Raw genomic sequence first — 56,830 nt, 5'->3', positions numbered from 1 at the left:
ATACCAGTCATGTGGGTAAATACACGACGACGAGAGTCAAGACGATCATAGACTTCTGGGTCTACTTTCTCAATATCAGAAATGAGCTTAATAATATTCATGGTGCGAAAAGTCAGGAGTAAGACGAAATAGGGTTGAAAGGGCTGATTACTTGATGTTCGAAACGTTCAGCTTCGAGCCCTCTTTGAGGAAAGTATTCGCCGTGGCTACTACTACAGAAGGCTCCTTAGACTTTTCTAGAGCATTCGTAGTATCAATTACATCAGAACCTACAAATGAGCCGTTTGCAATCAGGTCGCGGATAAGAGCCGCGTGGCGGGCTTCAACCGATACAATTTTACCAGCCAAGGTGAGGTAGTCGGAGCTGGTAATATACTTGCCTGCGCCGTTGTAAGCAGCCACGCCCAAATCTTCAAATGCTCTGGCTGCATCCAGAACACCCAGCTTAGCAGAGCCAGCGGCCGCAGTACGCACGTTGAAGTCAATAGCAGAGAAGTCAGGATCTAGAGCCTTAATGGCACTCGTGCTAAGTGCCGTTTTAAACAACTCGCGGTGAATCACCTCGTGGTAATACAAATCATCAAGAGCTGATTTTTCAGCGCTGCTTGCCGCTAGACCAGTATAGTAGGTGCCGGTACGCAGGGTAGTGTAAAAGGCAGCTTCAAGTTGCTCTAAGGCATATGCATAGTTGAGTACGCCAGTGTCGCCGGAACCAACATCAACCATACCAGGCATTCCGTTGTCATCATCGTCGTCATCGCAGCCCGAGAGCAGCAGAGCGGTAGCGCCAGCCGTAGCACCGGCGTACATAAAGAAGGAACGACGCTTGATAGGTGTGTAAAGCGGCTTAGCGAACTCCGCGTCATCGCTGCCGTTTTGCGTGATCTTAGACATACAAAGGAAGGTTTGGGTGAAAAATAAAGGGCAATACAGAGCCACCCGACTATTATCGGCTATTCAAAAACCCAATAAAGAGCAATGAGTATTCTACCGTGGGTGGTTGTGCAGTGAGATACGGCCTAGCTTCTGCTATGGATTTCTTAATGCCAAAATCTTGTTAGAGCCATACTGAAAGCTGGACATTAAATACCCTGGCTTTGGTTTTAGTACCCACACGTAAACCTGCTTTCAGGCGTTTATGCGTAGATTTGGCTAGTTCGCGTTTCAAAACAGGCGTATGCGTTTATTTTTCTGCTTGCTCTGCCTATTGGGCGTAGGCCTTAGCTTGAGAGCAGTGGCGCAAACTCCTGCGGCTGAAATTGTGCTGGGGAAGGCCGCGTTTCCGCTCAATGAGTACTACACCATCAGCTTTCGGCTGCGCGGGGCTCCTTTAGAGCGTTACACGGCGTTTCCGGAGCTCGAGGGATTCAAGAAAAGTGGTAAGTCGAGCACGACGACAACGCGCATTGTCAACGGCCAGTCGTCTACAGAGCTCACCATAACCCAGCGCTACGCCGCCTTTGCGGAAGGCGCCTTTACCGTGAAGCCCTTTACCATGACCATTAATGGCAATGCCATTATGTCGGAGGGCGCTACCTTGAAAGTAGGCCCGCAGCAAGCGGCTCCGCCCGCCACTGCCACCCCGGGAAGCGGACCGTTGCAGGGAATTGGCCTCCTCGACCAGCTCTTTGGCAAGCCCAAGCCGCAGGAATACGTAGAGCCCCAAGATCAAGCGTTTCTGGCAGTAGTTCCGGATAAGGCGCGGGTGTATGTGGGCGAAGGCGTGCACGTGGCACTGTACTTCTACCTCACCCCGCAAGACCAAGCTGTACTGAACTTTCACAATTTCGCCACCCAGCTCCCCGAGATTATTCGGCAGTTGCACCAGCGCACGGTGTGGGAAGAAGGCTTCGATGAGCAGGAAGTAGTACCCGAGAACGTAATGGTCGGCGGCAGGCCTTTTTTACGCTACCGCCTCTGGGAGGCTGAACTGTATCCGCTGAATACGCAGGCCCTCGTTTTTCCTTCGGTGGGCTTGCAGATGGTGAAATATCGCGTGGCCAAAAAGCCGGTGCAGGGCCTTGATAATCGGATGGAGGGATTCAAGGTGTATTACTCGGCGCCCCGCACGGTGCCGGTGGTGGCGCTGCCGCCGCACCCCCTGCGCGACCAAGTGCCTGTTGGTAATTATGAGCTCAAGGAAGCAGTAGACCGCACTACCTTCCGGACAGGCCAGGCCTTTGCTTATACCTTCACGGTGGAAGGCGAGGGAAATTTGGCCGCCGTGAATCTTGCTACCCCCCCGGTGCGCCCTAACCTGGAAGTATATGGGCCAGAAGTGCAGCAGGAGCTTACGCGTCAGGGCAGCCGGGTGGGTGGGCGCAAGAGTTTTCGGTTTCGGATGGTGGCCCGGCGGCCCGGCCCCGTTCCGCTCGACAGCCTGTTCAGACTCATCATCTTCAATCCGGCCTTGGGGCGCTACGATACCTTGCAGGCTGATGTGCAACCTGTGGTGCGCGGTGCAGTGCAACAAGCTGCCACCTTCCGGGCCCGGCCCGATGACCCGTTTTATAGTACGGCCCTGCGCGTTGCGGATACCACGCCGCAGCCCCGAGATGCCTATAATAATGTGCAGCGCTACGTGAATATGCTGCTAGGGGCACTGCTGAGCGTAGCCGCCGTAGGCTGGTGGCGTAGTCGGCGCTAACACCCGCCTCGGCAATGCCCGCCCGCGCTGTACCTTTGCCTGGCATAGCTCACCAACGGACCGCTTTTCTTATGAATTCTTTCGGCACACTATTTCGCATTACCACCTTCGGCGAATCGCATGGGCCCGGCATTGGGGTAGTGCTGGATGGATGTCCGGCCGGGTTGGCCGTGACGGAAGAACTAATTCAGGCGGCCCTAGACCGGCGCCGCCCCGGGCAAAGCGACCTGACTACCCCCCGCAAAGAAGCCGACCGGGTAGAAATTCAATCGGGAATATTTCAGGGAGTAACCACCGGCACGCCTATCAGCCTCTTCATCCGGAACCAAGATCAGCACAGCCACGACTACTCGCACATTGAGCACGCGTACCGGCCGTCGCACGCCGACTACACCTATGATCAGAAGTACGGCCGCCGCGACTTCCGGGGTGGTGGGCGCAGCTCAGCCCGCGAAACGGCCGCTCGCGTAGCCGCCGGTGCTGTGGCGCAACAACTGCTCAACCAGCATGGCATTCGCGTAAGCAGCTACGTGTCGCAGGTGGGGGCAGTGGCGGTACCGCTGGGCTATGAAGCGCTTGATCTGAGTTTAATTGAGAGTAACCCCGTTCGCTGCCCACACCCCGAAACGGCCGAGCGCATGGCTGAGCTCATCCGGCAAACCCGCGACCGGCATGACACGGTAGGAGGCCTAGTAACCGGGGTAGTGCAAGGTGTGCCCGCCGGCCTCGGAGAGCCGGTATTCGATAAGCTGCACAGCGAGCTAGGACGGGCTATGCTCAGTATTAATGCCGTGAAGGGCTTTGAGTACGGCTCGGGCTTTGCCGGCACGCTGCTGTTTGGCTCAGAGCACAACGACCAGTTTTATACCGATGATGCCGGACAGGTACGTACCCGCACTAACTACAGCGGCGGCATTCAGGGCGGCATCAGCAATGGGCAGGATATTTACTTCCGGGTAGCGTTTAAGCCCGTGGCTACTATTCTGCAACCGCAGGCTACCATCAACGACCAGGGCGAGGAAATAACCTTAGCTGGCCGGGGCCGCCACGACCCGTGCGTGTTGCCCCGCGCCGTTCCCATCGTCGATGCCATGACCAGCCTCGTGCTGGCTGATATGCTGCTGCGGGCCAGGGCCAACAAAGCGTAAATAACCCTATAAAAAAAGCCTGATGACATGAGTACATCAGGCTTTTTTTATAGGGTTGGGCCGCTTTACAGGGCTAGTAATAGCAAACTTACTAAGGCTAGGATTGGCAGCAGGTAAGGCACTGCGTAACGCCCGATGTACCCAAAAAAGCTGGGCATCGGGATGCCCTCTTTCTCCGCAATGGAGCGAACCAGAAAGTTGGGTCCATTGCCAATGTAGGTAAGCGCCCCAAATAGCACGGCTCCACTGGAAATAGCTCGTAGCAGAGGCAGGGTGGCAGCGTCTTCGGCGAACTGCCGGACGGCAGCCGGCTGCGCAAAGTTCAGGTCGTGGCCAGCGAGGCTCAGGCCCAGAAAAGAAGCGTAAGTAGGTGCATTATCAAGAAAGGCCGAAAGCGTACCCGTGAGCCAGTATAGCGAGGTAGGAGTAAGCCGGCTAGCTACCTCCGGGTTGGCGGCAACGTGCGCCGCGGTTTGCAGCGCGGGCATCATGGTCAGGAAGATGCCGAAAAACAGGAACGCTACCTCCAGAATGGGCGCAAACTGGAAATGGTTACCCGTAATGGCTTTGTGGTGGGCAGTACGATAGCAGCCCCAGGCGGCCAGCAGCTGAATGGCCTCGCGCACAAATGAAATCTGAAGGCCTGCTACGGGCAGTGTAGGCAGCCAGGGCATGCGAGCCGGATCCAGAAACACAGCACCAAGTACCAGCACCAGCCACAGTAAGTTACAGCGCCCGTTAAAATCATAAAGCGGCAAACCTTTTTTGGAGCGGGCGCGCCGCCTCTCACTATTAGATAGCAACGAGGGTTGCGGGTTACGCCGGTCTTTCAGCCAAAATATCAGCAGGAGCAAGCCGTTGGTCAGGAGCCAGGGGGCTAGTAAGTGCGCTGAGGTCCAGAAAAACGGCACGCCGCGCAAGTACCCAATAAACAGCGGCGGGTCGCCGAGGGGTGTGAGCAGCCCGCCGGCATTGCTGACAATGAAGATAAAGAAAACGATGTGATACGGCCGGATGCGTTGGTCGTTCAGTCGAATAAACGTCCGGATCAGCATTAGGGAGGCGCCGGTTGTGCCCACAATAGAGGCTAGTACCGCGCCGGTTGCCAGCAACAGCACGTTGCGGCCCGGGGTACCCGGCACGTTTATGTTCAGGTACAGCGTGCCACCTACCACATACAGCGCCGCCAGCAGCACCACAAAGGAAACATACTCGGCCAGCGTCTCAAGGGCCGTGTGCCAGTCGTGCCTGACAAAGCCATAGTAGCCTAGCATCAGCAGGCCCAGGCTCACAGCAATGTGCGCATACCAATGTTCCCAGAGTTTAGGGAAAAGCAAGGGGCCGCTGGCAATCAGGCCAAGCAAACCAAAGAACGGAAGGAGCAGGGGCCAGGCAGGTGGTACGCCAGTAGCAAGCAAGAGCGGATGCAGCATAAGCAGGGGTAAAGGTAAAGCTGCCTGCCAGAGTGCCGCGTTTTCTGGCTGTCACCAAAAGCAGTTTGCAAAGTAAAAGTGCCTAGTGTGCACTTCAGGGCTGCCACTGTTGTTCTAGCATTCAATTACCTTTGCAACTATTACCGCCTATTGCGGTTTACTTGGTCGGGCCAATAAAACGTGCCCGACTTTCTCCCGCTTGTCTCCAAGTCTTTCAAACATGGCTGAACAACTCACTGCCCCCTCTGCGCCGGTTTCTATTTACGCCGAAGCCAGCCCCAACCCCGAATCCATGAAGTTCGTGCTCAACACCCAACTCCTGTCGGATGGGGTGAGCGTGGACTATCCAACCCTGGAAGCCGCTGCCAACTCGCCGCTGGCTCAGGAGCTATTTAATTTCGATTATGTGGGCCGCGTGTTCATGGCTCAGAACTTCGTGACCATCACCAAAACCACCGAGCACCAGTGGGCCCAGCTCATTCCCGAGCTGCGCAGCTTTCTGAAATCGTATGTGGAGGCTGGTGGCCCAATTTTCACCGTGGATCCTGCCGCTGAGCAGCGCGCCGCCCAGCAGGCAGCTGTCACCGGCGACTCCTCGGAGGCCGATCAGCAGACCAGCCAAAAGATTATTGACCTGCTTGATAACTACGTGCGCCCCGCCGTGGAGCAAGATGGTGGCAACATCACCTTCAAGAGCTACCAAGATGGTATCGTGACGGTGAACCTGCAGGGTTCCTGCTCGGGCTGCCCTTCGGCCACGGTAACGCTGAAGTCCGGCATCGAGAACCTGCTCAAGCGCATGGTTCCGGAAGTGAAAGAGGTAGTAGCAGAAGGCGTAACGGCCAGCTTCTAGGCGACTAGTTAAGAACCTGCTACTTACTGTAGAGTAACACCAAAGCCCGGCCAAGTTGGCCGGGCTTTGGTGCGTTTAGAGGGGTAGTGTTTTAGCGTAGTTCAGCTTACGGTTGCTGTTTTTGACTAATCTATAGCCCGGTAATGTTCCCCCGAATTTCGCCGCCCGGATACGCCGGTGTATGCAGGTTTACGTAGGTTTCGCCAGCTAGCAGCTTGGTAGCGTTGTCCTCGGTAAGCGTGGCAGTACCCGTGATAGGTGAGGTAGCAACGCTGCTGAACGGAACGAGAACACCGCCATTAATGCCTGGTGCGCCCTGGTGGATATGGCCCGCCGAGGGGGCTAGCCCCTGGTACGAAACGGTGTACGTAAGCACCCGCGTTACTTTATCAAAGGAGCCCGAGAAAGTACCCGTAGCTGCTGAAGGAGTAGCTGGAACTTCCTGCTGACCAGTGAGCGAGGCCTGAAGCTGCACCGTAGTGGAAGGGGTTGTATCGTTGTCATCGTCATCATCGTCATTGCAGGCAGGCATGGCCGCCGAAACAAACAGCAGGAGCAGGAAAGCAGGAAATGTAGTTTTCATGAGGGTAGGAGGTAGAGGGTGAAACGGTTGGTGCAATAAGTAGGCCTAGCGGTTGAAGCCTTCCGAAGAGCGGAGCGTGAAGTTGCGGGCCACATTGAAGCCGAAATAAATGTCGCCCTTGAAAAACCGCCCGCTCGAGCGCGGCACAAACTGCGACTCGATCATGCCATTGGAGTTCGTGACGTGGAGCTGAAATACGTGGCCGCCGGTTTCAATATCAAAGCCGGCGCCTAGGGCATCGTGCCAGCCCGAGGTGCGGGAGTTGGGCAGCCGGCAGAAGTACTCCAGCGTAAGGGCCACTCGTTTCGTGAGCTTTTGGCGGCCCGCAAGCCCTAGCGCGTAGATGTTGTTCGGGTCGGCATTCTCCTCTACCAAGTTGCGGTGCACCACCGTAGGACTGAGCTGGACTGAGAGAGAAGGACTGAACTTGCGCGCTATCAGCGCTTGCCAGCTGTAGGCGAGCCGCCGCACAAACGTGTGGTTGAACCCGTCCGAAGCGGTGGAATAGCGCAGGGTATTGATGGCCGTGCTGCCTAGTACCGTGACGCTCACGGGTGAGCCACCGGGGCCGCTGCGCTGGCGCAGAGCCCGGTATTTCAGAAATCCATCAACCGTCTTTTCTACGGAGCTTCGGCCAATTCCTACCGCCAGCCTATCGGTTAGGCCGTATTCCATGCCTAGCCGGATGGTAGCCTGGTCGAGGCCAAAGAAATTGTAGGCCCCGCTGTTGAGTGTACCAAACCGGTGTGAAATCAGGAAAATCAGCGTGCCCGCTCCCGGCGTTTCGCTGCTGTGCCCATTGATGATGCGCGTGCCTTTGAAGGTGGCCTGCACCAGTTCGGGCCGTAGCGTGTCGGCAGCCTGTTGCTCCAGCTCCTGAAGCAGCGGATCCTGGGCTTGGGCAGCGCGGGTGCCTAGCAGTAGCAGCAGTGCCCAAAGCGCCGTGTGGCGAAAAACAGATGTAGAAAACATAGAGGTCCGGATTCAGGGATGAGAAGCGGCCGTGGTCCGGACCGGGGCGCAGGTAAGGCGTACCGTCACAAGCACGCTTTTGGCAATATGGTCGCGCACCAACGCCGGGATTTTAATCTGATAATCAGCTGGCGCAACCGAGAAGCTGGAATTCACCACCAGTTGGCCATTCTGCATAGCCAGAGTGCCTGGCGCCCGCACTCGGCGCGTTACGCCGTGTATTGTCAGGTCGCCTTCGGCAACTACAGCGTGTGGGGCAGTACTGCCTTGTAGCGCATCCGCATTCCAGTCAACCAAATGACCCGTGAATGTGGCCTTCGGGTAGCGCTCCGACTCCATGTAGTTCTCGTTGAAGTGCTCCTGCATGAGGCTGCGCTTAAACTCGAAGGAGCGGATGGGCAAACTGAAGGCCAGCTGTCCGGTTTGCATATCTACCAGGGCGGCCGCTTGCTGGCTGCGGGCTTCTATGTCTTCGAGGGGGCTGGCAGAGAAAAAAGAGATGGTGCCCGCACGAGTCTGATAACGCGCATCTTGGGCATAACTCTTCGGCAGCTCCCAGGCCAGCAGGCCCAGTAGCAGCGCAGCATAATGCTTTTTCATGGTGGTTTAGTTGTTAGGCATCCCCGCCCGCACCCACTGGCGCAGGGTGGCCAGGTCGCAGGTGGGCAGGCGAGCCTCGTTCTGGGGCATGGGTGCGAAGCCCGGCGCATGCGTTACAGCGCCCAGCAGCCGGCCACTAGCGGCTACCTGCTGCACCTGAGCGTAGGTTTCGAGGCTCACGTTGCCATTGCGTAGCGCATTGTTGTGGCAACTCACGCACCGCTGCTGCAACAGCGGTGCGACGGATGCGGAGAAGGTAATGGCTGTAGAGTCGCAGGCTGGGGCCACTGGGGCCTGGCTTAGCAGCTCTTCGGCACTATCGTAGGCGCAGGCGGGCAGCAAGGCCAGCCCCACCAAGGGTAGCCACCAGAGCCAGCGGCTGATGGTGAGAGCGACAGCCGGGCGCGGGCCCCCGCGCGCAGCCCAGCTGTCTTGTTCAACCACGCGGCTCATGATGTTGCCATTTGCCAGCGGTTTCCTTTGCTTCCGAATCCATGTAGTTGCGCGTAGCCGCGCCTGAGCGTAGCGGCCAGGTAGTCATGGCAGAGCTGGCCGTTGTAGGTGAGCGGTATCTGTGTAAGTCTGCCAGAAGTAGTATCTGAGCTGAAGGATCTGGCTGGCGCTAGCATAGGGCAACGCCAGCCGCCCGGAGCAGCGCCCCGCCTTGCGTGTAAAGGGAAGTTGTGAGGCATGATGGTAGAAGAGCTGAAGTGACGAAAAGGAAGGCAACAGCTACCCGAGCCTGCTCCGGAACAGGCCATATCAGTTGCTGGAACCTCCGCAAGCAGAGGCCAAACACTAGGGTCAGAAAGAAGGGAAAGCGGCTTACGGTGCCGTACGAGGTCGAACAAGTCCGTACTTCACCCCGAGCAGTACGCCCGCACTGTTGAGGCGGATTTTGCCGAAACCCACGCCGCTGAGTGGCAGCTTCAGGAAAGGTTCGGTTTGCATGGTCCAGCGGCCGCTGAGAGTGCGCTCCAGGCCCGCACTTAGGTTCACCACTCGCAGGGCGGCATTGCTGCCCTTTGAAAGGCTCCAGGTGCGGTTCACATATTGGCCGTTGATGTCGTAGTGGTACGAATACCGCTCATTGCGCATCAGCAGGGAGGTAAGCCCCGCCGAAGCATATAGGGAATACGTCGGCCGGGAAATCACCTCGTAGCGTACATCCAGCGGAATTTCCACAATCCGGCAATTGGCATCTACCTGCTCGATGGGGATGCGCCAGGTCCAGTAAGTGGGCGGCGGATTATAATCAGAGCCGCGGGCGGCGTAGCGCTTTACGCTGCGCAAAACTCCCGTCCGGATGCGCCAGCGCGACGACAAGCGGTATTCGGCGGTTAGGCCAAACGTGCCCCCTAGCCGAGCACCCGGGCCCGGCAGCACCGCCGTGAGCTCGGGGCCGCCTACTACCCCCACCAGTAGGCGGTAACCCGGCAACTCGGGTCGGGCAGGCGCCGCCACAGAATCAGCAGCGGAAATGCTGGCCTGTGCCACCGAATCAGGAGCGTAAGTGCGGGCCAGAGAATCGGTAGGGGGAATCGGGGTAGAAGCGGCGGCCTGCTCAACCGGCTGGCCGGAAGCCTCTGGAGCGGTTGCAGTGCTGCTTTCGGAAAGGCTGGCTGCGCGGGCTGCTGTTGGCGCCTGCTGGTCGGCCGTAGGAAGTTCGGCCGCCGTACTAGCATTCATACTTGGCCGAACCGCTACGCCTGGGTTGCTTTTGCTGAGTGCTCTAGTAATTCCTGAAGCCATTGGGGTGACAACAGCTAAGCTGAGTGATGCCGGGGCAGGTTGCAGCCGCGGCGAGGTAGGTGCAGTTGTTGTTTGCCGAGAGGGTAGGGTTGTAGCGAATGGCGCAGTTGGTGCGCTGAGTACAGAAGGGTTTGGGCCAGACGAAGAGCTAGTACCGCGCAGTGTACCGTTGCCAGGTAAGGTCGAACCGAGAGAGCTGGTTGGCCGGTTGGGCTGCGTTGCCACTTGGCCCGAGACGGGAGCAGAAGGGCGGAGCGGAAGCCGGGACGGAAAGTGCCAGAAGAAAAACAGCAGCGCCACTAGCCCCATTTCTAGCGCAAACAGCCCCGTTACTCGCCGCAGGACCTGCCGCCGCAGCCGTTGCTGCTGGGCTGCTTCATCTAGCTGCTCACTCAGGCGCAGCCAGCCCGACAACGAGACCTCGTCGGGGTAGGCATCGGCGCCGCGCCGGAACAGCTGATCTAGCTCTTCATCTGACATATCCGGCGTACGCATGGTGATGGTGGTTTTTAAGCAAACACCTGAGCTGTGCTCGGGCTTTGAATAGGTTTGATTTAGAGGCGCCAACCGAGATGTGGAGGCTCTCCGCTATTTCCTCGTGCGAGTAGCCATCAATAGCAAACAGATTGAACACGGCCCGGTAGGCTGGTGGCAGCTCCCCAATTAGCCGAAGCAGCTCTTCAAAAGAAAGGTCATCTAAGGGTGTCGTGTTGGTGTCGGCTAGGTAGGAGGTAGCAGCATCTAGCTCGGTTTGGAAGGCGTGGCGGTGAGCGGCCCGAAAGTGGTCGATGGCCGTGCAAACCATGATGCGCCGCAGCCAGCCGCGCAGAGAGCCGGGCAGATCCTGCGGGTGGCGAGTGGCATCAAAGCGCGGTAGTTCCTGAAAAACTTTTAGGAATCCGTCGTTTACGGCTTCCTGGGCTTGGTCGCGGTTGTGGAGGTAGCGCAGGCAAATACTAAGGGCATAGGGGTAGTAGCGGCGGTACAAGTGGCGCTGACTGGTACGGTCCAGCCTCCGGCACCCGGCCAGCAGTTCGGTAAGCAGCGCAGAGTCTGGTTCGGGGGTAACCACGGCAGCGGAGCGTCTAGTTACTTCTCAACTCGGAGCCCAATCAGGAAAGGTTGCCTGAGTATTCATAAAATTTAATAAAAAAAGCCCGGCTGAGAAGCCGGGCTTTTTAGAAAGGATTTACGAACTGGTAGTCCGCCGAAACAAGAGGGTTACACCTGAGCTGTGCTTAGCTTAGGCGCATCCGTGTCGGTAACGGCGTTCATACGGGCTTTCTCTTTGCGGCCGTACGTGTCCAGGATAAGCGGAGCCGCAATGAACAGCGAAGAGTACGTGCCGAAGATCATACCGATGAGCATGGCGAAGGAAAACGAACGCAGAGTCTCACCACCGAAGATGTACAATACCAGCATCACGAGGAATACGGTAGTGAACGTAATCATGGTGCGGGAGAAGGTGCTGTTCAGGGCCGGATTTACTACCTGCGCAAACGTAAGGTGCTTATTCTCACGCAGGTACTCGCGGATTCGGTCATAGATAACGATGGTATCGTTCATGGAAAGACCGATTGTAGTTAGAACGGCCGCCACGAACACCTGGTCCATTTCGTAGTTGAGACCCATGGCACGGGCGATTGGGAAGGAAGCAATAACTGCCAGCGCATCGTGGAACAGGGCCACTACGGCAGAAAGCGAATACTGCCACTTCTCAAAGCGGAAGAGTACGTACACAAAGATGGCCAGCAGCGTCAGGCCCAGGCTTAGCACCGAGGTACGCTTGATGTCGTCTGCAATGGTAGCGCCTACTTTAGCCGAGCTTTCCTTCTTGGGGTTCAGTGCGCCATATTTAGCGTTAAGGCCTTTTAGCATGGCTGCTTCTACTTGCTTATCGGCATCTACGCTTTCGTCGTTAGCCAAGTAACCAGTAGTGATGCGCAGGCGGTTTTCAGCGCCGAAGGTTTTGGCCTCCGTACCGGCGCCACCGAAGTAGTCGTTGGTCAGCAAATCACGCACGTCGGAGGCTACTACTGGCTTATCAAAGCTAACCACGTAGGCGCGGCCACCACGGAAGTCAACTCCTAGGTTCGGGCCACCCTGCAGGTACATCAGGCCAAAGCCTACGATGATAAATACCGTGGAGAAGGCGTAGGCAATCTTGCGCTTGCCCACAATGTCAAAGTTCAGGTCTTTGAACAGATGACGAGATAGGAAGGTACTGAAGCTGAGGGTGGTAGTATTCTTGCCCTTTACCATGCGCTCAATAATGAGACGCGAGACATATACCGCCGACAGGAACGAGGTGAACACACCAATCAGCAGCGTAATGGCGAAGTTCTGTACTGGGCCCGTACCAAACGTGAACAGGATAACGGCAATAATCAGGGTCGTAACGTTGGCATCGAAGATGGCCGAGAAAGCACGCGAGTAGCCTTTGTTGATGGCATCCACCGGCTGCAAGCCGTGATCAATCTCTTCCCGGATGCGTTCGAAAATCAGTACGTTGGCATCCACCGACGACGCAATTACAAGTAGCAGACCCGCAATGCCGGGCAGCGTGAGGGCGAAAGAGAACTGCGCCAGCACACCCATAATCAGGAACAGGTTGAAGAGCAGGGCTGCATCGGCTACTAGGCCTGCGCGGCCGTAGTACGCTGCCATGAACGCCATAATAATCACCAGACCGCCCAGGGTTGAGTACAAACCTTGGTTGGTAGCTTCCTTACCCAAGGATGGGCCTACAATGGCCTCCTCCACAATGCGAGTAGGAGCTGGCAGCTTACCAGCTTTCAGAATGTTGGCCAAGTCCTGCGCTTCTTCAATGGTGAAGTTGCCCGAAATGCTGGAGTTGCCACCGGCAATTTCAGCCTGCACCACGGGTGCTGAGTACACGTTGTCGTCGAGTACAATGGCTACCTGACGGCCAATGTTAGCTCCGGTGAGGCGCTCCCATTTGCGGGCACCGCCGGGGTTCATCTGCATCGAAACCTCGGCGCGGCCACTCATCTGGTCGAAGTCGCCGCGGGCGTCGCTGATCACCTCACCGCCAATGGGGGCTTCGGCATCACGGCTCTTGCGGATGGCATACAGCTGCAGGTATTCCTGGCCCTCAATGAGGTCAGGCTTCACGCCCCACATAAAGGTGAGGTTGGTAGGCAGTACAGCGCGGGTGTCGGGGCTGCGGAGTACGGCATTTACGCGGGCCGTATCCCGGATGTTGGCGCCTAGGGTGCCAGGCATTGTAAAGAGGCTGCCCAATACGTTTTTCTGCGGAGCAGCAGAGTCCGCTTTGGCTGTAGCGGTGGCACCTTTCTTGGCCAGCTGGCTAGCCAGAGAGGTTGAGTCGCCGGCAGTAGCAGCGGCGGTAGCTGTGGTGTCAGTGGTAGCTTTGGCCGGAGCAGCAACCGTAGCGGCAGCCGTTTCCTTGGCGCTCAGTACTTGGTTGAGCTGGTTGAGGTAGGGCGCGAATTCATCCTGACGCCATACTTCCCAGAACTCCAGCTTAGCTTGGCCCTGTACGAGCTTGCGCACGCGGTCGGGGTTATCCACGCCTGGCAGCTCAATCTGGATGCGGCCCGTGCCTTTCACCCGCTGAATATTGGGCTGGCTGGTGCCGAATTTGTCGATACGGGTGCGCAGAATGTTGAAGGAACGCTCAATGGCTTCTTCTACCTCCGTGTTGATTTCGCTGATTACCTTCTCGTTGGTCGAGTTGATATCAATGCCCCGGCTCTTGTTAGTGGTGTTCGCAAAAATGCGAGCCAGCTTATCGTTGGGTGCTACGTTGCGGAACGACTGCGCGAAGAGGGTAGTGAAGGGAGTAGAGGGGTTGGTTTTGCGCATCTCCTGCGCCTGGTCCAGGGCCTTGTTGAAAGCTACGTCCTTGGAGTTGCCGCTCATGGCGCGAACAATTTCCACCGGCGAAACTTCCAGCGTGAGGTGCATACCACCGTTCAGGTCAAGACCCAAGCCCAGCTCCGACTGGCGTACTTCCTTATAAGTCAGGGGCCCAAATACGGGCGCGCGCCACACCGAGTCGAGGTAGTGCTGACGCTGTTTTTCGTTAAGCTGGCCGCTGCGCGAGGCGAAGCGGGCCGCATCTTTCTGCACTCCGCGCGACACGAGGGTCAGCGAGAGGAAGTAGATGCAAAGCGCTGACACAAGAAGTGTCAGGGCGATGATGAGTCCTTTATTACGCATGAAATAGTAGGTTGATATCCTGTGGGAAAGGCCGATGCCGTGAAACGGGGCCCCGACTGTATAAGCAAGATAACCAGGCTTGGCCTGGCGCGGCAGAAAGCGGCATCAGCGACAGATTCTGCTTCTCAATTACAACAGCACAAAAGGCCCGGTCCGTTAGGGAGCTTGGGGCGAGAGGGCTGCTAGGAGCAGCTGCGCCCGGAACCAGTCGGGTACAGCGCGGGGGCAAGGACTCGGCCCGGCAAAGCACAGGGGTAGCCACTGCACTGAGGGCAATACGATGGGCAGCGGCAGCCAGGCATCAGCGGCCGGAGCTACGAAATAGCCTAGGGGCGCCGTAGCTTCGAGGAGTACGCGCTGCTTGACTACGGCCGTGCGCGGCGCGGCGTCTACCCGGGCTTCATGGCGTGCCGGAAGTGCCCGCAGCGTAGCCACAGCCCGGTTGTTCAGCCCCAACACCATCAGCACGGTGGCTGTGATGAGGGCAAAACGCAGGCGTGGCAAAAAGGCAGTGAGGAAAAGCAACTCGATGGGGGTAAGAGGTACAAATATAGTTTTTTGCCTCGCCGCGCGCAAAATTGTATTCGCTAGGGCCTGCCAGAGCCTCAAAAACAAAGAGCGCCTGGCAGGCCAGGCGCTCTTTTCAGTAGGGGTACAGTGCCCAAACTACAGTTGGGCTGAACAACTTAGCTTAGGTCCTCGAGGCCGTAGCGGGCCTGGCTCCAGAACTCATCAAGCGCCATCAGGCGCGGCTTGAAAAAGGAAATCAGGGCCGGCCAGTCGTCGCGGTTCAGGGGGCTGACGCCGCGCAGCTCCTGCTGCACGCGGCTCATGGGCTGGCCGTTTTCCTCAGCTTCTTCCTGCCACTCCCAGGTTTGGCCCGGCACAGGGGGTAGTAAATTCTGTAAGGCCTGCAACTGCTCATACTGCAACGCCCGCAGGTCCGCATCGGGGTTTGTGAGCTCCAGGCCAATGGTAGCGCGGCGGTCTTCGGTGCGCATGCGCAGCTGCACGTGCTTGAGGCCGGTGCGGTAGTTAATCCAGTTGGTGGGTTCGCCTTCGGCCGATGGCACCGGGGCCATATACTGCCCAAAGGTTGTCCAGAAGGCCTGCCGCAACTGGGCTGCTTCGGCTTTGCTGTACATACGCGTTGGTTGGGTTCAGAAGAGAAAGGGACCTAGTGCCGCTTACTGCACCGAGCGGCTTTCGGCCACCTTGCTGCGCAGGTAGGAAACCAGCACATCCAGGCCTTTATCAAAATGCCGGTTGTTCGGGATGATGATATCGGCGTCGTGCTTGAAGGGCTTGATGTATTTTTCGTAGGTAGGCGCCACGTGGTTGGTGTAGCGGTACAATACGTCTTCCAGGTCGTAGCCTCGCTCGTCTCGGTCGCGCACAATGCGGCGTTGCAGCTTCACGTGCTCCCGCGCATCGATGTACACTTTCAGGTCCAGCAGTTTAGCTACCTCTTCAAAGTAGAACACGAAAATGCCTTCCACCACCACAATAGGAGCGGGCCGAAAAACCAGCTCCTTGGGTACTACATTGGGGTTGTTGAAGGTATACTCAGAGCGTCGTACTTCCAGACCTTGACTAATGCGCAGCACATCAGCCGCATACGCAGCCGAGTCAATGCTGCCGGGCAGGTCGAAGTTGGTTACGCCTTGGGAATCGACCAGTTGGTTTTCCCGGGGGTGGTAGTAGTTATCCTGCGAAATCAGGCAGATTTCTTCTTCGGGAAACGAGGCCAGCAGCCGACGCAGAAACGTGGTTTTGCCCGAAGCGCTGCCGCCCGTAATACCGACGATGAAAGGGTGTTGCATGGAGGTGGGAATAGGCCCGTACCGGCGGGGCCAACCCTGCAAAAGTAAGAAATCTAGCTGAGGCGTGGGCAGTGAAGTTGTGAGAGCAGGCAAATAGAGGCCGGCAACTCTGCCGTCCCTAGGCCCATGCGAGCCGCAAACCGGCCGCAATACGCCTCTTCTATTTCACTTCTTCCTGTAAGTACTGCACCAGCTTGGCCACGGCCCGGGCCCGATGGCTGATGATGTTTTTTTCCGCTAGGGTCATCTCGGCAAACGTGCGTCCGTCGCCTTCCGTGGGCTGAAAAATGGGGTCGTAGCCGAAGCCTTCGTGGCCGCGCAGCTCTTCCGTAATGCGGCCCGGAACCATGCCTGCAAAATCCAGCATGCGGCCATCGGGCTGCACTAGGGCTACTACCGTCCGGAACTGGGCTGCGCGGTTAGCATGGCCGCTCAGCTCCTGCAAAAGTTTCTGCACGTTATCAGCGGCCGAGCGCTGGGGGCCGGCATAACGGGCCGAGTACACGCCAGGGTCTCCATTTAGAGCTTCTACTTCCAGGCCAGTATCATCCGCAAAGCAGGCCACTCCAAAATGGTCCCACACGTACTGTGCCTTCTGGCGGGCATTGCCTTCCAGCGTATCCTGGGTTTCCGGCAATTCCTCCTGGCAGCCGATATCAGCCAGGCTCAGCAGCTCTACGGACGGCGGCAGCAACGGCCGAATTTCATCGAGCTTGTGGGCATTATTGGAGGCAAAGCAGAGGCGCATGGGCAGTATGGTTAGTGGCAGGTAGTGTGGAGCGCAAAACAACCGGACTTTAGCCGGTTTCTGACGCCTGAGCTTTACTAAGCAGGGTTCAGGCCCCCGCGCTACCTAGCGAAACATGGTTTTGATGGTGCTCCAGGAGCGAGCCAGCAGTGCAGTAGGCGCCGTGTGGACGGCCGGTTTGGTAGGCTGTAGGGCCGAAAGTAGGGCAGAGGGCGCCGAGGAGCGGGGCTGGGTCAGAAGAGTTGCGCTGTATCCTATAGCAGTGCAAAACAGCAGCAACAATAGCAAAGCACTAGTTCGAAGCATAACAGTAACGGTAATGTAGATAGCACAAATGATGGGGGCAAGTATACGAAGCCGCAAATAGAATATGGGGTTTGTGAGGCGGAAGGCGTTAGCTTAGGGCGGAAAAGATGGAAAGTGCTTTTGAAATACGAGCGTAACATGTACTTTTGCAGTCCCTTCCGCAAAATCGGCAGGCAACAAGGTACAAACGGCACTACGACCATGAAAAAAGACATTCACCCCGAGTATCGCGAAGTCGTGTTTCAGGACACTTCCAGCGGCTTCAAATTTGTAACCCGCTCGACGATGAACTCTAGCGAGACCATCACGATGGAAGATGGCAAAACTTACCCCGTTGTTAAGGTGGAAGTTAGCTCGGAGTCGCACCCTTTCTACACCGGCAAAAACGTACTGCTCGACACTGCTGGCCGCGTAGAGAAGTTCATGAACCGCTACAAGAAGAAGTAATCCGACGAAGCACTCAGCCAGTACTGGCTTGCTGTTGGTCTACATATGAACTCCCTTCGATGTACTCGAAGGGAGTTTTTATTTGCCAATTTTGCAGCGGCATTTTTGCCCGTACTTTCCTAGGTACTGATTCATCATTAGGCCCCGGCTACCAGCCAGCCGCCACCAGCAAAGCGCTCTTCCTATGCATATCCTGCTTTTCGACGACCCGGCCATTCGCCCCCATTTGCTGCCTTTTACCTTCACGCGCCCCGTGGCAGCCCTGCGCTGCGGCATCCTGACGCTGGCCGAGAAATGGCAGCACCGCCTGCAAGCTGAGCGGGTAGGGTACCTTACCCAGGACTATCTGCAGGCCAAATTCCCGGCCGGCGACACGCAGGGCCCGGCCGTAGTTATCAACGGCGCCGTGTGTCCCGATGAACTGCTGGCCCAACAAGTGAAGGCCTTGCAGCCCGGTGAGGCCCTTTTTGATGAAGAAATGCTGGTGGCCGCGCACTTGGCTGATGCAGCGCAGGTAGCAGAGTTGATTCAGGACGGCTTCCAGAAAAACCGCGACGTGGCCGAGCCCGTGACGGTGATTCGGGAGGTGTGGCACCTGTTTCTGCGCAACGGCGCGGAAATCCGCCGCGACTTTGACCTGCTGACCAAAGGCCGTGAGTCGGCGCCCATTGGCGATGCGCACACGATTGTATACGCGCCGGAAAACGTGTTTATCGAGCCTGGCGTGAAGATTCGGGCCGCTATTCTGAACGCTGAGAATGGGCCTATTTACCTAGGCAAAAACTCGCAGGTGCACGAAGGTGCCATCATCAGTGGGCCGTTAGCGCTCTGTGAGGGTAGCCACATCAATGCCGGCGCTAAAATGCGCGGCGACAACACCGTGGGGCCTTATTCCAAGGTGGGCGGCGAGGTCGGCAACAGCATTTTGCTCGGTTACAGCAACAAGGGCCACGACGGCTACCTTGGCAACTCCGTGATTGGCGAGTGGTGCAACCTAGGGGCCGACACCAATACCTCGAACCTGAAAAACAATTACGCTCCCGTAAAAATCTGGAGCCATTCGGCGGGCCGCTTCGTGAATACGGGCCAGCAGTTTTGTGGCCTGATGATGGGCGACCATAGCAAGTGCGGCATCAACACTATGTTTAACACCGGCACGGTGGTAGGCGTGGGGGCCAACATCTTCGGAGCCGGCTTTCCGCGCACATTTATCCCGAGCTTCAGTTGGGGCGGGGCCGCCGGCTTCGAGACCTTCAAGCTGCCGAAAGTAAACGAAGTGGCTGACCGCGTAATGGCCCGCCGCCAGCTGGCCTACGACGAAACGGAGCAGGCCATCATGCGCCACGTGTACGATGCCACGGCCAAAGACCGGGTGTGGGAACGGGCTGCGCCCGCCGCGCCGCAAGCCAACGTGGAGCTATAAACGACCACAAGAGGGTTTGGCGGAGTATCCGGCCTAGTAACAAAAGGCAACGGCCGCTTCGCTAAACCACCGGCAACTCACTACTGGCAACTGAACACACATGCGTTTTTCTGAAATTCCGGGTCAGCAGCAGGTCAAGCAACTTCTTATTGGGAGTGTGCACCGCAACCACGTAGCGCATGCGCAGCTGTTTCGGGGTGCTGAGGGCTCGGCTGCCTTGGCCCTGGCCCTGGCGTACGCTACCTTCCTAAACTGCGAAAACCGCACTTCGGAAGCCTATGACTCGTGTGGCGCCTGCCCGAGCTGTCAGAAAATCGACAAGCTCATTCACCCCGACCTGAACTTCATCCTGCCCGTCACGACCACCAAAACCGTGAGCAAGGATGCTGTGAGCAGCAAGTTTGCGGCCGACTGGCGCGCCTTCGTGTTGGGCAACCCGTACCAGGGCCTCAACGACTGGATGCAGCACATTGGGGCCGAAAACAAGCAGGGCAGCATTTCCAAGGATGAAAGCCTGCAGCTGCTGAAGCTGGTGTCGTTGAAAGCGTTTGAGGCTCAGTTTAAGCTAGTAATTATCTGGCTCCCGGAGCTGATGCACCCTTCCGCGGCCAACGCCGTGCTGAAGTTGCTGGAAGAGCCACCACCCGCCACGGTGTTCCTGCTGGTAAGCCACGCGCCCGAGCAATTGCTGCCTACCATTACTAGCCGGGTGCAGCCTGTGGTGGTGCGCGCCCTGCCCGAGGAGGAGCTGACGGCCTGGCTAACCCAAACGCAGCAAATACCCGAAGCCAAAGCCCGCCAGCTGGCCCAACTTACGCAAGGCAACATTGGCGCGGCGCTGGCAGCTCAAGGAACTACCGCTGCTGACTATGACTACTTCGAGCTGTTTGCCAAATGGATGCGCACCTGCTACGCCAACAAGGTGGCCGATGTACTGGAGAAGTCAGATGAATTTCAGAAGCTAGGACGCGAAAACCAGAAAGAGTTTCTGCAATATGCCCTGGCCACGCTGCGCAAGGTGCTGCTGTTTGGCCTCGACCCGAAGCTAGTACCGCACTTGCCCGCTCAGGAGCAGCAATTCATTCAAGGGTTCAGCCGCTTTGTAACGCCCCGCAACGCCGAGCCGATGGCCCAGGAAATCAATGAGGCGCACTACCACGTGGAGCGCAATGCCAATCCGCGCATGGTATTCGTGGATATGTCGTTGCGGCTGGCCGAGCTGCTGCGGGCTGCCTGATGGCAGAAAAAATGCATCAGGAGCCTGAAAAGGGGTAAAACTGGCATTGCTAAATTGCTATAGCTGGTGCTAAAGTAGCTATAGCAGGTTGCCGGAAAGCCAGGCGCGTATCTTTGCAGGATGTTGCTACTTTCAGTAAGTGGCTGCTTCCCGCGGCTTACTTACTAGGTCTGCGCTGGCCGTAAACTGTCAGCGAAGGCAAAGAAAGGAATTGGCTCTCACATCATCACTAGTTGATTTCGACTTGAAAACGTCCATTCGCATAGGTACCCGCGGGAGCAAGCTGGCTTTGTGGCAAGCCCATCATGTAGCCGATAAGCTCAGCGCGGCCGGCCTCACGCCGGAAATCGTCATTATCACCACCAAAGGCGACGTAGTGCTGGACCGCTCCCTGGATAAAATTGGGGCCAAAGGCGTGTTCACGGAGGAGCTGGAAGAAGGCCTGCGCACTGGCCATGTAGATATTGCGGTGCACAGCGCCAAAGACGTGCAAAGTAGCATCCCTACTGACTTGGAGCTGCTGGCGTTCATGGAGCGCGAGCAGGTGAACGACGTTATCGTGAGTTTCGATCCGAACCTGGATTTGCAGCGCCCCGACCTGGTGCTGGGCACCAGCAGCACCCGGCGCAAGGCCATGCTGAAGCGCTTTCTGCCCCACGCTACTACTGCCGAGGCCCGCGGCAACCTCCAAACCCGCCTGCGCAAGCTGGAAGAAGGCCAGTATCATGGGTTGGTGCTGGCGTATGCCGGGGTACACCGCATGGAATATGACAGCCTGATTCGGTTTGTGCTGCCCGAAACGCAGTATGTGCCCGCTACGGGCCAAGGCAGCGTAGCCATTGAGTGCGCCCGCAATCTGGAGCCCGCGCTGAAAACCGAGTTGCGCCGCATCCTCGACCACCCGGCCACGCACGTGTGCCTAGCGGCGGAGCGGGCGTTTCTGCGCACCATGGAAGGCGGCTGCAGCATTCCTTCCTTTGCTTTGGCTACGTTAGCCGCCGACGGGGAAACGGTACAGCTGCACGGCGGCCTCATCAGCCTCGATGGGCAGCAGTTCCTTGAAGAAATACAGGTAGCACCTACAACGGCCGCCGATTCACTAGGCATCCAAGTGGCCGAAACCGTGCTGGGCCGGGGTGGCAGCCGCATCCTGGCCGACATCCGTCGGGTGCGGGATGAGGCCTAGCGCCCCATTACCACAAAAGTAAAAAAGGCCGTCCCGTTATCGGGACGGCCTTTTGTCTTACAATAACTGGCTACGCGAACTGTTTTTTGCCTCGGCCAAACAAGGCATACAGCGCCAGCGCAAATAGTGCCCCGCTGGTATCGGCCAGCATGTCTTTTTGCGCATCCCAGATGTCGCCTTGGCTGCCCAGGAACGCGGCGCCGGCGCTGCCGCCCGCTACCTCGGCGTACACCCACTCAATCAGCTCATAGCTCATGGCTACCGTCCCGATAACGCAGAGCGGAAACAGGTAGCTGATGAAGCGGCTGCGAATCAGGTCGCGCTGATCGGTGTATTCGATGAGGGCATACGCGTAAAAGCCCACTGAAAAATGCGCCACCCGGTCGTACATGTTGCGCTTAAAGCCAAACAGGTTGTTAAACCAATCGAACGGCACTTTCTCGAAGGTGTAATGGCCGCCCACCGTGTGCATGAAAATGAGCACGCTCATGAGGGCGTAGGCTAGGTTTGAAAACCGCATGCCGCGCACGTATAGCACTGTCAGGAAGCCCACAATCAGCAGAATTGGAATGTTTTCGGCCCACCAGGTGCCTCGTTCGGCCGGGCTGATTCCGAGGACAACAAACTCGATGAGGTAGATGACTAAAAGGAGCTTCGGAAACCAGTGCGAGGGGAGGGGAGTAGCGGTGTTGTTCATGGAGAGCAAAAAAAGTAAAGACGAGATTGGCTGCCCATACGGCCCGCTGAGGTTTTGGCTGTGTTTCAGGTCATATTTTTGCTTCCGGGTTCATCCGCGGTTGCGTGTGTAAGCGGGGCTAGGGGTTGCCTTCTTGTTTTCTGCCTTTACCTAGTCAGGAACCCACGCAGAAACCCTGTATTTTTACCTTTGTAACTTTCCGTTCCCTTCTCTTTTGCTATGAAATCTGTACTGCGCTACACTCTTTTAGTTGGTTTACTGCTGAGCATTGGCGTCCCGGTGGTGCAGGCGGCCAAAGGCCCGCGGAAAACCAAAAAGGACGAAGTAGTGACTATCAGCACCCCTCAGGGCGATATTCGCCTTATTCTGTTTGACCAAACGCCGCTGCACAAAGCCAACTTTTTGAAGTTAGCGCAAAGCGGTTTCTACACGGGTACCACGTTTCACCGCGTTATTCCGGGGTTTATGGTGCAAGGCGGCGACCCTAATTCCAAAGACTCAGACCCCGATAATGATGGGGCCGGCGCGCCGGATGAAAAGCTGATTCCGGCCGAGATTCGGCCGGAGTTCACGCACAAGCGTGGCGCCGTGGCTGCGGCTCGCTCCGGTGATTTCGTGAACCCGCAGCGCCAGAGCAGCGCCTCGCAGTTTTACATCGTGCAGAATCCGCAGGGTACGCCCCACCTCGATGGCCAGTACACCGTGTTCGGGCAGGTTATCAGCGGACAGGATGTAGTAGATAAAATTGCGCAGCAGCCCACCGCCGAGCGTAACCGCCCCGTAACCGACATCAAGATGACGGTGAAAGTAGAGAAGCTGAAAAAGAAGAAAATCACGGAGCTATACGGCTACCAGTACTAGCCCATTTGCCTAAGCAATGCGAGGTTGCAGCCATTGGCAAGGGTAGTAACCGGAGAATAGCACGATATGAAGCGCATGAAAATTCTGGTTACGGGCTCAAACGGACTACTGGGGCAAAAATTAGTGGAACTACTACAGCAGCAGCCCCATGTGGAGCTGGTTGCTACCTCCCGGGGAGCAAATAAGCTGGCCGCAAAGTATCCGCAGGTGCGTTTTGTACCGCTGGATGTCACGGATCAGGCGCAGGTGCGGCAGGTGCTAGCGCAGGAAAAGCCCACCCATCTGCTCCATACCGCCGCTATGACGAACGTCGACGAGTGTGAGCTGAACCAGGAGGCGTGCTGGCTCCAGAACGTAACGGCCGTAGAGTACCTAGTAAGCGCCTGCGAGCAGCAGCGCATCCATCTGCTCCACGTCAGTACTGATTTTATTTTCAGCGGCGAAGAGGGTCCCCTGACGGAGGAAGCCGTGCCGGGGCCCATCAATTTTTATGGGCAAAGCAAGCTGGCGGCTGAGCGCGTAGTGCAAGCTAGCAGCACGCCCTGGGCTATTTTGCGGACTGTACTTGTGTATGGCACCGCGCACGAGTACGGGCGCACCAATATTGTAGTGTGGGTGCGTGACTCGTTGCGGGCCGGCAAGCACATCAAGGTAGTCGACGACCAGTTTCGGACCCCAACGCTGGCCGAAGACCTGGCCCTAGGGTGCTGGCTGGCGGCCATGCACAATGCCACCGGCATTTACCATATCAGTGGGCGTGAGCAGCTCACGCCCTACCAAATGGCTCTGCAAGTAGCCGCGCACTTTCAGCTGGATGCCACCTTACTTGAGCGGGTAGATGCCAGCACGTTCTCCCAACCCGCCAAGCGCCCTGCCCGCACCGGATTCATTATCAGCAAAGCCGAGCAGGACCTGGGGTACCGGCCCCGCAGCTTTCAGGACGGTATTGCACTGCTCGCGCGCCAAACGGAGGCTATGTCGTAACAGTTAGTTGCCGCCACCGGCTCAGGTAGCGCCATCGGGTGAGGTGAGTTTGCACTAGGCCTAGAGGAGCAGCAAACCGACCAAAGGCCCTAAAACGCAAAAAACCCACAGACAATGTCTGCGGGGTTTTCACACACCTATTGCAACAACTTATAGTAGCGAAACTTATGGCGAGCAGTCGCCTCCATTTCCTACTTAATTCAAATACGTACACACTTTCTACAAACTTGTGACGCTACCACTGTCAGGTAGTCGTGACCTCGGATGATGAGAGCCCGCGCAGAGAAGTGCCTCTGTTTCGGTTCCTAAAATCGCTAGGTAAAAGTCTGCAAAGCAGGTGGCGCTACCGTTGTAGCCGTTCCACATAACAATATTAAGGCGTAAGAATAGCCCTGTAAAGGACACTTCTTCCGAAATCGTGACTTGTAGATTGCCTATCTAAAATAGTGCTTAACGAACGAAGGCATGAACCGACTAGTGATATAAACAAGCTGCACTAGCTGATCGGTAAAGGCTTAGCAGCCGTGGAATGGTCCTTGTTTGTTTATAAATTTGGTATAAAAAGGCTCGTTTTGTGACATAGTGCAGTGCTTATGTACGGCTCCTTTTTGGCCCTCCCAGGCTATGTAAGCTCAGAATGGTAAGGGCCAATGCGCTGCCGGGCCAGGCCACCAGCCACCACGCCGCCGGATCAAGCCGGATGGCAGCCAGCAGCCGGCCCCAGCTTGGCATGTCCGTAGGCAGTCCAACCCCCAGAAACGAGAGGGTAGTTTCAAGGCCGATAAGAAAGGCCATAGTGAGCGGAAACCGAACAAGCTGCACGTGCCAGGTAGCTGGCCAGATATGGCGCCGCAGTAGCTGAAAATCGGTGAGACCAATGGCCCGAGCGGCCTCCACGTACACTTGCTCCCGGGCTTGGAGCGTAGCCGCCCGCATAATTCGGGCGGGAGTAGTCCAGCAGGTGAGGGCCATCAGTAGCACCAAGCCGCCCGCCGAAGGCCGCTGCACAGAAGCCACCACCAGCACCAGAATCAGTAACGGAATGGAGTCCAGCAACGCAAGCAGGCCGGAAACCAGCGCATCGATAGGCAAGGCCCACCGCTGCTGCCCCCAGCGGGTGCGCCGGAGCACCCATCCGACGGCCGCACTTCCCAGCAGCAGTAGGCTAAGAACAACGCCCGGCGACCGAAGCAGTTGCGCCGCAAAAACCAAGCAGCCACCACCGAGCACAGCCGCTGCTACCCCCGCGCCAGCTGCAAACCGATAGCGCGAATTATCCCAGAAACCCGCGGCGCTGCCCAGCACAGAGCCAAGCAGTAACGTGAGAACGGTGGCCGGAAAACTGACCAGGAAGATAGTGCGAGCACCCTGCAGTAAAGCGCGCCCCACATCCTGACCCTGCGGATCAGTGCCAAACCAATACGACGCCTGAAACGGTGGCTGACTAGTATGCAGTAAATCGGGGGTTACCAGGGCGCTAGGGGCTAGCAACGCCGCAACTCCTACTGCGCTCAGCCAGCCCAAAGCCAGTAGTTGTGTCCATCGCCACCGTTGCTGCACCTGCTTCATGAGGCCAGCTTAATGCGCGGATCGGCAACCTGATAGAGCACATCGGCTAGCACCTGGGCCAGCAGACGGGTGATAACCACTAATACCACCCCACCCAGCAGTACCGGATAGTCGTGAGTGGCAGCGGCATCGGCTAGCAAGCGACCCATGCCAGGCAACGCAAACAAAACCTCCACCACCACCGAGCCCGCCACCAAATTCGGAAGCAGCTCCGTGAGCAGCGTGATGGTGGGAAGCAGGGCATTGCGCAGGGCATGGTGCCAGATAACTCTCCGCCGGGAGGCACCTTTGGCGCGCGCCGTAGCTACGTACAGGCGTGTTAGCTCCTGCTGCAAGGCGCCATCCAGCTGAACTACCAAGCCCGGCACACTTACTAGTACCAAACTGAGGATAGGAAGCGCCAGATAGTAGAGAAGGCGCCCCGGTTGCTCCCACCAACTGGCTAGGGTATCATCAGGCCCCAACCCAAACGCCGGAAACCAAGCCAGTGCATCGGGATTAGCCAGCAGCAACAGCAGTGCCACCGCTACTAAAAACAACGGAAACCCCTGCAGCACCTGTACCGCTCCCAAAACCAACGGCCGCCAGCGCAGATGTAGGCTCATAAACGTACCCAAGACTAGGGCCAGGCCAGTACTCAGCAAGGCTGCCAGCACGGTAAGTGGCAGCGTGTAGCGCAGTGCTTCCGACAGCAATCCGGCCACCGGGGTATCGGTTCGGAAGGAGGTACCTAGGTCGCCGCGGAATAGTTGGCCCGCCCAGTGGTGGTATTGGTTATGGGGCCCGTGCCACTGCCAGCCTGTTTTGGGTTCCAGCGTGATATAGAACAAGGGGTTATCTAGGCCCGCGCGCTGCTGCAGTTGCTGAACCAGGAGTTCCTGCTCAATTCGCCCAATGCGGGCATCCGTCTCTCGGAGGCTTTGCACGTAGCTGGCCCGGTCAGTTACGGCACGGCTCAGCAGGAATAAGCACGACAAAATCAGCCAGGCCGCCAGTAGCGTTCTTCCCAAATAGCGTCCTGCCGCTTGTGCCCTCATGTGGTGCTAGCGGGCGGTGGCGCCTTTCAGTGGCTGAATCAAAGTCACTTCATACCCTGGCTTAAGGCCTGACACCGGAACAGTGCCGAGGGCCTGCGCCGCTGCTACTCGGTATTGCAGAAAGTAAAGCACCGTGAAAGGCCGCTCTATGGCCATCAGCCGCTGAAACTTGCGCAAAAGCCGCACCTTTTGAGTGGCATCATCAGTTGCCACAATGGCGTCAATCAGACGGTCATTGGTAGCATTGGAAAATCCTGTGGAGTTGCCCGCACCAATGCCCTTGGAGTGCAGCAGAGGTGTAAAATCGTAGGAGAACGGATTGCCCGCCAGGTTCAGGATCTGCATATCCGTTTCGCCGGCCCGGGCTTGCCGGCTCAGCACCGACTGCTCCGTAGGCCTTAACTCTACCGGAATACCTAGTGTTGCGGCTGCGGCCCTAAACTGAAGCGCTATGGTTTCAAAGCCCGCGTCGGCGGCGCGGTAGCTAACAGCCAACTGCAAACGCTCTGGTTTGCCGGCCGCATTGCTACCCTGCCAAACACCATCAACCTGTCGGCGCCAACCTGCCTGGCGCAACAAGTCCGCCGCTTTTTTCGGGTTGAAATCAGGTAAGGGCAAACTGTCGTTGTAGTACGCCTTGATGCGCGGGCTAATGAGGCCGGCACTTGGGTAGGCAGTGCCTTGTTGCGTGGCCTGAATCAGGGCCGGCACGTTAAATAGATGCGTGAGGGCCTGGCGCGTCAGCGGATTCCGAAGAACGGAACGACGCACGTTAAAATTGGCCGTTACGAATTCATACGAATCGGCGGTAGAAAACCGCAGCCGGGCGCGGTCAGTGGCCGATTGCTGCATACGAGCGAATTCCCGGGCCGGTACCATGGAGTATAGGTCTATTTCGCCGCGGCGCAACGCTAGCGTTGCTGTAGCTGCATCCGGAATAACCTGATAGGTGATTTGGGTTGGAAAGGCCCTGAGCTCGGGCGGCGGTGCTGGCAGGGAATCGGCCCACCAGGAGGGTTTGCGCTGTAGGGTGAGGTAGCGCCCGCTCTGCCATGCTTTCAGCTGATAGGGGCCGCAACCAGGCAGGCGCTCCGGATGCCGGGCCAGCTCAAGTACCCTATAACGCGCGGCAAAAGCCTGCACTACAGCCGCCGGATTTCCTTGGCGGAGGCTAGGCAGCGCTACACCACGCAAGGTGCCTTTGGGGTCCAGAATGTATTCTGGAAGAATAGAAAAGTCGCCGGAGCTGCGCAGCCGGTCATCGGACTGGCCCACGCAAACCAAGGTAAAGCGTTTGGGGTCGCGGGCATCCAACTGTATGTCCCGGATGAAGCCATATGTGGCCTGCGCCATTTCAATCGGCAGCCCTGGGCAGTTCATGGCCTTCAGGGTAACGGCTACGTCGCGGGCCAGCACTGGGGTGCCATTATCCCAGGTGGCTTGTGCCCGCAACTGGTAGGTCACCAGCAGTAGCGAGTCGCCGAGGCGTTGGACGAGGGGTAAGGAGTCAGCCAGCCATGGTACAAAGCGTTGCTTCTGCTCATTGCCCTTCAGTAGGCTGCAATACAGCAGATTGGCAACTTCAAAGGCGCTGGAGTTATCCACTACCAGCGGATCCAGGTTTTCCGGGTCGCGGGCCCAGCGGATCCGGACGTTAGCAGAAGACGTGGATGGGGGAGAGGGAGGCGAACACGCCGGCAAGCTCACCCACAGCAGCAAAACCAGCCTAGTAAGAAGTTGCTTCATGAACGGATAACCGTGCGGGAGTTAGGCCGCGCAAGTTACCATGTTTTGACGCGAAGTGCGGAATAACCTGAACTATTGCTAGGGCTAGTGTCCTTCGCCCCATCCATTGGTGCCATGATCGGCGATGTGGCCTTCACCCCAGCCGTTGGTCCCGTGACCGTCAGCGGCTGTCTCGGTGGTGGAAGAGCTTGCACTTTTAGTAGCCGTCGAGGTAGAAGAGCTCGTGAGGCTGGAAAGATGCAGGATGGCGAAAAGGAGCAGCTCTAACATGGCTTAGAATGGTTTGTGGTTCAGGCGATTGACTGACACAAAGGTGGACTCCAGAACACCGGTGGGAAAGGAAAGAAAATCAGTAAATGTGACTTCTTTTCAAGAGAAAAACAGGCGCGTTCTTGGCCTATCTGGAAGCGCAATACAGGCTTCATTCCGCTTTTAGGGGCACTTATTCCAACTCTCTCCGTCGCCTTTTTTGCCTTTACTGTGACATAACTTGCCTAAAATGAGCATAGCTTCCCAACTACAAAGGAACCAGAGCTATTCTTCAGTAGAAAGGCAGAATAATCGTATTTTGTGACATGGAGTTGAAGAAGGTGTATATTGCAAACACAGTCTAAAACGCTAGAAAACGCATATTTCCTTATGGATGAATTAGCTACTTTAGTAAAAATTGTGACAGACAGGCGGCTAGCAGTACTACCGTTCCTGGATTTTTCGGCCCGCAAGGCCACAAACAAGGACCTGCAGTTGGTCCGGATGCTGGAGCAGGAGCCAGGGATTACTCAGAATAAGCTAATCAAGACGTTATATGGCAATACGGAAGCAAAAAACCAAACGGCGTTCCGGCAGCTAAAGTCACGGGTGCAGCAAAAGCTGCTCAACCACCTCTACTTTTTGGATCATACCGATATCCGCCACATGGTAGCACGGCGGCATGAGCAGCATTGCCTGGGCCTTTTGCACCAAGCCCGGATCCTGACCGGAGAGGGAGAGTATAAACTGGCAGAAAAGCTCTATCGGAAGGCCTTGCTGATAGCAACAGAGGCTGAGCTAACGCAGTACGCAGTTATGTGCACCCGCATTTTGCGCAACCTCTACGCCGAGATGCGCAATCCTGCCCGCTTCAAACTAATGAATCAGCAGCTCGAACAGCTACAAGAGAAACTGGTGCTGGAGGATGAAGCAGAGCACGCGTTTTTTGAGGTAAAAATGTTTTCTATTTATCGGGTTCGATGGAGACAATCCATGATTACTCAGCTCCCGAAATATTTAACCAAGCTCGAAGAAATTCACAAAAAGGTAAAGAGCTACAATACATTCTACTACCTCTACGTGACTCGTTTATCACAGGAAGAGATGGTGGGTAATTATGAAGAAATTATAAAAATTACTTCCCAAACGGAGAAGGCTCGGAAGCTGGGTAAAATTAATGAAAAGCGGTTTGATAAGCGCTTTAATAACTACATGAGCGTGTATGCCCACCTGCGCTGCCGCAAAGCGGAAAAAGGGCTAGCGCTGGCTGAAGAGTACTTCAAGGATTTTCACTATTCTTCCGGCAACTGGTTTTACTACCTCGAAACGTATCTGCTGCTCGCTATCCACGCCAAGCAGTATGAGCAAGCGTTTGAGCTGCTACAGCAGGCGCGCAAGAACCCATATTATCCCAAGCAGCGCGTAGCGGCTCAGCAGCGGTGGGAGCTGTATGAGGCGTACATCCAGTTTGTGCGGCCGGAACAGTCGCCGCTGAAAATGCGCCACTTTGCGCAGTTTGTACAAACCGTGCCCGATTATAGCCGCGACAAGCAGGGCTACAACGTGGCTATCCTGATTATTCAGTTCCTGTACTTTTTGCAGCGCCGTGAAATTGAAGGACTGCTGGCCCGCCTCGATGGCCTCCGGAAGTATGAACAGCGCCACCTCCGCGACCCGGCTACACTGCGCAGTCAGCTGTTTTTCCGGATGCTACTGATGACCGTGAAGGAGAACTTTGTGCTGGAAGCCTGCATCAAAAAAGCCGCCCCCTTGCTGGAGCGCCTGAAAGCGGCCCCACAACCCGGCGAAGCCTTCGGCGAAATAGAAATTATTCCCTACGAAGACCTCTGGGAACTCACGCTAGGCATCCTGCGGCAGTTGACCGCTGAGCAGGTGGCCGCCGACCAAGCCGAGTGGAACCGGGTAAGATGAGGCTAGGCTGTGTCTAACAAGTGCTTTTGATCATTTTGAACGTCATGCTGAGCCCTGCGAAGCATCTCAACCGCTTCGCTAGGCCTGTTGGTTTGCCAGAGGTAGATATGCTTCGCAGAGCTCAGCATAAAGTTTTGAAGTTTTCGGACACCACCCAAGTAAAAGCCCCGCCTCCTGGCTGAAATGGCCAAGGGGCGGGGCTTTTACTAGGCGCCAGTATCGGTCAAACCGTTTACTAAAGCTACCAAGAGTAAGAAGTGGGTTTCCTTCTTTACTTCCCGATTACCTTGAATTCGGTGCGGCGGTTAAGCTGGCGGCCACCTTTGGTAGTGTTGGGGGCTACCGGCTGTGTATCGCCGTAGCCCGCAAACGTGAGGCGGCTTTGGGCAATGCCTTTGCTTACGAGGTAGTCAACCACGGTTTTAGCGCGGCGCTGGCTAAGGTCTTTGTTGTAGGAGGCGTTGCCTACGTTATCGGTATGGCCAGAAATTTCGAGGCGCAGAGCCGGCGTTTCTACGAGGAGCTTCTGGAGGCGCTCTAGCTCGCCGGTACTTTCCTTGCGCAACGTGGCTTTATCGAAGTCGAAGAAGATGTTGTTGAGCACCACCTTCACGCCTACATCCAGCTTCTTGAGGGCAATATCCTTTACCACCTCAGAGTAGGCAGCACCAGCCGGCAAATCGAAGTTCTCGGAATGGAACAAGTAGCCTTCTTTGCGCACCACAATGCCGTAGTTCACCCCAGAAGGCAGCGACACGAGGTAGCGGCCCGATTGGGCATTTGACTGGAACGAGGCAATGGTTTGGTTCAGGGAGTTGTCGATGACGTCAATAGTGGCTTCCAGCGGCTGCTTGCTGGCTTCCTCGGTTACTACCCCCTTTAAAATGGTAACCTGTGCTGAGGTTATGGCTACGGCAGGGGCTAGCAATGTTTCCTTCACGGGCTGCACCCGTGAGGCCAGCAGTTGGTCTTCTTGGTTGAGCAGCGGCGGCTTTTCGGGTCCGAGAAAGGTAATCTGGTAGATGTCTTTGGAACCTAGTCCATCATCCCGGAACGAAGAGTAGTAGCCATGGCGGCCCGAGGCGGAAATCACAAAGAATACATCGTCGTCGGGGGTGTTAATGGGCCAGCCTAGGTTTTCGGGCGTGCTCCACTTGCCGTTCTGGAACACCGACTTAAAGATGTCGTAGCCACCCATGGAGTTGTGGCCTTCCGAGGAGAAGTACATCGTTTTACCATCGGGGTGCAGGAAAACGCCTTCCTCGCCGTACTGCGTATTGATAACTGAACCGAGGTTAACGGCGGGTCCGCGGCCTTCTATTTCAATCTTATAGATGTCGCGGCTGCCCAGGCCACCTTCCTTGTCGCTGACGAAGTACAGGCTACGCCCGTCGGGCGTGTAGGCCGCCGACGACTCGTGAAATTTAGAGTTGATGCGGGAGCCCAGCTTTTGGGGTTTGCGCCATTCGGTTCCGCGCAGGTTCGCCTCGTGCAGGTCGCCGCCGTTGTCTTCCATATACACCAGCATACGCTGGCCATCAGGAGCCAGGCCTACGGTGGCATCGTGCCCTTCGGTATTGATGGTTTCGCCGAGGTTGCGCGCCGCCGACCACTCATCTTTGCCGCTGCGGGTGCTTTGGTAAATGTCCTCGAAGAAGCCCCCGGTTTCAGGGTCTTTGTTGTCGCCGGTTGAGCCCGCCCGCCGCGAGGTAAACAGAATCACCGATTCGTCGGCCGTAATAACGGGGCCGTACTCCGGGTAAGGGGAGTTGACACCGGGGCCGGCGTTATCAATAAACACGCGGCTGGGTTTGGCTTCAAGCTTACGGCCGTTTTCACACTCCCGAATTTTCCGCTGGATATCTTGCGTGAAAGCAGCCGTGTTCTTAGTGCCGGTGGCGGGGGTAGCGCGCTTGTATTCAGCAATGGCCGCATCCCACTTGGCATTCAGGTGCAGCCCGCGGCCCAGCAGGTAATGAATGCGCTGGTCTACATCAGGGTTAAGCTGGTAGGCTTTCTGCAGGTACTCCAGCGCCCGAGGTTTAAAGCCTGAGTGCAGGTAGCTGTCCCCAATTTTGAGGTTGAGCTCCGCGTTATTGGCGTTAAACTTCTGGGCTTCTAGGTAGTGAGGCAAGGCCTGCTCATAGCGCGGCGGGTCCATCTCATAGAACTCGTCGCCGGCTTTCATTTCTTTCAGGGCTGCCTTCAGTCCATCTTTATTATTGCCGAACTGATCTTTGCTGAACTCTACGTTCTGGGCCGAGGCAGCCGTTGCCGAGAGCAGCAGAAAGGCAAGTAAGTATTTATGCATCGGGAAAGGGTATCGGGTGAAGCGCAGCTCCGGCCCGGATAAATCAATTCAGACTAGGCAAGGAAAGAGCGCAAACCCCGCCGTACTACTGGCGCTTATTCGGCGCCGCAACCTGAGTTGGCTGCGTGGGTATTGCCCACTTCAAGGCCTAGCTCGGCGGCTTTGCGCCAATCCTGACAAGCACCGTCGGGCAGGCGCAACATTTCACGGGCGTGACCCCGATTCAGGTAGGCCTCCGCGTACTGGGCATTCAGGCTGATGGCCTTGCTGGCATCGGCTTCGGCTGCTTTGTAGTTTTCCAGCTTTAGGTGCGCCGCGGCCCGGTTGTTCCAGGCAAAGGCATAGCTGGCATCGAGCTCAATGGCCTTGCTAAAATCATCGGCAGCGCCTTTGTAATCGCCTTGCTCGAAGCGGGTGCTGCCCCGGTTGGTGTAGGCTAGCGGGTTATCCTGCTTCTTCACCAAGTAGTCGTTGTAATCCTGCACTGCGCCTTTCAGGTCGCCGGCCCGGCGGCGCGTAGCGGCGCGGTTCAGCAGGGCCGGCAGCAGCTCTGGCTGCAGCTTCAGGGCCTGAGTGTAATCCTGAATAGCGGCGGGCAGGTTTTTGAGTTGGCGTTGCGCGCTGCCGCGGTCGTGCCAGGCGTAGGCATAGCTGGGGTCAGCTTTGATGGCCTGGTCGAAATCGGCTTTAGCGGCCTGATAGTCGGCTTTCTCGAAACGTAGGGCCCCGCGGTAGTACCAACTGGGCGCATAGTCGGTTTTCAGCTCCGCGGCTTTGCCGTAGTCCTGCTCGGCTTCGGCGGGCTGCTTGAGGGCTTCTCGGGCCTGGGCCCGGCCGAAGTAGGATCCAAACGTAGTAGGATCAAGCTTGATGGCCTGGTCGTAGTCCTGCACGGCTGGCTGGTACTCTTTCAACTCATAGCGCACCGCGGCCCGGTTGTAATAGGCCTTCGCGAAATCTGGCTTGGCGGCCAGGGCCCGGTCGAAATCCTGGAGGGCGGCGCGGTAGCTTTTCTGGTTGAATTTGGCTACGCCGCTGTTGTAGAGCTTCTCAGCGAGCTGGGCCGGCGGCAGCGTAGTAGCCCGAACGGTATCTACCTGGGCTTGAGCAGCAGAGGCACCTAGCAGCAGACCAGCGGATAGTAAAAGTAACTTATGCATAACGTCCCACGGGTTTTATCAGCGTGGGATAAATGTAATTTTAATTGCGCAAAAGGCAGCAAATCAACACACTAAATATGTTTAAATTGTCTTTTTATAAGATTTAATAGTCTATAACGTAAAGGCCTTGCTAGGTGCTTTAGGCAGCTGAACTCCTGAAGATGGCTTGGCCGGACTAGGCCTTGCGGGAGCATGAACCCTAGTAAAATAGTAGCGCGCTTACTGAGGCAGCTGGGTCCGAACCAAGTCTTCCCATTCGCGGCGTAATGAGCCGTGGCCCACGGGCCGGCCTGCGCGGCGGTACCAGTAGGCCGCATTGCCGGTGTCGCCTTCCTGGCGGTGCAAAAAGGCGTGGAGCCAATTGTGCAGCGGGTCGTGCTCATTATCCTGGGCAATGTTATGGGCCTGGTGCCACTCGTCGCGGCCGGCGTACCACAGGGCTACAAGCAGCGGCGATAAGCCGGAGGGCGGCTCGTGCTGTGTTTGGGAAGCAAGAAAGTCAGCGTACATCATACCTGAGCGAAACGATAAGAATGGTAAACTTTTTAGGGGCAAATGTGTCCGAAAGCAAACTTCCGGCTCGGAGTTAAGGTTCTATACGCCAACCGCGGTGGTCCGGTGGCAGTTGTGTAATTTTGCAGCGCCGCCGGCTTATAGGCCGTCGGAATATTTAACCTAAAGCCTAGCTTTCACCTATGGCCACGTATCCCGAATACATGGTAGCTCCCATCCGTCAGGACCTCGTAGAGGCCGGATTTGAGCAACTGATGACCCCCGAAGAAGTTGATGCTGCCCTCACAGAGCAGAGCGGCACCGTACTGGTTGCCGTAAACTCCGTGTGCGGTTGTGCGGCTGCCAAAGCCCGTCCGGCTTTGAAAATGGCTGTTTCCAGCTCCGATAAGAAGCCCGCCAAACTCGTAACTGTGTTTGCTGGTATGGAAACCGAAGCCGTAGCCAAAGCCCGCGAGCATATGCTGCCTTATCCTCCCAGCAGCCCCTGCATTGCCTTGTTTAAAGATGGCGAGCTAGTGCACATGATTGAGCGCTACCACATTGAAGGCAACGATTTGATGCGCATTGTAAATAACCTGCAAGGCGCTTTCGAAGAGTATTGCTAAGCTTGGCGGCACCCTGTGCCGAGAGTAACCTGAAAAGCCCGTAGTCGTATGCTACGGGCTTTTTCGTTTTACCTTGCTGCTCTATGCACGACACGATACAACCGCTTTCCTGGGACACGGACTTCCTAGGCTTTCCGGTGGGCCAAATCCGGTGGGCGAGTAGTGACGGGTTGGTGCCGGTTCAGGACCTAGTGCACCAGGCCCGGCAGCAAGGGTACCGGCTGCTCTACTGGTTTATGGCTCCCGAGGACCTAGTGACTAGTGAGGCTCTCTTGGCCGAAGGCGGTGTGTTGGCTGATCGGAAAATCAGAATTGCGCTACCCCTCCAAGCGGAGCAAACCCACCAACTGCCGCCTGGCATTCACCCAACCACCCAGTTTAGTCCGGAGTTGCAGGCCCTGGCCGTACAGGCCGGTGAGCATTCCCGGTTCCGCACCGATACCCGGTTTTCCCCTGAGGTGTCTGGCCGGCTGTATGTGGAGTGGCTGCGTCGCTCATTGCTCGGAGAGCTGGCCCGCGAGGTGCTGGTATATCAACCGCACCCCACAGAGCCAGCCACCGGCCTCTTAATATTGGGCGAGAAAAACAACCGCACCGAAATGATTTTGATGGCCGTGGAGGCAGCGCAACGCGGACGGGGAATTGGGGCCGCCTTTATTGAGGCTGCACGCTGCCGGGCCTCGGGGTGGGGGCATAGCACCGTGCAACTAGTTACGCAGGCCACTAACCCAGCCTGCCGCCTGTACACGCGTGAAGGCTTTGTGCTGGAGCAGGAAGAGCACGTGTACCACTTGTGGCTGTAGCGCCTGGCACTTTAAGCCCGCAGGCAGGGTAGTAACTGGGCTGCCTTGGCGGTTCTTGACTGAAATACTGCACCTTTGCCCAGCAGGATGTTATCCAATTCCTTTATGCCTGAGTATTCGGTAGTGGTGCCTGTGTATCAGGGCCAGGACACCTTACGGCCCCTGACCGCGCAGCTGTGCGAATTTTTTACCGGCACTAACCGGACGTTCGAAATCGTATTTGTGTACGATTGCGGACCCGATGACTCCTGGGCCGTTATTAAGGCATTGCAGTCTGAGCTAGGGCCAGGGCTAGTAAAAGCCGTGCATTTGTCGCGTAATTTTGGACAGCACAATGCACTGCTGTGCGGGTTCAGCGAAGCAAGCGGCCGGTTTATCATCACCCTAGACGAGGACCTGCAGCACAGCCCCGCCGATATTGAGCGCCTCATTCAGCGCCAGCAGGAAGGCGACTTCGATGTAGTGTACGGCAAGCACGAAACCTTGCAGCACTCCTTTTTTCGCAACATCACGTCAAGGGCCATGCGCCATCTGCTGCGGGCCGGCATCCCCGATCTGCACCCCGACTATTCCGCCTTTCGGCTAATTAAAGCCGAGGTAGCACGCTACTGCCTCCAGATGCGGAACTCCTATTCGTTTCTGGATGGCTACCTCACCTGGGTGACCACCCACATGGCCAGCACGCCAGTAGGGCATCATAAGCGCGCGACCGGTCAGAGCTCGTACACGGTAGGCAAGCTGGTGGCCTATTCCATCAATATTTTCGCTACGTTTTCCAACCTGCCCATCCGGCTGCTCTCGTTCACCTCCGTGTTCGTGTTCCTGATAACGACCAGTTATTCGGTGTATGTATTGATTCGGAAGCTGGTGTACAACGACTTCCTGCTGGGGTTTCCCTCCCTGATTATCTCCATCGGGTTTGGCGTTGGGCTGATTCTACTGGGCTTGGGCACGCTAGGCGAGTACATCCACCGCATCAACGTCAAAACCACGAGGCGCCCCAACTTCGTGAAGCGTCAGATGCCCGACTAGCCCTGTTAACTGGTCAAACTGCTTGTAATACAAGGCCCCACCCAAGCTAGCTTGGGTGGGGCCTTGTGTTTTGTGAGGCGCCTAGGGTTGTTGCTGAGCGGAACCCTAGTTGGCTACCTCGCTCAGGAACTTGATGCGCATCAGGCGCAGGTCCTCTTCCGTAAAGTCATCGGTGCCAAGCTCCTTCAGGGCCACCGCAATGTTGTCGGTCTGCGAAGTCATGAAGTAGTCATAAATTTCATCCTGGCGGTCCTGGTCCAGCACCCCATTGATGTAGTAATCGAGGTTGAGCTTGGTGCCCGCGTAGCAGATGTGCTCAATTTCCTCCATCAGCTCCCGCATGTCAATGCCCTTGGAAGAAGCAATTTCTTCCAGGTCCATTTTCTTATCAATCTGCTGAATGATGTAGATCTTGATTTTTGACTTGTTAACGGCCGACTTCACCACCACATCCGCGGCCGTAATGATGTCGTTTTCGTCAACGTATTTCTGTATCAGGGCCAGGAAAGGCGCGCCAAACTTCACCGCTTTGCCTTGTCCTACCCCCGAAACGTGGGCCAAGTCTTCCATCTTGGTAGGAAAGGTGGTAGCCATTTCCTTTAGTGATGGGTCTTGAAACAGCACGTACGGCGGCAGGTTTTTCTGCTGGGCCACCTTTTTGCGTAGCGCCTTCAGCATATCAAACAGGGCCTCATCATGCCCGGCGGCCTGCTGAACTTCCTCTTGTTCCTGTTCTTCTTTCACCTCTTCCTCGTAGTTATGGTCCTTGGTGAGCTTGATTGAATGCGGATTCTCGATGAAGTTGATGCCTTTGGTGGCAATCTTCACCACGCCGAAGTTCTCAATATCTTTTTCCAGGTAGCCACTCAGCAGGGTCTGGCGCAACAGCGAGTGCCAGAACTGGGCATCATGGTCTTTGCCTAGTCCATATACGGGTAATTTGTCGTGGCCGTAACTTTCCACATGCGGATTATTCATGCCCATCAGCACAGTGCCAATGTGGTCTAGCCCAAACCGCTCATCTGTCTGCACCACGGCCTTAAGGGCCATCAGTACTTCGTTTTTGGCTTCAAAACGCTCTTTCGGGTGCTTGCAGTTATCACAGAAGCCGCAGTCCTTCTCGAAATGCTCGCCGAAGTAATGCAACAGCTGCTTGCGGCGGCACACCGCTGAGTCAGCGTAGTTGGCCATTTCCTGGAGCAGCAGCTTGGAGTTGTCGCGCTCGGTTACGGGCTTGTCTTTGTTGAACTTCTCCAGCTTCACGATGTCGTCGTAGCTGTAGAACATCAGGCAGTCGCCTTCCAGGCCGTCGCGGCCGCCGCGGCCGGTTTCCTGGTAGTAGCCTTCTATGCTCTTGGGCGTGTCGTAGTGAATCACGAAGCGCACATCGGGCTTATCAATACCCATCCCGAACGCAATGGTAGCTACAATTACGTCGCACTCCTCGTTCAGGAAAGCATCCTGGTTGGCCATGCGCACATGGGGGTCGAGGCCGGCGTGGTAGGGCAGGGCGCGCACGTCGTTCACGCGCAGCAGCTCCGCAATTTCCTCTACCTTTTTGCGGCTCAGGCAGTACACAATGCCCGCTAGGCCTTTGCGCTGTTTCACGTACTGAATCAGCTGCTTTTTGGTGTTGTGCTTCGGCCGAACTTCGTAGTACAGGTTGGTGCGGTTAAACGACGTCTTGAACACCGAGGCGTCGTCCATCTGCAGGTTTTTCTGGATATCGAGCTGCACCTTGGGAGTAGCCGTAGCCGTGAGGGCAATTACGGGTACCTGCACGCCCAACCCGTCAATAATGCTGCGGATTTTGCGGTACTCCGGCCGGAAGTCATGGCCCCATTCCGAGATACAGTGCGCCTCATCAATGGCCACAAACGAAATGGTGGCCTTATTCAGAAACTCAATGGTATCCTCTTTGGTCAAGGACTCGGGGGCCACATACAGCAGCTTCACCTCGCCACTGATTACATCCTTTTTTACCCGGTTCATCTCTGACTTCGAGAGCGTCGAGTTCAGAAACTGTGCATTTACCCCGAAGGCGTTGAGCTGGTCCACCTGATTTTTCATCAGGGCAATAAGCGGCGAAATAACAATGGCTGTGCCCGGCAGCACGAGCGCCGGAAGCTGATAGCACAGGCTTTTGCCGGCGCCGGTAGGCATAATCACAAAGGTGTTGTTGCCGGCTATTACATTCTGGATGATGTCTTCCTGCACACCCCGGAACTGACCGTACCCAAAAACTTCCTTTAACTTGCCTTTCAAATCAGCCTCTTGCGGCACTTGTTGTTTCACGGCTGGCATGGACATCCTCACTTACTCAATTGGGTGGTAGATTGGAGTAGCAGCACAACAGTGTTGCCTACTCAATCTAAGAATTTTATGGTATTCGGCACCACATTGTTGAGGTACAGAATTAGGTTCTTGCTGTAATGTATTTCTCCCGACGGGCTTCCGATACGCAATACCAAATTTAGATTGAAACCACAGAACGAACTCAACTTACTTGCAAAAAAAGTGCTTCAACAAGAAGCTGAGGCAATTCAGGGGGTGGCCGATGCCATTGCCCTGACCCCTGATTTTGCACAATGCATAGAAGCCATACTCTCTTTACGAGGAAGGGTAGTGGTAACCGGCATCGGGAAAAGCGCGCACATTGCCGGTAAGATGGTAGCTACGCTTAACTCTACGGGCACTCCAGCGCTGTTTATGCACGCCGCCGACGCCATCCACGGCGACCTGGGCATGATTCAGCCCGAAGATTTCGTCATTGCCATCAGCAAATCTGGCGATACGCCGGAAATTAAAGTGTTGGTGCCCTTGCTTAAGCGCAAAGGCGTACCACTAGCGGCACTGGTCAGCAACGCCGATTCTTACCTGGGCGTGCAGGCCGATTACGTGCTGCACGCTCCCGTAGAGCGCGAGGCCTGCCCGCATAACTTGGCCCCTACCACCAGCACCACGGCGGCCCTAGCCCTCGGCGATGCCCTAGCCGTGTGCTTGTTGGAAAGCCGGGAATTTTCGCGACAAGATTTTGCCCGGTTGCACCCCGGCGGCATGCTAGGCAAGCAGCTTTACCTGAAGGTAGGCGACCTGAGCCGACAGAATCAGCAGCCCCAGGTAGCTGATACGGCCCCACTCAAAGACATCATCCTGGAAATATCGGGCAAGCGCTTGGGAGCTACCGCCGTTATTGATAAGGATGGTAAGCTGGTAGGCATTATTACAGATGGTGACTTGCGTCGCATGCTCTCCACCTTTGCCGGTCGCCTAGATGCTGTGCGCGCCCTCGATATCCTGACGCCAGCTCCCGTAACCATCGAAGTTGATGACTTTGCTGCGGAAGCCCTCACCCGTATGCAGCAGCGCAACATCACCCAGCTGGTTGTTACGGAGCAGGGCCGTTTCAACGGGTTCATCCATCTGCACGACTTGTTACGGGAAGGATTTGTGTAACTTATGTCGCCCGGAGAATACAGAGCCACAGCTACTTACCTGTTAGCTGGCGGGTAAACTATGTTTGTTGATATAATTAAATATTTTACAGAAATTATTATATATAAAATATATCGCTATACTTGCCTGATGGGTTAATAGGGGAGTTTCGCTCTTTGCGCTGGAATAGCCACGTTTGCAGAGGTGAAGTCTTTCTTGATTAGGCCTGTTAGGCATTTTCATTTTCCTAAACGCGGGCGTTACGTCCGGCTTCAATGGAACAGCATACATACCTAGTTGTGATGGCGGGCGGCATTGGTAGCCGCTTCTGGCCTTTCAGCCGCACTCATCATCCCAAGCAGTTTCATGATGTACTAGGGCTAGGGCGCTCTATGCTTCAGCTTACCGTTGATAGATTTAAAGGCATCTGCCCCGCCGAAAACGTGTTTGTGGTAACCAACCGCGACTACACGGAGCTGGTGCAGCAACACCTGCCCGACTTGCCGGCGGATCAGATCCTGGGCGAGCCTATTGGCCGCAACACGGCTCCATGCATTGCCTACGCCAGCTACCGTATTGCCCAGCGCGACCCGGAGGCCGTGATTGTGGTGACTCCTTCTGACCATGCTGTCATGCACGAGGAGAATTTCCGCGAGGCCATCCGGACGGCCATTGACGGTGCCCGCACCCATAACGTGCTCATTACCTTGGGTATTCAGCCCTCCCGCCCCGATACTGGCTACGGCTACATTCAGTTTATTGATGCTGAAGTGCGCCCGCAGGACGTGAAAACGGCTCCCGGTCACGAGGATGGCGTGTTCCCCAGTGGCCTGCGCAAGGTGAAGACCTTCACCGAAAAACCGAATCTGGAACTGGCCAAGATGTTCGTGTCAAGCGGCGAGTTTCTCTGGAACTCGGGCCTGTTTGTGTGGCGTGCCGATGCCATTATCCAAGCCTTTCATCACTACCTCAGTGATATTGCCGAAGTGTTCGACGAAGGCAAGCATGAGCTGGGGACTGACCACGAAGAGCGCTTCATCACCAAGGCGTACACCCGATGCCGCAACATCAGCATTGATTATGGCGTGATGGAAAAGGCCGACAACGTGTATGTGCTGCCCGCTGATTTCGGCTGGAGCGACCTGGGTACCTGGGACTCCCTGCACCGCATGGGCCAGCACGACGCTGACGAAAACGTGGTAGACGGCAACGCCCTGCTCTATGACACCAAGGAGTGCGTCATCAAAACGCCTAATGAGCGGTTGGTGGTGGTGCAGGGGCTAGAAGGCTACATCGTGGCGGAGTACGACAATGTGCTGCTCATCTGCAAGCGCACCGAGGAACAACGCGTGAAAGAGTTTGTAGCCGACGTAAAATCGAAAAAAGGAGTAGGGTATAACTAGAAGTTGTCCCTAGTACAAGAAGCAGCCGCTACAACACCAGGAGCATGTCCTGGTGTTGTAGCGGCTGCTTCTTGTACTAGGTAGTGGGTTACTGCTTAGCCAAGCGCTGGCGGAGCACTTCATACAGCATGATGCCGCTGGCCACTGAAACGTTGAGGGAACTGATCTGACCGGCCATCGGAATGCGAAGGCGGTGGTCAGCCAGCTGCAAATACTCGGGGCTGATGCCGTCTTCCTCGCTACCCATCAAAATGGCCAGAGGCGCCGTTAGGTCAACTTTTTCAGCTTCGAGGCTGGAGTCGGCCTTTTCGGTACACGCCACAATCTGCACACCGGAGTCGCGCAGGAAATTGAGCGTATCCCGCAGGTTAGGCTCCCGGCACACCGGAATCAGGTTCAGGGCACCGGCAGAAGTCTTTAGCGCGTCGCCGTTGACCTGGGCGGCTCCTCTACTAGGTACGACAATGGCATGAACCCCCAAACACTCTGCATTCCGGGCAATCGAACCGAAGTTGCGCACGTCGGTAATACGGTCCAGCACCAGCAGCAGCGGGGTTTTGCCTTCCTCATACAGCCCGGCCAGGATGTTATCGAGCGGCATGTAATCAATTGGCGACACGTAGGCTACGGCACCCTGGTGGTTTTTCTTCGTGATGCCATCCAGCTTCTCCACGGGCACCATCGATACCGGAATGCTGGCCGTTTTGGCCATCTCCAGAATGTCCTGCGTCATGGAATTTTTGGTGCCGCGCAGCAAGAAAATCTTGTCCAGGGTGCGGCCGGCATTCATGGCTTCCAGGATGGGGCGCAACCCGAAAATCATGTCGATGCTGCGGTCCTGAGCGGGCTTGTGCGGGTAGAATGGCTTGTCGGGCCGATCATGGCCCGAGCGGCCTTCATCCTCACGGGAAGCCGGCCGCCGGTTAGGTACCGGGCGGTTCTCAGAATCAAAAAATTGGCGGCGCTCAGTTAGCGGCCGGGGCGGGCGGTTCGTCCTTTTCTCCATTGCTCCACGGCGGCATACCAGAGTTGTTCGTACTCGGGGCGGCGCACCAGTTCATAGTTATTAAGTGCAAAGGTACTGGGTTTGGCGCGGAACACGAACGTGCCGCCCATGCTCTGGTCGGCGCGGTAGATCCACCGCTCCTCATTGCCCTCCCGATACACGCTTTCCGGCGGCCCTAGCACCAGATAAAGCAGGCCCCGATCGGTGAGCCAGCCCGCTTTATGGGCCGAAAAAAGTTCGTTGGCTTCCTGCACCCGGCCATAATACGTGCGGATAAGTTGCTTGGCAATGGGTTGGTTATCGGCCGCTACGGTAAGCCAAAACTGGTCTACTGCCTTTTTAGGGTCAGGCGCATCAAACAATTTTTTTCGCTCCTCGGAGGTGGTCATGTAAATCAGCGGCGCAATCAGCTCGTCGGCAGAGGTTAGCTCCGGGAAATTATTGTCTTCCACCAAAACTCCGCTCCGAAGACTGGCATTACCGGCCCGCAGCAGGTAAAGCCCGGAGCGCAACTGCAGAAAACTTCCGGCCTGAAACATAGCCGAATCCAGCGCACTCAGGGTGCGTGGCTGCGGAGGCAGCGCGCCAGGACCCGACATGGGCGGGGCCGCAGCCAGTGAGCTTAACGGGTAACGATAGGCGCGCACTGGCTCATCAAGGCCGTAGCTATCTACTCCGAAGGCTTCTCCCACGTGCACGTAGCGGCGCAGCAAGGGGTAACCAAGGGAGTCAGTAAGCACGAAGGGGCGGGACAGGTGTTCGGGAGCCAGCTGAAACCAAGCGGCATCGCCAGAAGCAGCTTCATCGGCTGGACCGGCAGCCATGCTGATCACTTGTCCTACCCGCAGTCTAGAAAGAGGCAGACAGAAATCAATGCGGGCAGCCTCCCCATCGGGGCGGAGCCGTTGGGCAAAACGGCGCACTGTATCCTGCCAAAGCGGCCGCTTCGCATCATAATCGGGCCAGGCCACCACGTGCAGCGGAAAGCCCCGCCGAATGCTGGCTCGGGTTGGAAAACGCAGGTAAATGCGGAGGCTGTCACCTTCCCGCCGAGTGTCTACCATTATGCGCCGACCAGGCCGGTACTGGCTGGCAAAGTCGCGCCGGGGAGCGGCGGTTAGGCCAAGCGCCGTGCCTAGGGAAAGCAGGAGCAGAAGTAACAAACCAGGTGTTTTCACGGCAGTACGAGCAGATGGTGGGCAGCAAGGTAGGCTTTCTACGAAAAAAGCCGGCTTCCTTTTCAGGAGCCGGCTTTTCAGAGGCCGTGAGGCCTAGTGTTTACTGCTTGTAGTACTGCTGCAACAGCCCAATGGCTTTGGAAGCCCGCTGCTGGTCGCCGATTTCCTCAGCGGCGCGGCCCACGCTGTTCAGTGTCATCAGGTAGGTCTGGAATTCCTGATCGAAGAGGCCACTGTTGTGGGTGCTGTAGTAGGCTAGCGCCCGTTCGGCCCGGCCGGTCATGGTATCCATAATCTCGTTGGCGCGCTCTTTTTCGCCTACTGCTACCAAGGCCGGAATAAATTCAGGCACGTAGTAATCGTACGGAATGGCCTTGTCGGGCATTACTTCAAAGCACTTGTCGAGTACTTGCTTGGCGCGTGCTTTGTCGCCGTTGGCGAGCAGCGTGTTGGCCAAGCGCGCAAACTTGTCGCGGTAGTTAGCCGGGAAGCGCAGGTTGTTCTCGTCGTAGAAGATATTCGGATTATTCAGCCCGCGGTAGGCGAACGTCTTCATCAGGTTGTTGTACATCAGGTCCGTTGCCACGTATCCTTCGTCACGGCTGGTGGGCTCGTAGCTGGGGTCTTTGGCGGGCAGAATACGGTAGGCCATGCCTTCCAGCTGGAAGTATGGCTGCAGCCCCATAAAGTCGCGCGAGTCAACAGTGCTAGAGAAGTATACTGGGCGCTGCCAGTTGTTGGTGGCCAGAATGTCCAGTATCACGAGGCTTTTCTTCTCGATGGCGCTCTTGCCTACTTCCCACTCCATGCGCGGCACCAGCTGCTTGCGGCGCCCGGCCGGAATGATGCCCATTTTGTCTACGGCAGCGGTATCGATAGGCAGGTAAAACTTGCGAGCCGGGAAAGAAAGCAGCGTCCGGGAACCGTCGCCATAGCTTACCTGCAGCAAGGGGCTGTTCTGCTCCACTAGCTGCATAAACTGACGAACGTCCATCTCCTTTACCGCCGGGTTTTCGGCGTAGGGCAGGTAGTCGTTGGTGCCTTGCTTGTAGTTCTCATTTTTCATCGAGATGGGCAGCGGCTGCGACTTGTAGGCGCGGCGCTTCATCTGGTCGATGTACCAGTCGGTGTTCAGGTAGCTCAATACGGCCACGCGCACGTCGGTACGTACGCCTTCTACTTCTTGGGCGTACCAGAGCGGGAAGGTGTCGTTGTCGCCGTTCGTGAACAGCACCGCGTTCGGAGCCAGTGAGTTCAGCAGGTTTTTGGCTGAATCAACGGAGTTGTAGCGGTCGGAGCGGTCATGGTCATCCCAGCCCTGCGCCACCATGATTCCGGGCACTACGAGGCCTAGCAGCGTTACCACGCCAGCCCGCGCCGTTTCTGATTTCACAACTGCCTGCAGCAACTCCGCCAAGGCCAGCACGCCAAGGCCAATCCAGATGGCAAAGGCAAAGGTGGCGCCGGCAAAGGTGTAATCCCGCTCGCGGGGTTCAATAGGTGGCTGGTTAAGATAAATGACGATGGCTAGGCCTGTGAACAGGAACAGCAGGCCTACAATGAAGGCGTTGCGACCGTCGCGGCGCACATGGTAGAAAAAGCCCAGCAGACCCAGAATAAGCGGCAACGCAAAGAAGGCGTTGCGGGCGGGGCTGTCGGCGATACGCTCAGGCAAACCGGCTCCGGCGTGGCTTCCCCACAGAATACCGGCTTGCTGTATGTCACTTTCACGGCCCACGTAGTTCCACATGAAGTAGCGCCAGAACATGTGACCCATCTGGTATTTGAACAGGAACGTCAGGTTTTGGCCCATGGTGGGCTTCACGCCTTCCTGAATATCAACCCACTTCTTGTAGTTGTAAAGGTGCAGCGGATCATTGCTGTACAGGCGGGGTAGCAGCATTTTGTCGCTGGCTTCATACTCTAGCACCGGGCGGTATTCAGCCACCACGTATTTATCGCCTTGGCGTACGTAGCGCGGAGCCCCTTCCGTCTGGGCAATAGGTTGGGCATTGAACTGCGGCCCATAGAGCAACGGCCGGTCGCCGTACTGTTCACGCTTCAGGTAGCTCACGAAGGACAGGACATCCTCCGGCGCGTTTTCGTTGATGGTAGGGTGGTAGCTGCTGCGGATCGGGACGATGAGGTAAGACGAGTATCCTATCAGGATAAACACGAAGCTCAGCATCACGGTGTTCAGCAGGCGGCTGCGGCGCTTGAACGACTGGCGAAAGCCAAACCAGATCAGGGCCACGAACAGCACCAGGAAAATCACTAGGCCTGAGCTGAAGGGCAACCCAAACGTATTGACGAAGAACACCTCAAAGGCGCCGGCCAGCGTGGGCAGGCCCGGAATAATGCCGGCCAGAATCAGGCCCACAATTACGCCGCTCACTACTAGGGTAATAAAGCCACCCAAGGTGGTAGGGTTCTGGCTGCGGCGGTAGTAGTAGATAAAGCCTAGGGCCGGAATTGCCAGCAAGTTCAGCAAGTGAACCCCTATGCTGAGGCCGATAACATAGGCAATGAGCACCAGCCACCGGTCAGAGTCGGCCTCGTGGGCGCGGTTGTCCCACTTCAGCATCAGCCATACCACAGCCGCCGTGCACAACGACGACATAGCGTACACCTCAGCTTCCACGGCATTAAACCAAAACGAGTCAGAGAAGGCGTAGGCCAGGGCTCCAACGGCGCCAGCACCTAGTATCAGCAAGGTTTGGCCGGAGGTGGGCTCGAAGCCGCGCTCATCAAACTGCGTAGGACGGTTCAGCACCATCTTCTTCGCGAGCATGGTAATGATCCAGAACAGGAACAGTACTGTGAAGGAAGAACTCAGGGCTGAGAGCATGTTTACCAGCACCGATACCTTGGTAACGTCGCCGAAGGAAAACAGCGAGAACAGGCGGCCCAGCAGCAGGAACGTAGGGGCTCCGGGAGGGTGCGGAACCAGCAACTTGTATGAGCAGGCGATAAACTCGCCGCAGTCCCAGAACGACGCTGTGGGCTCCAGCGTGAGCATGTACGTAATGGTGGCAATGGCAAATACCAGCCAGCCCACTAGATTATTCAGGCTTTTGTAACTCCGCATAGGTAGGTAAAAGAGACCGGAAAGAACCGATCCACGGCTGAACGACGGGGGTAAGGTCCGAAATAGAATCAGTGAAAGACCAAAAGTAGAGAATAAGTAGCGAGAGGCGTGAACGAGGTTGCGTGCACGAAGCCAGTTTTTACTCTTAATTCCGATAAGGCACAAAAAAAGCAGCCCGGTTTCAGGCTGCTTTTTTTGTGCTAATAGAAACGCTAGCTAGTTCTGCAGCATCAAGCGCTTCGTAGAAAGCACCTTGTCGTTCTGCACGAGGCTGTAGAAATACATACCCGCCGGCAAATCAGAAAGGTTAAGGCTCATGCCGCCGTCGGCCGCCTCGGGGCGCAGCAGTACGGTGCGCACCTCACGGCCAATGATATTGCTCAAACGAAGCTTGTAGTCGGCCCAGGGAAGCTTTTGCGCCACCGATACCGTGATAAGACCCCGCGAAGGATTTGGATATACCGACAACGAAGGCGAAAGCGCTTTAGCCGCTACCGAGGCGCTAGCCGGAGTGGCCTGAGCGGTGTGCCAAGGGGCGGGCGTTTTGGCACGTACTGCCAACGGATGGAAGCGGTGACCGGTGTTGCCTGAGCGCATCGTGACCGAGGCCGCCAACATAGGCAGCTGCCAGAGCACTAGCAGCAACACGGGGAAAAAGCGAGTAGAAATTTTCATGGCATTCAGTCAGTATCAAAACGCAACGGCCTAGGCCCGCGCTGAAGTCAAAGTGTAAAATTATGCCCGGCCGGGACAAAGAGACAGTCCAAGGGGGCGTCTGGCACTTAAGGCAAGTACCGTGCCTTGGAATTTCAGAGTCATTGCCAGCCAGATGCTACTTTAGAACCAATAGTTGCATCTGGGTTTAATCAAATGTACGACAAATCATCGTAAATAGTTGAATCATAATATAATAACAGCCATATACATGGGCTGTTTAACCTGTTTTAGCAGTAAACCAGGCGAAAAGCTAAAATCATATACACACGGTTGGCTATTTTTCAGAGCTAGTATCTGTTCTGGGGTTCACCGGATTTTTATAGGTAGCGAATTTCCTTTAAATCGAAGTAGCGCAACTGCCCCTGTACAGCCAGCGCTAGGCGGCCTGCTTCATCAACTCCCATAATCTGGCCTCGGAGGCGCTGGTTGCCGGTTTCGTACTCATGCTCTTCCTGATACCGATACAGTACCCGCAAGTATTCCGTCCGGAGGCTGCCAATGCGGCCAGCGCGCAGCTGCAGGTAGCGGCGCTCTAGGCTTTCGAGCAGCCGGGCAGCTAGTAGCGGCAAATGGTACGCTCGGTTAGTTAAACATGCCAGCGAAGTGGCCGTAACAACGTCAAATTCACGTTGATTAATATTTATCCCTATTCCAACCACGCTATGCTGAATCTTCGAGCCACTAAGTGTGTTCTCAATCAGAATACCTCCTAGCTTTTGACTCCCGAAAAGCAAATCGTTCGGCCACTTGACGCGCAGCGCCGGGTCGGGGCCGAGCAAGGAGCTTAGCCAATCGTGCACAGCTAGTGCCACGGCTTGGCTAAGCAAAAACTGGTCGGCAGCGGGCAAAAAGCCCGGGTGCCACACCACCGACAGCGTCAGGTTTTCGCCAGGCGCTGCTTCCCACTGGTTGCCACGTTGGCCCCGGCCGGCGGTCTGTTTGTCGGTAATGACGCAGCAGCCATCCGTGGCCCGGTTTTGGCCTGCCAGTAGCTGTGCCTCAGTGTTTGTTGAGGCGCATTCGGGCAACCAGACAAGCTGTTGGCCCGTGAAGAGAGTTTGGGGGGATATAGCGTCCACCTGATTTTCGTACTTTGTGACGTTCAAACCTAATAATACCCCATGAAAAGTACCCTGGTTCGGCAGGATTCGGACAAGTTGGCAGATGTAGTAGTACGCGGCATGCAAGAGAAGAAAGCAGCCGATATCGTGGTGCTTAATCTAAAAGACCTTAAAAATGCCGTAGCCGATTATTTTATAATCTGCTCGGCTTCTTCAGATACTCAAATTGACGCTATTGCCCGCTCCGTAGAGGAGGAAGTAGAAAAGCTTACCGGTCAGAACCCTTGGCAAACCGAAGGGCGCATGAATCGCGAGTGGGTGCTTCTCGACTACGTGGACGTAGTGGTGCACGTGTTTCTGCGCGACCGTCGGCAGTTCTATGCCTTGGAAGAACTGTGGGGCGATGCGGACATTACGTATGTAGAAGAAGAAACGTCGGCAGCGGTAAAGTAAAACCACGCCAACTGCGTCTTCCAGAATGCGGGCGGGCGCGCCAACAAACGCACGGTTGGCGTGTTCCGCCTTTGTTTTTGTCTTAGCAAACTCAATACATGTCTGATACAACGCCCAAAAAGAAAAAAAATATGCTGCCTACCCCCGCACCGCGGCCGGGTATGCAGCTCTGGGTGCTGACGGGACTAGTGGTGCTCATCCTCGGGATGGTGTACTTGTCTCAAAGCAATCCGCTGGTTGAAATCAAGCAGCGTGACTTCGAACAAATGCTGGTGGCCGGCGACGTTGCAGATGTAACGCTGAAGAACGACCGGCATGTGGAGGTTACCCTAAAGCCTGCTTCCATCAAGAAGCCGGAATATGCCAAGCGCCTCGTTCGTCGGGGCCCGCTCACGGCTACCGGAGGGGCTGGTCCGCAGTTCAACTTCCGGGTAGTCGATGGTAAAACCTTTAAGGAAGATTTCGACAAAATTCAGGCTACCCTGCCCGCTGACCGGCAGGTAGGCCTGAAAATCACGGAGGACCGGGGCTACGGTGACTTTATCACCACCTGGGGCTTCATGATTGTTATTTTCGTGGGCTTCTGGTTCCTGATGCGTCGCATGAGCGGAGCAGGCGGGCCCGGCGGTCAGATCTTCAACATTGGTAAGTCGCGTGCGGCGTTGTTTGAAGGCGGCGACAAAGTAAAAATCACCTTTAAGGATGTTGCCGGCCTAGAAGAAGCCAAGGAAGAGGTTCAGGAAATCGTAGAGTTTTTGAAGAACCCTTCCAAGTTCACGATACTAGGAGGTAAAATCCCGAAAGGTGCACTGCTGGTAGGTCCTCCCGGTACGGGTAAAACCCTGATGGCGAAAGCTGTAGCGGGTGAGGCCGATGTGCCGTTCTTCTCGCTTTCGGGCTCCGATTTCGTGGAGATGTTCGTGGGCGTAGGTGCGGCCCGGGTACGTGACTTGTTTAAGCAAGCCAAAGCCAAGGCGCCCTGCATCATCTTTATTGATGAGATTGATGCCATTGGACGGAGCCGCTCACGCGGTAACATGCCCGGCGGCAACGACGAGCGCGAAAACACGCTGAACTCCCTGCTAGTAGAAATGGATGGTTTCGGTACCGACTCCGGGGTTATTATCCTGGCCGCTACCAACCGTCCCGATACACTAGACTCGGCTTTGCTGCGCCCTGGCCGTTTCGACCGCCAGATCAGCATTGATAAGCCCGACATCAATGGCCGCACCCAGATCTTCAATGTACACCTGAAGCCCCTGACCTTGGGCCCCGATGTAGAAGCGAAGAAGCTGGCGGCGCAAACACCTGGTTTTGCTGGTGCTGAAATTGCCAACGTCTGCAACGAAGCTGCCCTGATTGCCGCGCGCCGCGACAAGAAGATGGTAACGATGCAGGACTTCACTGATGCCGTTGACCGCGTAATTGGTGGCCTGGAGAAGAAAAACAAAATCATCAGCCCCGGTGAGAAAAAGGTAGTAGCGTACCACGAAGCTGGCCACGCCATTGCGGGCTGGTTCCTCGAGCACGCTGATCCGTTGGTGAAGGTGAGCATTGTGCCCCGCGGTGTAGCCGCACTGGGGTACGCGCAGTACCTGCCCCGTGAGCAGTTCCTCTATAACACCGAGCAGCTCATGGACGAAATGTGCATGACGCTGGGTGGCCGGGCCGCCGAGGAAATTGTGTTCAACAAGATTTCCACTGGTGCTCTTTCTGACCTGGAGCGCATCACGAAAACGGCCTATAGCATCGTGACGATGTACGGCATGAACGCCAAGCTCGGCAACGTATCGTTCTACGACTCGAAAGGGCAGAACGAGTATGGGTTCAGCAAGCCGTATTCGGAAGCTACTTCGCAGATGATTGACGAAGAAGTTCGCACGATTATCGAGCAGGCCTACATCCGGACCAAAGAACTGCTGACCGAGCGTCGGCATGAACTAGAGGTAGTGGCGAAAGAGCTGCTGGAGAAAGAAATCCTGCTGCAGGATGACTTGGTTCGTTTGGTTGGTCCTCGTCCTTTCGACAGCCAGACTACTTATCAGGCGCACATGGCCGGCACCGATCGCAGCGAAACGCTTAGCGAGCGGAAGCAGGAGCACCCCGGTGTTCCGCTGGGCAACGACCTGCCCGACTTGAACCTGCCTGGCCTAAACAATGACCAGAACGGCACTCCTGGTTCTACCACCGAGCCGAGCGGCAACGCCGTCAGCCCGGTGTAACCAGAAAGTTGTACGTGAAAAAGCCAGCCCGAAAGGGCTGGCTTTTTTTGTGTGTTGGTTGTGGGCCGGGGACTACTCAAGGCCTTTTATATTCACGTACTGCTTCTGGTTGCGGCGCCCCACGCGGCCGATGCTGCGCTCAAAATCTTTGGGGTCGTTGATCGTTTTGTAAAACTCGTCTAAGAACCGAGTGGCGAACGTTTTCTCTTCCTCACTGATGTATGGGCACTTGAGGTATACGTTGTAAAAAGCGGTATGATGGGCATTGAAAAGGGTGCGGGTTTCGGCGTATATCTCCTCTGGAAAGCTGTAGCCCCGGAAGAGCCGCTGCCGCACCGATGTAATGCCTAACTGCTGCGGCGGAACGGCATACGGCGTCATCACCAGGCCCGAGTAATCGAAATCATACGGAACCGGGTAGGAGGGGGCATTCTTGTCCAGAGAAAGCAGCCGGATGTTGTGCCGGTAGGGCACCGACCAATCGGTGTTGCCAATCATGAATTGAAAGAAAGCCAGCATAGCCATCGTCTTCTGATGGGTGTGCTGCATGCCAATAGCGAGTGGTTTCGGAACGATGGTGGCGTTGTTGCGCTGAGCGAGGCTAGTAGCTTCTTCCAGCAGAAAGGCGTGATGGACCGAGGGTTTGCGCTTGTTGTTGCTGTCCTGATACGTGACCCGGCACAAACGGGCGCGGAAGCTCATGTTGGTCAGGAGGTTGTAGAGCTTGTATACTAGGTACTCGCGCACCACAAAGTGGTCGGCCTGGCAGTGCGTGGTGAGTTTCAGCTCCTTTACCTTTCCGAAGGGCGTAGCCTCGACTTCGGCCTGCGGAAACCGGATAAGCAGGGGCGGAAAGTCGCAAACCGTGGGGTCTTTGCGCCTGTTGCCGCGCACCCTGACTTGCACAATCAGTGCCCTGGAGTGGCCGGCTGCATCCTGATACAGAAGGGTGGCCGCATGCAGGGTTGGCGTGGGGCCTCGGTCTTTCAGAATGGCTTCCAGTGGCAGCAGCAGCGTAAAGGGTAGCGCTTCATCTGAGGTGAAAAGAGGGTTCTCGTAGGGGTTCGCCTGAAGTTGGAGGCTAGTACCGTACGCGCGTTCCGGGCCAGCCAGCGCCAGCCGGGGGTGCTGCCAAAGTAGCCAGCTTACACTGACTGCTAGGTAAAGCAGTGAAAACATGACTTTGGGAATGAAGCAGACCTAGTAGTCTGCCTACCTGAAAAGCAACCAGCAGCAGCAGCACGTACTCAGTTTCTCCGCCTTCTCGGGGCGCGAGGGCAAGTTCCTAGCGTTTCAATAAGTTCTGCATCACCTGGCCTTGGCCTTGCTCGAAGGGAAAGCCTAGCAAATACGCCACCGTCGAGGGAATATCGACCAGTGTGTGTTGTTCTGTGAGAGTCCGGCCTACCCTAAAATCGGGACCTAGGGCCAGCAGACTGATGTGGCGGCAGCCTTCGCAGTTGTCGCCGTGGTCGACATAGCCCGTGCCGATGCCGTTGAGGTGGCGCCCGTGGTCGTTGGTGATAAGCAGGGTGGTATTGTTGCGGTACGTTTTACTAGCCCTTAGAAAGTTGTAAACCTGCCACACGTACCGGTCGTCGCGGGCAATGCCGCGCAGGTAATAGGGCCAGTTGGCCGCGTGGGCGTAGCCGTCGGGCTCCATAAAATTGATGAGCACCAGGTTGGGCTTGTGCTCCGTGAGAATGCGCTTGGCCGCTACCAGCGTCAGTGAGTCGGCACGGTAGCCGCTGCCGGGGCCGCTTATGCCACAGTCTATGGAGGGCTGATACTGATCTTTCCACTCCGGGTTTTGGGTGTTAGCCAGAATATGCAGCTTGTCTTTGCTGGTGATAAGCCAGGCTGCCGTGGCGGGCTTGCCGGTGGCTTTGCGCCAGATCTGAAAAATGGAAGGCTGCTGCGGCAGCTCTGCCTCAAAGTTATCGATGGGCTGGTTGATGCCCGTGGTAATGGCCGTGTGCCCGGAGTTGGTATAGGTAAAACCGTTGTTGAAGAACTGGGAGAAAAACGCGCCTTTGGGCCGCAGCCGGGTGGCCATATTCGGAATTAGGGTGGTGCTGTCCCAGGTTTCCGAATACCGCGGGCCATCAATCACTACAATGATAACGTTGCGGGTTTTAAGACGTTTTTTAGCTGGCTCAGGCGGGCCGGGTGCAAACGAAAACAGCAAAAGCAACCACACCCCCCAGGCATATTTCAGCCTACCCATGCCCACCCACAGGTGGCGCTGATACCAACGGCTCACTGAAAAATTCATGCGGCTGGAAGGAATGGAAAGCGGGGCTTGCTTTCAACGCACTAGGGTAGCAACTTGGCTAAAGGCAAGCGGCTTCGAAATCCATATATAAGATAACGAATATTTTTTTGACCTGCTACTCCCCGCATGGTGCGTGGCCCTACTCTGTTACCTTTGCTGTATGTCTCAGAACTCCCGTGATATAATTCTGCGCCGCATTCGCGAGGCATTGCAGCAACCCGCGGAGCAACCGGCCCGGCCCGATTTCACGTCGCCCTTGCATCCGCGCCCAGCCGCCACCGATGATCTGGCGGTAGCGTTTGCCCAGAGCTTTGTGCGGGTAGGCGGCGTGTTTTACTACTGCGAGTCGGTGGAGCACTTCTATGATCAGCTGTTTACCTACAAAAAGGAGAAAGCGCTGGAGCACCTGTATGTGTGGGAGCCCGAGCTGAAAAAGCTGCTGCACGATGGCAACATTGTGTTTCAGGGCGATGAAACCGACTTCCGGACCCAGGCCGATGCCGGCCTTACCAGCTGCGAGGCCCTAGTAGCTCGCACCGGCAGCGTGCTGGTGTCTGCTGGCACGGCCAGCGGCCGCCGCCTCAGCATCTACCCCGATCAGCACCTAGTGTTGGCCCGCACCTCGCAGGTAGTAACCGATATCGGCGACGCCCTGAAGCTGATGCAGCAGAAGTACGGCCCCGACAAGCTGCCCTCCATGATTTCCCTCACCACCGGGCCTAGTCGCACGGCGGATATTGAAAAAACGCTGGTGCTCGGTGCTCATGGCCCGCGCAGCATCGTGTTGTTTTTATTGGATGACGCGCCCGCCGCAACTACCTGACCTCGCGCTGCCTGCTGGCCGCCGCGTATACTTTGCTTCTGATTTTCACCTGGGCGCCCCTGATGCCGCCCGCTCTCTGGAGCGGGAGCGGCGAATTGTGCGCTGGCTGGATATGGCTGCGCAAGATGCCGCGGCTATCTACCTGCTCGGTGATATTTTCGACTTCTGGTTTGAGTATCGGCATGCTATTCCGCGCGGGTTTATCCGGCTGCAGGGCAAGTTGGCCGAGCTAACCGACGCAGGCATTCCCGTCACGTTTTTTACCGGCAACCACGATATGTGGATGTTTGACTACTTCACCAAGGAGCTCAACATCCCAATCCTGCGAAACCCAGTAAGCCAGCGCATTGGGGGGCACCAGTTCCATATTGGCCACGGCGACGGCCTCGGTCCCGGCGACCATACCTACAAGCTGCTGAAGCGCGTGTTCACCTCGCCCGTGGCCCAGTGGCTGTTTGCGCGCCTGCATCCTAACCTGGGCATTGGCATTGCCAACCGCTGGAGCCGCCACAGCCGCCTGCAGAATGGCGCTGCCGATGAGCAGTATTTCGGGGACGATGAGTGGCTGCTGACGTACTGCCGCGAGGTAGAAAAGCAGTTTCCGCACGAGTACTACGTGTTCGGGCACCGCCACTTGCCGCTCGATGTGGAGGTAGCGCCCGGTAGTCGCTACGTAAACCTCGGCGAATGGGTCAATTATTGCTCCTACGGCGTGTATGATGGGAACCAGCTGGCATTGCGGCATTTTGAGCAGGAGTAGAGGCGCACACCTACTTCTGGTTGGCGGCCTTATGCTGCTCAGCGGCCTAGGTGCCCACGGCCAGACAACCGCGCCGGCTGCCGGCTCCGTAGCGCCCGCGGCCCAGGCAGCGCCCGTGGTCACGGTGCCGATTGATACCAAACCGGCCCCTAGTGGCTGGGCGTTGGTGCGCACCATCAAGCTGGCCCAGCCCGGCCCAGCTTCCCTGGATCGGCGCGGCAACCTGTACGTGACGGATTCGCAGAACAACCTGCATCAATACGGCCCCGATGGGCAACCGCTGAACACCTACTCGCCGCCCTTGCCTGGCCACACCGCGCAGGTAGAAGCCTGGAATACGGCCAAAGTGCTGGTCTTTTACGACGACCGACAGCAGGTAATGCTGCTCGACCGGTTTCTGGCGCCCATCATCGAGCTGCGCTGGCAGGACTACCTCGATGGCCAGGCCCGAACCGTTACGCTGGCTCCCGACGACCGCTACTGGGTGCTGAATGAGTCGGACCTGACGCTGCGCCAGTTTGATGCCATCCAGAAACGCTTTACCATCACAACCCCCCTTGATTTGCTCATCGGGCGCACCCGGCCCGATTTCCGGTTTCTGCGCGAGTACCAGAACAACCTGTACCTAGTAGACCGCACCAGCGGCGTGTATGTGTTCGATAACCTGGGCAACTACCGGAAAAAGCTGCCCCTAACTGGCCTGAGCTACGTCGGATTTCGCAGCGACGAGCTGTACTACCTCGCCCCGGATGGGCTTCGATTTTTCCACCTCTACAACCTAACGGAGCGCACTGTAGCCCTGCCCATAGCCGGGGTCCAGCAAGTGCTGGTAAGCGAGCAATATGCGTATCTGTTGACGGCGGCTGGCATCCAAGTGTATAAAATGTAGCCAGTGGTAGCCGAGCCCGAAATCTGGTTTGGGCACCGCAAGTAGGTTTGTGAGCAGCAGAGGCCTAATGCACAAGTAGTTGGATAGAGGGAAACGCCAAGCCCGGTTCATGCTATACAGCAACCGAATAGGCCACCTCGCGGTTGGTTTACTGAGCGTAAGCTCAAAGCTGCCTTTAGGGCCAGATACGCGCATTTCTGCCTACATTTGGAAAGAGCGACTCTGGTTGCTCCTTTCGCCGTTCTGCCTCTGCCACAACCAATTCCCTGCTATGTCTGCTGCTTTTAAGTGCCGCGCTGGTTTGCGTCTTTTTCTTGTATTACTCAGCAGTAGCGTGGGCATAGCAGTGAGTTGGGGCCAAAGCAAGCCAGCCCTGCTCAAAGCACGCTTGGCCCCGGGCCTGGAGCTGGCCCGGGCCGCCCGCACCTTACGCGTAAGTGTGCGCGACCAAGCCGCATTCCGGCAATGGCTAACCCAAAAATATCCGCAGGCAACGGTAGTGGCAGAACCCGGGCACCCGAACCTGCTCCGCGTACAAGGCGCCACCGCCAGCGCGTTGGCGGCTTGCCCCACCGTAACGTTTGTAGAGGCCGCCGACCGAGTAGCACAGCCTGAGCGCCAACTTAACGGCGCCGACCTCACCTTGAATAAGGTATC

The 56,830-nt window shown here is 56.5% G+C and carries 51 protein-coding genes (2 of these 51 cut by a window edge); 21 read left to right on the top strand and 30 right to left on the bottom strand.

The annotated features are described in order from the left end of the window. Nucleotides 1–101, bottom strand: the 5' portion of a protein-coding gene (locus tag ACYVHC_RS06935; RefSeq protein ID WP_460612939.1) for a ferritin-like domain-containing protein. Its footprint begins 802 nt before the window's first position; the window shows 101 of its 903 coding nt (coding positions 1–101); its start codon is at nucleotides 99–101; its stop codon lies off the left edge, out of view. Nucleotides 102–147: 46 nt separating this feature from the next. Then, a complete protein-coding gene (locus tag ACYVHC_RS06930) occupies nucleotides 148–894 on the bottom strand; it encodes a ferritin-like domain-containing protein (protein WP_460612938.1) in 747 nt (248 codons plus the stop codon). A 340-nt stretch (nucleotides 895–1,234) separates the two neighbouring features. Here ACYVHC_RS06930 and ACYVHC_RS06925 point away from each other — a divergent pair, with 340 nt between their 5' ends. Beyond that, a complete protein-coding gene (locus ACYVHC_RS06925; RefSeq protein ID WP_460612937.1) occupies nucleotides 1,235–2,647 on the top strand; it encodes a BatD family protein in 1,413 nt (470 codons plus the stop codon). A 71-nt stretch (nucleotides 2,648–2,718) separates the two neighbouring features. Then, nucleotides 2,719–3,795 carry a chorismate synthase gene (gene aroC, locus ACYVHC_RS06920; protein ID WP_460612936.1) on the top strand — a complete coding sequence of 359 codons (1,077 nt, stop codon included), beginning with the start codon at nucleotides 2,719–2,721 and terminating at the stop codon, nucleotides 3,793–3,795. A 65-nt stretch (nucleotides 3,796–3,860) separates the two neighbouring features. On the opposite strand, the gene ACYVHC_RS06915 is transcribed toward aroC, so the two are convergent. After that, nucleotides 3,861–5,228: a sodium:proton antiporter gene (locus tag ACYVHC_RS06915; RefSeq protein WP_460612935.1), complete on the bottom strand. Its 1,368-nt coding sequence runs from the start codon at nucleotides 5,226–5,228 to the stop codon at nucleotides 3,861–3,863. A 220-nt stretch (nucleotides 5,229–5,448) separates the two neighbouring features. Here ACYVHC_RS06915 and ACYVHC_RS06910 point away from each other — a divergent pair, with 220 nt between their 5' ends. Then, nucleotides 5,449–6,081: a NifU family protein gene (locus ACYVHC_RS06910; RefSeq protein ID WP_460612934.1), complete on the top strand. Its 633-nt coding sequence runs from the start codon at nucleotides 5,449–5,451 to the stop codon at nucleotides 6,079–6,081. A gap of 130 nt (nucleotides 6,082–6,211) precedes the next feature. Here ACYVHC_RS06910 and ACYVHC_RS06905 read toward each other — a convergent pair whose 3' ends face one another. The 12 genes from ACYVHC_RS06905 to ACYVHC_RS06850 form a co-directional block, all read right to left on the bottom strand. Further along, entirely contained in the window at nucleotides 6,212–6,664 is a 453-nt protein-coding gene (locus ACYVHC_RS06905) for a CHRD domain-containing protein (RefSeq protein ID WP_460612933.1), read from the bottom strand. A gap of 45 nt (nucleotides 6,665–6,709) precedes the next feature. Beyond that, nucleotides 6,710–7,636, bottom strand: coding sequence for a DUF5777 family beta-barrel protein (locus ACYVHC_RS06900; RefSeq protein WP_460612932.1), 927 nt, complete (start codon nucleotides 7,634–7,636; stop codon nucleotides 6,710–6,712). A 12-nt stretch (nucleotides 7,637–7,648) separates the two neighbouring features. Further along, nucleotides 7,649–8,236 (bottom strand): YceI family protein, encoded by a 588-nt coding sequence (locus ACYVHC_RS06895; RefSeq protein WP_460612931.1) that lies wholly within the window; start codon nucleotides 8,234–8,236, stop codon nucleotides 7,649–7,651. A 6-nt stretch (nucleotides 8,237–8,242) separates the two neighbouring features. Then, nucleotides 8,243–8,689 (bottom strand): hypothetical protein, encoded by a 447-nt coding sequence (locus ACYVHC_RS06890; RefSeq protein ID WP_460612930.1) that lies wholly within the window; start codon nucleotides 8,687–8,689, stop codon nucleotides 8,243–8,245. Nucleotides 8,690–9,061: 372 nt separating this feature from the next. Further along, nucleotides 9,062–10,483 carry a porin family protein gene (locus ACYVHC_RS06885; RefSeq protein ID WP_460612929.1) on the bottom strand — a complete coding sequence of 474 codons (1,422 nt, stop codon included), beginning with the start codon at nucleotides 10,481–10,483 and terminating at the stop codon, nucleotides 9,062–9,064. Next, nucleotides 10,458–11,060 (bottom strand): RNA polymerase sigma factor, encoded by a 603-nt coding sequence (locus ACYVHC_RS06880; protein ID WP_460612928.1) that lies wholly within the window; start codon nucleotides 11,058–11,060, stop codon nucleotides 10,458–10,460. Before ACYVHC_RS06880 ends, ACYVHC_RS06885 begins: the two co-directional genes overlap by 26 nt. 149 nt (nucleotides 11,061–11,209) lie before the next feature. Then, complete coding sequence (gene secDF / locus ACYVHC_RS06875; protein WP_460612927.1) at nucleotides 11,210–14,194, bottom strand: protein translocase subunit SecD/SecF; 2,985 nt, start codon at nucleotides 14,192–14,194, stop codon at nucleotides 11,210–11,212. 156 nt (nucleotides 14,195–14,350) lie between these two features. Continuing rightward, nucleotides 14,351–14,719, bottom strand: coding sequence for a hypothetical protein (locus ACYVHC_RS06870; RefSeq protein ID WP_460612926.1), 369 nt, complete (start codon nucleotides 14,717–14,719; stop codon nucleotides 14,351–14,353). 161 nt (nucleotides 14,720–14,880) lie between these two features. Next, complete coding sequence (locus ACYVHC_RS06865) at nucleotides 14,881–15,339, bottom strand: DUF4268 domain-containing protein (RefSeq protein ID WP_460612925.1); 459 nt, start codon at nucleotides 15,337–15,339, stop codon at nucleotides 14,881–14,883. Nucleotides 15,340–15,381: 42 nt separating this feature from the next. Further along, entirely contained in the window at nucleotides 15,382–16,017 is a 636-nt protein-coding gene (locus tag ACYVHC_RS06860; protein ID WP_460612924.1) for a uridine kinase family protein, read from the bottom strand. Nucleotides 16,018–16,177: 160 nt separating this feature from the next. Beyond that, nucleotides 16,178–16,765 (bottom strand): Maf family protein, encoded by a 588-nt coding sequence (gene rdgB / locus ACYVHC_RS06855; protein WP_460612923.1) that lies wholly within the window; start codon nucleotides 16,763–16,765, stop codon nucleotides 16,178–16,180. 105 nt (nucleotides 16,766–16,870) lie between these two features. After that, nucleotides 16,871–17,071, bottom strand: a complete 201-nt coding sequence (locus ACYVHC_RS06850; protein WP_460612922.1) for a hypothetical protein — start codon at nucleotides 17,069–17,071, stop codon at nucleotides 16,871–16,873. A 201-nt stretch (nucleotides 17,072–17,272) separates the two neighbouring features. Between ACYVHC_RS06850 and ACYVHC_RS06845 the strand changes: the two genes are divergently transcribed. The 4 genes from ACYVHC_RS06845 (at nucleotide 17,273) to hemC (ending at nucleotide 21,364) form a co-directional block, all read left to right on the top strand. Beyond that, on the top strand, nucleotides 17,273–17,518 hold the full coding sequence (locus tag ACYVHC_RS06845; protein ID WP_460612921.1) for a 50S ribosomal protein L31: 246 nt from the start codon (nucleotides 17,273–17,275) through the stop codon (nucleotides 17,516–17,518). Between the two features lie 184 nt (nucleotides 17,519–17,702). Continuing rightward, nucleotides 17,703–18,941 carry a GlmU family protein gene (locus ACYVHC_RS06840; protein ID WP_460612920.1) on the top strand — a complete coding sequence of 413 codons (1,239 nt, stop codon included), beginning with the start codon at nucleotides 17,703–17,705 and terminating at the stop codon, nucleotides 18,939–18,941. A gap of 100 nt (nucleotides 18,942–19,041) precedes the next feature. After that, on the top strand, nucleotides 19,042–20,178 hold the full coding sequence (locus ACYVHC_RS06835) for a DNA polymerase III subunit (RefSeq protein WP_460612919.1): 1,137 nt from the start codon (nucleotides 19,042–19,044) through the stop codon (nucleotides 20,176–20,178). Between the two features lie 244 nt (nucleotides 20,179–20,422). After that, entirely contained in the window at nucleotides 20,423–21,364 is a 942-nt protein-coding gene (hemC, locus tag ACYVHC_RS06830) for a hydroxymethylbilane synthase (protein WP_460612918.1), read from the top strand. Nucleotides 21,365–21,434: 70 nt separating this feature from the next. Here hemC and ACYVHC_RS06825 read toward each other — a convergent pair whose 3' ends face one another. Then, complete coding sequence (locus ACYVHC_RS06825) at nucleotides 21,435–22,061, bottom strand: DUF2238 domain-containing protein (protein WP_460612917.1); 627 nt, start codon at nucleotides 22,059–22,061, stop codon at nucleotides 21,435–21,437. A gap of 219 nt (nucleotides 22,062–22,280) precedes the next feature. Between ACYVHC_RS06825 and ACYVHC_RS06820 the strand changes: the two genes are divergently transcribed. Continuing rightward, nucleotides 22,281–22,922 (top strand): peptidylprolyl isomerase, encoded by a 642-nt coding sequence (locus ACYVHC_RS06820; protein WP_460612916.1) that lies wholly within the window; start codon nucleotides 22,281–22,283, stop codon nucleotides 22,920–22,922. Between the two features lie 66 nt (nucleotides 22,923–22,988). Beyond that, a complete protein-coding gene (locus tag ACYVHC_RS06815) occupies nucleotides 22,989–23,906 on the top strand; it encodes an SDR family oxidoreductase (RefSeq protein ID WP_460612915.1) in 918 nt (305 codons plus the stop codon). 591 nt (nucleotides 23,907–24,497) lie between these two features. Here ACYVHC_RS06815 and ACYVHC_RS06810 read toward each other — a convergent pair. The 3 genes from ACYVHC_RS06810 to ACYVHC_RS06800 are packed head-to-tail and all read right to left on the bottom strand — an operon-like array spanning nucleotide 24,498 to nucleotide 28,258. Next, on the bottom strand, nucleotides 24,498–25,475 hold the full coding sequence (locus ACYVHC_RS06810) for an ABC transporter permease (protein ID WP_460612914.1): 978 nt from the start codon (nucleotides 25,473–25,475) through the stop codon (nucleotides 24,498–24,500). After that, nucleotides 25,472–26,485: an ABC transporter permease gene (locus ACYVHC_RS06805; RefSeq protein WP_460612913.1), complete on the bottom strand. Its 1,014-nt coding sequence runs from the start codon at nucleotides 26,483–26,485 to the stop codon at nucleotides 25,472–25,474. The genes ACYVHC_RS06810 and ACYVHC_RS06805 overlap by 4 nt, the downstream gene beginning before the upstream one ends. Nucleotides 26,486–26,518: 33 nt before the next feature. Next, on the bottom strand, nucleotides 26,519–28,258 hold the full coding sequence (locus ACYVHC_RS06800) for an ABC transporter substrate-binding protein (RefSeq protein ID WP_460612912.1): 1,740 nt from the start codon (nucleotides 28,256–28,258) through the stop codon (nucleotides 26,519–26,521). Between the two features lie 639 nt (nucleotides 28,259–28,897). Between ACYVHC_RS06800 and ACYVHC_RS06795 the strand changes: the two genes are divergently transcribed. Beyond that, nucleotides 28,898–30,439, top strand: coding sequence for a hypothetical protein (locus tag ACYVHC_RS06795; protein ID WP_460612911.1), 1,542 nt, complete (start codon nucleotides 28,898–28,900; stop codon nucleotides 30,437–30,439). Between the two features lie 271 nt (nucleotides 30,440–30,710). Here the strand turns inward: ACYVHC_RS06795 and ACYVHC_RS06790 are convergent, their stop codons facing one another. The 3 genes from ACYVHC_RS06790 to ACYVHC_RS06780 all read right to left on the bottom strand — a co-directional run bounded on the left by ACYVHC_RS06790 (nucleotide 30,711) and on the right by ACYVHC_RS06780 (nucleotide 34,423). Further along, entirely contained in the window at nucleotides 30,711–32,750 is a 2,040-nt protein-coding gene (locus ACYVHC_RS06790; RefSeq protein ID WP_460612910.1) for an OmpA family protein, read from the bottom strand. Nucleotides 32,751–32,845: 95 nt separating this feature from the next. After that, a complete protein-coding gene (locus ACYVHC_RS06785) occupies nucleotides 32,846–33,910 on the bottom strand; it encodes a tetratricopeptide repeat protein (protein ID WP_460612909.1) in 1,065 nt (354 codons plus the stop codon). Nucleotides 33,911–34,129: 219 nt separating this feature from the next. Beyond that, on the bottom strand, nucleotides 34,130–34,423 hold the full coding sequence (locus ACYVHC_RS06780) for a hypothetical protein (protein WP_460612908.1): 294 nt from the start codon (nucleotides 34,421–34,423) through the stop codon (nucleotides 34,130–34,132). Between the two features lie 182 nt (nucleotides 34,424–34,605). Between ACYVHC_RS06780 and ACYVHC_RS06775 the strand changes: the two genes are divergently transcribed. The 3 genes from ACYVHC_RS06775 (at nucleotide 34,606) to ACYVHC_RS06765 (ending at nucleotide 36,863) form a co-directional block, all read left to right on the top strand. After that, nucleotides 34,606–35,028, top strand: a complete 423-nt coding sequence (locus ACYVHC_RS06775; RefSeq protein WP_460612907.1) for a BrxA/BrxB family bacilliredoxin — start codon at nucleotides 34,606–34,608, stop codon at nucleotides 35,026–35,028. A gap of 83 nt (nucleotides 35,029–35,111) precedes the next feature. Then, nucleotides 35,112–35,831, top strand: a complete 720-nt coding sequence (locus ACYVHC_RS06770; RefSeq protein WP_460612906.1) for a GNAT family protein — start codon at nucleotides 35,112–35,114, stop codon at nucleotides 35,829–35,831. Between the two features lie 105 nt (nucleotides 35,832–35,936). After that, nucleotides 35,937–36,863 (top strand): glycosyltransferase family 2 protein, encoded by a 927-nt coding sequence (locus ACYVHC_RS06765; RefSeq protein WP_460612905.1) that lies wholly within the window; start codon nucleotides 35,937–35,939, stop codon nucleotides 36,861–36,863. A 105-nt stretch (nucleotides 36,864–36,968) separates the two neighbouring features. Here the strand turns inward: ACYVHC_RS06765 and recQ are convergent, their stop codons facing one another. Continuing rightward, nucleotides 36,969–39,167, bottom strand: a complete 2,199-nt coding sequence (recQ, locus tag ACYVHC_RS06760; RefSeq protein ID WP_460612904.1) for a RecQ family ATP-dependent DNA helicase — start codon at nucleotides 39,165–39,167, stop codon at nucleotides 36,969–36,971. A 174-nt stretch (nucleotides 39,168–39,341) separates the two neighbouring features. Here recQ and ACYVHC_RS06755 point away from each other — a divergent pair, with 174 nt between their 5' ends. Both ACYVHC_RS06755 and ACYVHC_RS06750 read left to right on the top strand, forming a co-directional pair. After that, complete coding sequence (locus ACYVHC_RS06755) at nucleotides 39,342–40,319, top strand: KpsF/GutQ family sugar-phosphate isomerase (RefSeq protein ID WP_460612903.1); 978 nt, start codon at nucleotides 39,342–39,344, stop codon at nucleotides 40,317–40,319. Between the two features lie 254 nt (nucleotides 40,320–40,573). Further along, nucleotides 40,574–41,701, top strand: coding sequence for a mannose-1-phosphate guanylyltransferase (locus tag ACYVHC_RS06750; protein ID WP_460612902.1), 1,128 nt, complete (start codon nucleotides 40,574–40,576; stop codon nucleotides 41,699–41,701). Nucleotides 41,702–41,789: 88 nt separating this feature from the next. Here ACYVHC_RS06750 and rlmB read toward each other — a convergent pair whose 3' ends face one another. From rlmB to ACYVHC_RS06725, 5 genes are all read right to left on the bottom strand, one after another. Beyond that, nucleotides 41,790–42,707 (bottom strand): TrmH family RNA methyltransferase, encoded by a 918-nt coding sequence (rlmB, locus tag ACYVHC_RS06745; protein WP_460612901.1) that lies wholly within the window; start codon nucleotides 42,705–42,707, stop codon nucleotides 41,790–41,792. Next, on the bottom strand, nucleotides 42,671–43,870 hold the full coding sequence (locus tag ACYVHC_RS06740; protein WP_460612900.1) for a GWxTD domain-containing protein: 1,200 nt from the start codon (nucleotides 43,868–43,870) through the stop codon (nucleotides 42,671–42,673). The genes rlmB and ACYVHC_RS06740 overlap by 37 nt, the downstream gene beginning before the upstream one ends. Nucleotides 43,871–43,985: 115 nt before the next feature. Continuing rightward, nucleotides 43,986–46,973, bottom strand: a complete 2,988-nt coding sequence (locus ACYVHC_RS06735; protein WP_460612899.1) for a glycosyltransferase family 117 protein — start codon at nucleotides 46,971–46,973, stop codon at nucleotides 43,986–43,988. 216 nt (nucleotides 46,974–47,189) lie between these two features. Then, nucleotides 47,190–47,648, bottom strand: coding sequence for a T9SS type A sorting domain-containing protein (locus ACYVHC_RS06730; protein WP_460612898.1), 459 nt, complete (start codon nucleotides 47,646–47,648; stop codon nucleotides 47,190–47,192). Between the two features lie 359 nt (nucleotides 47,649–48,007). Next, entirely contained in the window at nucleotides 48,008–48,796 is a 789-nt protein-coding gene (locus tag ACYVHC_RS06725) for a biotin--[acetyl-CoA-carboxylase] ligase (protein WP_460612897.1), read from the bottom strand. Between the two features lie 15 nt (nucleotides 48,797–48,811). On the opposite strand from ACYVHC_RS06725, the gene rsfS reads away from it, so the two are divergent. Further along, nucleotides 48,812–49,204, top strand: coding sequence for an RsfS/YbeB/iojap family protein (rsfS, locus tag ACYVHC_RS06720; protein ID WP_460612896.1), 393 nt, complete (start codon nucleotides 48,812–48,814; stop codon nucleotides 49,202–49,204). A 98-nt stretch (nucleotides 49,205–49,302) separates the two neighbouring features. Further along, nucleotides 49,303–51,426, top strand: a complete 2,124-nt coding sequence (gene ftsH, locus ACYVHC_RS06715) for an ATP-dependent metallopeptidase FtsH/Yme1/Tma family protein (protein ID WP_460612895.1) — start codon at nucleotides 49,303–49,305, stop codon at nucleotides 51,424–51,426. Between the two features lie 72 nt (nucleotides 51,427–51,498). On the opposite strand, the gene ACYVHC_RS06710 is transcribed toward ftsH, so the two are convergent. Further along, complete coding sequence (locus ACYVHC_RS06710; protein WP_460612894.1) at nucleotides 51,499–52,605, bottom strand: hypothetical protein; 1,107 nt, start codon at nucleotides 52,603–52,605, stop codon at nucleotides 51,499–51,501. A gap of 106 nt (nucleotides 52,606–52,711) precedes the next feature. Continuing rightward, the gene (locus ACYVHC_RS06705; protein WP_460612893.1) at nucleotides 52,712–53,701 is read right to left on the bottom strand and encodes a sulfatase-like hydrolase/transferase; all 990 of its coding nucleotides are present in this window, start codon (nucleotides 53,699–53,701) and stop codon (nucleotides 52,712–52,714) included. Between the two features lie 160 nt (nucleotides 53,702–53,861). Here ACYVHC_RS06705 and ACYVHC_RS06700 point away from each other — a divergent pair, with 160 nt between their 5' ends. The 4 genes from ACYVHC_RS06700 to ACYVHC_RS06685 form a co-directional block, all read left to right on the top strand. Continuing rightward, on the top strand, nucleotides 53,862–54,524 hold the full coding sequence (locus ACYVHC_RS06700; RefSeq protein WP_460612892.1) for a LutC/YkgG family protein: 663 nt from the start codon (nucleotides 53,862–53,864) through the stop codon (nucleotides 54,522–54,524). Then, nucleotides 54,499–55,284 carry a UDP-2,3-diacylglucosamine diphosphatase gene (locus ACYVHC_RS06695; protein ID WP_460612891.1) on the top strand — a complete coding sequence of 262 codons (786 nt, stop codon included), beginning with the start codon at nucleotides 54,499–54,501 and terminating at the stop codon, nucleotides 55,282–55,284. Before ACYVHC_RS06700 ends, ACYVHC_RS06695 begins: the two co-directional genes overlap by 26 nt. A 31-nt stretch (nucleotides 55,285–55,315) precedes the next feature. Further along, complete coding sequence (locus ACYVHC_RS06690; protein ID WP_460612890.1) at nucleotides 55,316–56,173, top strand: NHL repeat-containing protein; 858 nt, start codon at nucleotides 55,316–55,318, stop codon at nucleotides 56,171–56,173. Between the two features lie 271 nt (nucleotides 56,174–56,444). Next, a protein-coding gene (locus ACYVHC_RS06685) for a S8 family serine peptidase (protein WP_460612889.1) crosses the window boundary here: on the top strand, nucleotides 56,445–56,830 show its beginning. 2,248 nt of this gene lie beyond the right edge of the window; only the first 386 of its 2,634 coding nucleotides appear in the window; the start codon lies at nucleotides 56,445–56,447; its stop codon lies beyond the right edge, outside the window.

The sequence above is a fragment of the Hymenobacter seoulensis genome, assembly GCF_054780535.1.
Note: the sequence above shows the minus strand (reverse complement) of the source record. Positions and strands in the feature narration are given on the sequence as shown.

What these genes read in the sequence shown, in the direction of transcription:
- ACYVHC_RS06930 (WP_460612938.1), bottom strand. Translation starts at nt 894, where the DNA reads ATGTCTAAGATCACGCAAAACGGCAGCGATGACGCGGAGTTCGCTAAG.
- aroC (WP_460612936.1), top strand. Translation starts at nt 2,719, where the DNA reads ATGAATTCTTTCGGCACACTATTTCGCATTACCACCTTCGGCGAATCG.
- ACYVHC_RS06915 (WP_460612935.1), bottom strand. Translation starts at nt 5,228, where the DNA reads ATGCTGCATCCGCTCTTGCTTGCTACTGGCGTACCACCTGCCTGGCCC.
- ACYVHC_RS06910 (WP_460612934.1), top strand. Translation starts at nt 5,449, where the DNA reads ATGGCTGAACAACTCACTGCCCCCTCTGCGCCGGTTTCTATTTACGCC.
- ACYVHC_RS06905 (WP_460612933.1), bottom strand. Translation starts at nt 6,664, where the DNA reads ATGAAAACTACATTTCCTGCTTTCCTGCTCCTGCTGTTTGTTTCGGCG.
- ACYVHC_RS06900 (WP_460612932.1), bottom strand. Translation starts at nt 7,636, where the DNA reads ATGTTTTCTACATCTGTTTTTCGCCACACGGCGCTTTGGGCACTGCTG.
- ACYVHC_RS06895 (WP_460612931.1), bottom strand. Translation starts at nt 8,236, where the DNA reads ATGAAAAAGCATTATGCTGCGCTGCTACTGGGCCTGCTGGCCTGGGAG.
- ACYVHC_RS06890 (WP_460612930.1), bottom strand. Translation starts at nt 8,689, where the DNA reads ATGAGCCGCGTGGTTGAACAAGACAGCTGGGCTGCGCGCGGGGGCCCG.
- ACYVHC_RS06885 (WP_460612929.1), bottom strand. Translation starts at nt 10,483, where the DNA reads ATGCGTACGCCGGATATGTCAGATGAAGAGCTAGATCAGCTGTTCCGG.
- secDF (WP_460612927.1), bottom strand. Translation starts at nt 14,194, where the DNA reads ATGCGTAATAAAGGACTCATCATCGCCCTGACACTTCTTGTGTCAGCG.
- ACYVHC_RS06865 (WP_460612925.1), bottom strand. Translation starts at nt 15,339, where the DNA reads ATGTACAGCAAAGCCGAAGCAGCCCAGTTGCGGCAGGCCTTCTGGACA.
- ACYVHC_RS06860 (WP_460612924.1), bottom strand. Translation starts at nt 16,017, where the DNA reads ATGCAACACCCTTTCATCGTCGGTATTACGGGCGGCAGCGCTTCGGGC.
- rdgB (WP_460612923.1), bottom strand. Translation starts at nt 16,765, where the DNA reads ATGCGCCTCTGCTTTGCCTCCAATAATGCCCACAAGCTCGATGAAATT.
- ACYVHC_RS06850 (WP_460612922.1), bottom strand. Translation starts at nt 17,071, where the DNA reads ATGCTTCGAACTAGTGCTTTGCTATTGTTGCTGCTGTTTTGCACTGCT.
- ACYVHC_RS06845 (WP_460612921.1), top strand. Translation starts at nt 17,273, where the DNA reads ATGAAAAAAGACATTCACCCCGAGTATCGCGAAGTCGTGTTTCAGGAC.
- ACYVHC_RS06840 (WP_460612920.1), top strand. Translation starts at nt 17,703, where the DNA reads ATGCATATCCTGCTTTTCGACGACCCGGCCATTCGCCCCCATTTGCTG.
- ACYVHC_RS06835 (WP_460612919.1), top strand. Translation starts at nt 19,042, where the DNA reads ATGCGTTTTTCTGAAATTCCGGGTCAGCAGCAGGTCAAGCAACTTCTT.
- ACYVHC_RS06825 (WP_460612917.1), bottom strand. Translation starts at nt 22,061, where the DNA reads ATGAACAACACCGCTACTCCCCTCCCCTCGCACTGGTTTCCGAAGCTC.
- ACYVHC_RS06820 (WP_460612916.1), top strand. Translation starts at nt 22,281, where the DNA reads ATGAAATCTGTACTGCGCTACACTCTTTTAGTTGGTTTACTGCTGAGC.
- ACYVHC_RS06815 (WP_460612915.1), top strand. Translation starts at nt 22,989, where the DNA reads ATGAAGCGCATGAAAATTCTGGTTACGGGCTCAAACGGACTACTGGGG.
- ACYVHC_RS06810 (WP_460612914.1), bottom strand. Translation starts at nt 25,475, where the DNA reads ATGAAGCAGGTGCAGCAACGGTGGCGATGGACACAACTACTGGCTTTG.
- ACYVHC_RS06800 (WP_460612912.1), bottom strand. Translation starts at nt 28,258, where the DNA reads ATGAAGCAACTTCTTACTAGGCTGGTTTTGCTGCTGTGGGTGAGCTTG.
- ACYVHC_RS06795 (WP_460612911.1), top strand. Translation starts at nt 28,898, where the DNA reads ATGGATGAATTAGCTACTTTAGTAAAAATTGTGACAGACAGGCGGCTA.
- ACYVHC_RS06790 (WP_460612910.1), bottom strand. Translation starts at nt 32,750, where the DNA reads ATGCATAAATACTTACTTGCCTTTCTGCTGCTCTCGGCAACGGCTGCC.
- ACYVHC_RS06785 (WP_460612909.1), bottom strand. Translation starts at nt 33,910, where the DNA reads ATGCATAAGTTACTTTTACTATCCGCTGGTCTGCTGCTAGGTGCCTCT.
- ACYVHC_RS06780 (WP_460612908.1), bottom strand. Translation starts at nt 34,423, where the DNA reads ATGATGTACGCTGACTTTCTTGCTTCCCAAACACAGCACGAGCCGCCC.
- ACYVHC_RS06775 (WP_460612907.1), top strand. Translation starts at nt 34,606, where the DNA reads ATGGCCACGTATCCCGAATACATGGTAGCTCCCATCCGTCAGGACCTC.
- ACYVHC_RS06770 (WP_460612906.1), top strand. Translation starts at nt 35,112, where the DNA reads ATGCACGACACGATACAACCGCTTTCCTGGGACACGGACTTCCTAGGC.
- ACYVHC_RS06765 (WP_460612905.1), top strand. Translation starts at nt 35,937, where the DNA reads ATGCCTGAGTATTCGGTAGTGGTGCCTGTGTATCAGGGCCAGGACACC.
- recQ (WP_460612904.1), bottom strand. Translation starts at nt 39,167, where the DNA reads ATGCCAGCCGTGAAACAACAAGTGCCGCAAGAGGCTGATTTGAAAGGC.
- ACYVHC_RS06750 (WP_460612902.1), top strand. Translation starts at nt 40,574, where the DNA reads ATGGAACAGCATACATACCTAGTTGTGATGGCGGGCGGCATTGGTAGC.
- rlmB (WP_460612901.1), bottom strand. Translation starts at nt 42,707, where the DNA reads ATGGAGAAAAGGACGAACCGCCCGCCCCGGCCGCTAACTGAGCGCCGC.
- ACYVHC_RS06735 (WP_460612899.1), bottom strand. Translation starts at nt 46,973, where the DNA reads ATGCGGAGTTACAAAAGCCTGAATAATCTAGTGGGCTGGCTGGTATTT.
- ACYVHC_RS06730 (WP_460612898.1), bottom strand. Translation starts at nt 47,648, where the DNA reads ATGAAAATTTCTACTCGCTTTTTCCCCGTGTTGCTGCTAGTGCTCTGG.
- rsfS (WP_460612896.1), top strand. Translation starts at nt 48,812, where the DNA reads ATGAAAAGTACCCTGGTTCGGCAGGATTCGGACAAGTTGGCAGATGTA.
- ftsH (WP_460612895.1), top strand. Translation starts at nt 49,303, where the DNA reads ATGTCTGATACAACGCCCAAAAAGAAAAAAAATATGCTGCCTACCCCC.
- ACYVHC_RS06710 (WP_460612894.1), bottom strand. Translation starts at nt 52,605, where the DNA reads ATGTTTTCACTGCTTTACCTAGCAGTCAGTGTAAGCTGGCTACTTTGG.
- ACYVHC_RS06705 (WP_460612893.1), bottom strand. Translation starts at nt 53,701, where the DNA reads ATGAATTTTTCAGTGAGCCGTTGGTATCAGCGCCACCTGTGGGTGGGC.
- ACYVHC_RS06700 (WP_460612892.1), top strand. Translation starts at nt 53,862, where the DNA reads ATGTCTCAGAACTCCCGTGATATAATTCTGCGCCGCATTCGCGAGGCA.
- ACYVHC_RS06695 (WP_460612891.1), top strand. Translation starts at nt 54,499, where the DNA reads ATGACGCGCCCGCCGCAACTACCTGACCTCGCGCTGCCTGCTGGCCGC.
- ACYVHC_RS06690 (WP_460612890.1), top strand. Translation starts at nt 55,316, where the DNA reads ATGCTGCTCAGCGGCCTAGGTGCCCACGGCCAGACAACCGCGCCGGCT.